The 57,671-nt window shown below is 73.5% G+C and carries 41 protein-coding genes and 1 pseudogene (1 of these 42 running past the window's edge); 25 read left to right on the top strand and 17 right to left on the bottom strand.

Translation table 11 applies throughout. From position 1 onward, the window contains the following. Positions 1-1,478 carry the 5' portion of a penicillin acylase family protein gene (locus AB0I22_RS27940; RefSeq protein WP_363133691.1) on the bottom strand. 943 nt of this gene lie to the left of the window's left edge, so only the first 1,478 of its 2,421 coding nucleotides appear in the window; it begins with the start codon at positions 1,476-1,478; its stop codon lies off the left edge, out of view. Positions 1,479-1,669: 191 nt separating this feature from the next. Here AB0I22_RS27940 and AB0I22_RS27935 point away from each other — a divergent pair, with 191 nt between their 5' ends. Beyond that, positions 1,670-3,211, top strand: a complete 1,542-nt coding sequence (locus AB0I22_RS27935; RefSeq protein ID WP_363133690.1) for a fatty acyl-CoA synthetase — start codon at positions 1,670-1,672, stop codon at positions 3,209-3,211. A 162-nt stretch (positions 3,212-3,373) separates the two neighbouring features. Here AB0I22_RS27935 and paaK read toward each other — a convergent pair whose 3' ends face one another. Further along, on the bottom strand, positions 3,374-4,672 hold the full coding sequence (gene paaK, locus AB0I22_RS27930; protein WP_363133689.1) for a phenylacetate--CoA ligase PaaK: 1,299 nt from the start codon (positions 4,670-4,672) through the stop codon (positions 3,374-3,376). Between the two features lie 221 nt (positions 4,673-4,893). Between paaK and aroQ the strand changes: the two genes are divergently transcribed. Further along, positions 4,894-5,547 carry a gamma subclass chorismate mutase AroQ gene (gene aroQ / locus AB0I22_RS27925; protein WP_363133688.1) on the top strand — a complete coding sequence of 218 codons (654 nt, stop codon included), beginning with the start codon at positions 4,894-4,896 and terminating at the stop codon, positions 5,545-5,547. 106 nt (positions 5,548-5,653) lie between these two features. Here aroQ and AB0I22_RS27920 read toward each other — a convergent pair whose 3' ends face one another. Then, positions 5,654-7,276: an acyl-CoA synthetase gene (locus AB0I22_RS27920; RefSeq protein WP_363133687.1), complete on the bottom strand. Its 1,623-nt coding sequence runs from the start codon at positions 7,274-7,276 to the stop codon at positions 5,654-5,656. A gap of 204 nt (positions 7,277-7,480) precedes the next feature. Between AB0I22_RS27920 and AB0I22_RS27915 the strand changes: the two genes are divergently transcribed. From AB0I22_RS27915 to AB0I22_RS27890, 6 genes are all read left to right on the top strand, one after another. Further along, a complete protein-coding gene (locus AB0I22_RS27915) occupies positions 7,481-8,281 on the top strand; it encodes a crotonase/enoyl-CoA hydratase family protein (protein ID WP_363133751.1) in 801 nt (266 codons plus the stop codon). Positions 8,282-8,741: 460 nt separating this feature from the next. Further along, complete coding sequence (locus AB0I22_RS27910) at positions 8,742-9,710, top strand: OB-fold domain-containing protein (RefSeq protein ID WP_363133686.1); 969 nt, start codon at positions 8,742-8,744, stop codon at positions 9,708-9,710. Continuing rightward, positions 9,710-10,780 carry a thiolase domain-containing protein gene (locus AB0I22_RS27905; protein WP_363133685.1) on the top strand — a complete coding sequence of 357 codons (1,071 nt, stop codon included), beginning with the start codon at positions 9,710-9,712 and terminating at the stop codon, positions 10,778-10,780. Before AB0I22_RS27910 ends, AB0I22_RS27905 begins: the two co-directional genes overlap by 1 nt. After that, the gene (locus AB0I22_RS27900) at positions 10,777-11,943 is read left to right on the top strand and encodes a thiolase domain-containing protein (protein WP_363133684.1); all 1,167 of its coding nucleotides are present in this window, start codon (positions 10,777-10,779) and stop codon (positions 11,941-11,943) included. The genes AB0I22_RS27905 and AB0I22_RS27900 overlap by 4 nt, the downstream gene beginning before the upstream one ends. A 161-nt stretch (positions 11,944-12,104) precedes the next feature. Further along, a complete protein-coding gene (locus AB0I22_RS27895; RefSeq protein ID WP_363133683.1) occupies positions 12,105-12,341 on the top strand; it encodes a DUF397 domain-containing protein in 237 nt (78 codons plus the stop codon). Positions 12,342-12,495: 154 nt separating this feature from the next. Beyond that, positions 12,496-12,996: a hypothetical protein gene (locus tag AB0I22_RS27890; RefSeq protein ID WP_363133682.1), complete on the top strand. Its 501-nt coding sequence runs from the start codon at positions 12,496-12,498 to the stop codon at positions 12,994-12,996. A 65-nt stretch (positions 12,997-13,061) separates the two neighbouring features. On the opposite strand, the gene AB0I22_RS27885 is transcribed toward AB0I22_RS27890, so the two are convergent. Together AB0I22_RS27885 and AB0I22_RS27880 are read right to left on the bottom strand one after the other, a co-directional pair. Next, positions 13,062-15,020, bottom strand: a complete 1,959-nt coding sequence (locus AB0I22_RS27885) for a peptidoglycan recognition family protein (RefSeq protein ID WP_363133750.1) — start codon at positions 15,018-15,020, stop codon at positions 13,062-13,064. A 336-nt stretch (positions 15,021-15,356) separates the two neighbouring features. Further along, positions 15,357-16,517, bottom strand: a complete 1,161-nt coding sequence (locus tag AB0I22_RS27880; protein ID WP_363133681.1) for an aminoglycoside phosphotransferase family protein — start codon at positions 16,515-16,517, stop codon at positions 15,357-15,359. Between the two features lie 234 nt (positions 16,518-16,751). Here AB0I22_RS27880 and AB0I22_RS27875 point away from each other — a divergent pair, with 234 nt between their 5' ends. Then, a complete protein-coding gene (locus AB0I22_RS27875) occupies positions 16,752-18,242 on the top strand; it encodes a hypothetical protein (RefSeq protein ID WP_363133680.1) in 1,491 nt (496 codons plus the stop codon). A 52-nt stretch (positions 18,243-18,294) separates the two neighbouring features. On the opposite strand, the gene AB0I22_RS27870 is transcribed toward AB0I22_RS27875, so the two are convergent. Then, positions 18,295-19,746 carry a SpoIIE family protein phosphatase gene (locus AB0I22_RS27870; RefSeq protein WP_363133679.1) on the bottom strand — a complete coding sequence of 484 codons (1,452 nt, stop codon included), beginning with the start codon at positions 19,744-19,746 and terminating at the stop codon, positions 18,295-18,297. A gap of 322 nt (positions 19,747-20,068) precedes the next feature. Between AB0I22_RS27870 and AB0I22_RS27865 the strand changes: the two genes are divergently transcribed. The 3 genes from AB0I22_RS27865 (at position 20,069) to AB0I22_RS27855 (ending at position 26,604) form a co-directional block, all read left to right on the top strand. After that, positions 20,069-21,496, top strand: coding sequence for a HEAT repeat domain-containing protein (locus AB0I22_RS27865; RefSeq protein ID WP_363133678.1), 1,428 nt, complete (start codon positions 20,069-20,071; stop codon positions 21,494-21,496). Between the two features lie 143 nt (positions 21,497-21,639). Further along, the gene (locus AB0I22_RS27860; RefSeq protein ID WP_363133677.1) at positions 21,640-22,782 is read left to right on the top strand and encodes a glycosyltransferase family 1 protein; all 1,143 of its coding nucleotides are present in this window, start codon (positions 21,640-21,642) and stop codon (positions 22,780-22,782) included. A gap of 225 nt (positions 22,783-23,007) precedes the next feature. Then, on the top strand, positions 23,008-26,604 hold the full coding sequence (locus tag AB0I22_RS27855; protein WP_363133676.1) for a hydantoinase B/oxoprolinase family protein: 3,597 nt from the start codon (positions 23,008-23,010) through the stop codon (positions 26,602-26,604). A gap of 40 nt (positions 26,605-26,644) precedes the next feature. Here AB0I22_RS27855 and AB0I22_RS27850 read toward each other — a convergent pair whose 3' ends face one another. Genes AB0I22_RS27850 through AB0I22_RS27840 form a run of 3 tightly spaced genes read right to left on the bottom strand, consistent with a single transcriptional unit; the run spans position 26,645 to position 28,889 of the window. Next, the gene (locus AB0I22_RS27850; protein WP_363133675.1) at positions 26,645-27,511 is read right to left on the bottom strand and encodes a biotin-dependent carboxyltransferase family protein; all 867 of its coding nucleotides are present in this window, start codon (positions 27,509-27,511) and stop codon (positions 26,645-26,647) included. Further along, positions 27,508-28,128, bottom strand: coding sequence for an allophanate hydrolase subunit 1 (locus tag AB0I22_RS27845; RefSeq protein WP_363133674.1), 621 nt, complete (start codon positions 28,126-28,128; stop codon positions 27,508-27,510). Before AB0I22_RS27845 ends, AB0I22_RS27850 begins: the two co-directional genes overlap by 4 nt. Continuing rightward, positions 28,125-28,889, bottom strand: coding sequence for a 5-oxoprolinase subunit PxpA (locus AB0I22_RS27840; RefSeq protein ID WP_363133673.1), 765 nt, complete (start codon positions 28,887-28,889; stop codon positions 28,125-28,127). The genes AB0I22_RS27845 and AB0I22_RS27840 overlap by 4 nt, the downstream gene beginning before the upstream one ends. A gap of 326 nt (positions 28,890-29,215) precedes the next feature. Between AB0I22_RS27840 and AB0I22_RS27835 the strand changes: the two genes are divergently transcribed. From AB0I22_RS27835 to AB0I22_RS27805, 7 genes are all read left to right on the top strand, one after another. Continuing rightward, a complete protein-coding gene (locus AB0I22_RS27835) occupies positions 29,216-29,932 on the top strand; it encodes a GntR family transcriptional regulator (RefSeq protein WP_363133672.1) in 717 nt (238 codons plus the stop codon). Between the two features lie 209 nt (positions 29,933-30,141). After that, positions 30,142-30,915, top strand: a complete 774-nt coding sequence (locus tag AB0I22_RS27830) for a DUF969 domain-containing protein (RefSeq protein WP_363133671.1) — start codon at positions 30,142-30,144, stop codon at positions 30,913-30,915. Then, positions 30,912-31,880: a DUF979 domain-containing protein gene (locus tag AB0I22_RS27825; RefSeq protein ID WP_363133670.1), complete on the top strand. Its 969-nt coding sequence runs from the start codon at positions 30,912-30,914 to the stop codon at positions 31,878-31,880. The genes AB0I22_RS27830 and AB0I22_RS27825 overlap by 4 nt, the downstream gene beginning before the upstream one ends. Positions 31,881-31,992: 112 nt before the next feature. Continuing rightward, positions 31,993-32,637 carry a pyroglutamyl-peptidase I gene (gene pcp / locus AB0I22_RS27820; RefSeq protein ID WP_363133669.1) on the top strand — a complete coding sequence of 215 codons (645 nt, stop codon included), beginning with the start codon at positions 31,993-31,995 and terminating at the stop codon, positions 32,635-32,637. Positions 32,638-32,694: 57 nt separating this feature from the next. Further along, entirely contained in the window at positions 32,695-34,218 is a 1,524-nt protein-coding gene (locus AB0I22_RS27815) for a hypothetical protein (protein ID WP_363133668.1), read from the top strand. Positions 34,219-34,336: 118 nt separating this feature from the next. Beyond that, complete coding sequence (locus AB0I22_RS27810) at positions 34,337-35,263, top strand: hypothetical protein (RefSeq protein WP_363133667.1); 927 nt, start codon at positions 34,337-34,339, stop codon at positions 35,261-35,263. A gap of 64 nt (positions 35,264-35,327) precedes the next feature. Continuing rightward, positions 35,328-40,169 carry a hypothetical protein gene (locus tag AB0I22_RS27805; RefSeq protein WP_363133666.1) on the top strand — a complete coding sequence of 1,614 codons (4,842 nt, stop codon included), beginning with the start codon at positions 35,328-35,330 and terminating at the stop codon, positions 40,167-40,169. Here AB0I22_RS27805 and AB0I22_RS27800 read toward each other — a convergent pair. Further along, positions 40,071-40,604 carry a hypothetical protein gene (locus tag AB0I22_RS27800; protein ID WP_363133665.1) on the bottom strand — a complete coding sequence of 178 codons (534 nt, stop codon included), beginning with the start codon at positions 40,602-40,604 and terminating at the stop codon, positions 40,071-40,073. The genes AB0I22_RS27805 and AB0I22_RS27800 overlap by 99 nt on opposite strands. A 50-nt stretch (positions 40,605-40,654) precedes the next feature. Continuing rightward, positions 40,655-40,993: pseudogene (locus tag AB0I22_RS27795) on the bottom strand (hypothetical protein); the annotation flags it as partial. Positions 40,994-41,347: 354 nt separating this feature from the next. Here AB0I22_RS27795 and AB0I22_RS27790 point away from each other — a divergent pair. The 4 genes from AB0I22_RS27790 (at position 41,348) to AB0I22_RS27775 (ending at position 45,505) form a co-directional block, all read left to right on the top strand. Next, entirely contained in the window at positions 41,348-43,861 is a 2,514-nt protein-coding gene (locus AB0I22_RS27790; protein WP_363133664.1) for a nitrate- and nitrite sensing domain-containing protein, read from the top strand. Next, positions 43,858-44,295, top strand: a complete 438-nt coding sequence (locus tag AB0I22_RS27785) for a roadblock/LC7 domain-containing protein (RefSeq protein WP_363133663.1) — start codon at positions 43,858-43,860, stop codon at positions 44,293-44,295. Before AB0I22_RS27790 ends, AB0I22_RS27785 begins: the two co-directional genes overlap by 4 nt. Positions 44,296-44,303: 8 nt before the next feature. Continuing rightward, positions 44,304-44,717 (top strand): DUF742 domain-containing protein, encoded by a 414-nt coding sequence (locus tag AB0I22_RS27780; protein WP_363133662.1) that lies wholly within the window; start codon positions 44,304-44,306, stop codon positions 44,715-44,717. A gap of 176 nt (positions 44,718-44,893) precedes the next feature. After that, positions 44,894-45,505 (top strand): ATP/GTP-binding protein, encoded by a 612-nt coding sequence (locus AB0I22_RS27775; RefSeq protein ID WP_363133749.1) that lies wholly within the window; start codon positions 44,894-44,896, stop codon positions 45,503-45,505. A gap of 114 nt (positions 45,506-45,619) precedes the next feature. Here the strand turns inward: AB0I22_RS27775 and glpK are convergent, their stop codons facing one another. The 4 genes from glpK to AB0I22_RS27755 form a co-directional block, all read right to left on the bottom strand. Further along, the gene (gene glpK / locus AB0I22_RS27770) at positions 45,620-47,149 is read right to left on the bottom strand and encodes a glycerol kinase GlpK (protein WP_363133661.1); all 1,530 of its coding nucleotides are present in this window, start codon (positions 47,147-47,149) and stop codon (positions 45,620-45,622) included. A gap of 13 nt (positions 47,150-47,162) precedes the next feature. After that, entirely contained in the window at positions 47,163-47,897 is a 735-nt protein-coding gene (locus AB0I22_RS27765; protein ID WP_363133660.1) for an MIP/aquaporin family protein, read from the bottom strand. A gap of 378 nt (positions 47,898-48,275) precedes the next feature. Further along, positions 48,276-49,115 (bottom strand): M15 family metallopeptidase, encoded by an 840-nt coding sequence (locus tag AB0I22_RS27760; RefSeq protein WP_363133659.1) that lies wholly within the window; start codon positions 49,113-49,115, stop codon positions 48,276-48,278. A gap of 105 nt (positions 49,116-49,220) precedes the next feature. Beyond that, complete coding sequence (locus tag AB0I22_RS27755; RefSeq protein ID WP_363133658.1) at positions 49,221-51,599, bottom strand: glycoside hydrolase family 31 protein; 2,379 nt, start codon at positions 51,597-51,599, stop codon at positions 49,221-49,223. A 304-nt stretch (positions 51,600-51,903) separates the two neighbouring features. On the opposite strand from AB0I22_RS27755, the gene AB0I22_RS27750 reads away from it, so the two are divergent. After that, complete coding sequence (locus tag AB0I22_RS27750; RefSeq protein ID WP_363133657.1) at positions 51,904-53,931, top strand: acetoacetate--CoA ligase; 2,028 nt, start codon at positions 51,904-51,906, stop codon at positions 53,929-53,931. 70 nt (positions 53,932-54,001) lie between these two features. Beyond that, on the top strand, positions 54,002-54,904 hold the full coding sequence (locus tag AB0I22_RS27745; protein WP_363133656.1) for a hypothetical protein: 903 nt from the start codon (positions 54,002-54,004) through the stop codon (positions 54,902-54,904). Between the two features lie 68 nt (positions 54,905-54,972). Here AB0I22_RS27745 and ptsP read toward each other — a convergent pair whose 3' ends face one another. After that, positions 54,973-56,643, bottom strand: coding sequence for a phosphoenolpyruvate--protein phosphotransferase (ptsP, locus tag AB0I22_RS27740; protein ID WP_363133655.1), 1,671 nt, complete (start codon positions 56,641-56,643; stop codon positions 54,973-54,975). Between the two features lie 78 nt (positions 56,644-56,721). Then, positions 56,722-57,171, bottom strand: coding sequence for a PTS glucose transporter subunit IIA (locus tag AB0I22_RS27735; RefSeq protein WP_363133654.1), 450 nt, complete (start codon positions 57,169-57,171; stop codon positions 56,722-56,724). Positions 57,172-57,671 lie beyond the last annotated feature (500 nt).

The raw sequence follows: 57,671 nt of genomic DNA, 5'->3' as shown, positions 1-57,671 counted from the left end.
CCGTCCTGTACGGCGTCGGCGTCCCGGCCCAGCCCGCAGGAACCGCGCGATCCGTCCAGCACCGCGAGGCCGGACACCGGATAGATCCGCTTGCCCAGCGCCGTGGAACAGCGCGCGACCAGCTCATCGGTGACGCGCGGCAGCACCTGCGACTGGGTGTAGAGGCTGTGGCCGGCGGAGTCCGCCGCGATCGTGTTGACCCAGGGCAGACCCTGGACCCGGTTCAGCGCGTCGCGGACGCCGTCGACGTCGCGGGCCTTGCTGAGACTCAGCCCGGCGTCGCTGAACCGCATATTGCCGGAGTTGGCGTCGTCCAGCGCGTACGCCGAGCCGCTGGTCCAGGGCAGCTCGAAATCGCCGTAGGACGTGGTCACGGGACCGTAGCGGGTCCACCACTGCGAGCGGGTGACCTCGGTGGGGCCGCCGTCAGCGCCCCGCGCCGCGACGGTGACCGTCCGCTTGGTCATCTTGACGGCCTTGCCGTCCACCAGGTAGGACGTCGGGTCCGACGGCGTCAGCTTCAGTTCGCGCAGCGTCAACGGCACGCCCTTGGCGACCGTATGGCTCCACGCGATACGGGAGTTGTGGCCGATGGAGATCGACGTGACACCGAGCAGAGAGCCGCCCGCGGCGTCCAGCTCGCCCGGGATGGTGACCTGCGACTGCCAGAAGCGGCGGCCGCCCTTCCAGGGGTAATGCGGATTGCCGAGCAGCAGGCCGCGCCCGTTCGCGGTGGTCTCCCCGCTGAACGCGACGGCGTTGGAGCCCATGTCCGCACGGTCCTGGCCGAAGAGCCGGCGCGCGGCCTCGACCGGGTCCTTCGGCTGCTGGGGCTTGACGCCCGGGCCCGGCGGCCGGGCCCCGGTGATGCCGTCCACGGCAGCGCCCTGCCCGGAGAGCAGGGCGAGGGAGTAGCCGCGCCGGGCCACGTCGAGCGTCGTGACGGGCTTGACCCAGTCGGCGCCCCGGCAGACCGGATCGGTTATCCGGTGCTGTCTCAGCCAGGCGTTGTAGCCGGCCGCGAAGCCGCGCATCAGCTCCTTCGTCTGTCTGCTGGGGCCGGCCGGAGCGGGCTGGGCGAGCAGCTTCTCGACCGTGCCCGCTTCATTGAGGCCGCGGAAGAAGAGGTCGCTGGTGAGGTTGGTGGAGGCGGACGACATGGAGCGGTCGGTCGCGGCGTCGGGGCCGAAGTAGCGCGAGCGCTCGCCGCGCCCGGTGATGAACCCGTCTGCCAGCACGCAGACCTGGTCGGCGGCCTGCGCCCAGCCCTCGCCGAAGCCCAGGTTCGGATAGTCCTTGGCCGTGATGTGCGGAATGCCGTACTCGGTGTAGCGGATGACGGCGGACAGCCCATCACCCGAGGGCCGGTGCGCACGGTCCGGCTCGGCCGCCGCCGCCCCCGGCGGCAGCACAGTCGAAGTGGTCAGCAGCGCGGCGCCGGCGAGCACCAGCGCGCGCATGCGGATGCGTAAGTTCAACTTATCCCCCAACGAGGTAATGCGGTACGGAAGTTGACGGATGGTACCAAGCAGGAGGATTGTCGCCGATGCGCGGCGTGTGGCGGCAGAGGGCGGTCCGGTGACGTCTCCGGTTCCGGTCCGGCGGCGACTCCGGTTCCGGTCCGGCGTGAGTACTTGACCCGCGCCCCCGCCGCGCACAAGATCCGACCATGACCGGAGGAGTACGCAGCAGCACGGTGGACGACATCCTGCGGCGCAGCGCCCGGCGGGTGCCCGACCGCACGGCGGTGCGGTACGGCGAGCGGGCCTGGACCTACCGGGAACTCGACGACGCGGTGACCGTGGCCGCCTGGACGCTGGCGAACCGCGGCGGACTGGGCGGCGGCGCCCGCGTCGCCGCGTACGGGCACAACTCCGACGCCTACCTGATCGCCTTCCTCGCCTGCGCCCGCGCGGGCTACGTCCATGTGCCGGTCAACCACCACCTCACCGGCGAGGAGCTGCGGTACGTCATCGAGCAGTCGGGCAGCTCGCTCGTCCTCGCCGACCCGGCCATCGAACACCGGCTGCCCGATTCCGTACCGGTCATGGCGCTGCGCGACGCCACCGGCTCGCTGCTGGAGAAGGCGCGGGAGCGGAGCGCGGCCGGCATCGTGTCCATCGGCGGGGACGGCGAGCAGGTGGTCCAACTCCTCTACACGTCGGGGACCACCGCCGAGCCGAAGGGCGCGATGATGTCGCACCACGCCCTCGTGCACGCCTACGTCAGCGCTATCACCGCCCTGGACCTCAAAGAGAGCGACCGGCCGCTGCACTGCCTGCCGCTCTACCACTCGGCACAGCTGCATGTCTTCCTGCTGCCCTATCTGGCGGTGGGCGCGGAGAACACCATCATCGACGAGCCCGACCCGTACCGGATCTTCGAACTGGTGGGGGCGGGCCGCGCCGACAGTTTCTTCGCCCCGCCCACGGTCTGGATCGCGCTGGCCGGCCACCCCGAGTTCGTCAACCGCGACCTCAGCGGACTGCGCAAGGCGTACTACGGCGCCTCGATCATGCCCGTACCGGTCCTGGAACGGCTCCGCACCCGCCTCCCGGACCTGGCCTTCTACAACTGCTTCGGGCAGAGCGAGATCGGCCCCCTCGCCACCGTCCTCGGCCCCGACGAGCACGAGGGCCGGATGGCTTCCTGCGGCCGTCCGGTGTTGTTCGTGGAGGCCCAGGTCGTGGACAAGCGCGGCGTCGAAGTGGACCCCGGCGTCACCGGCGAGATCGTCTACCGCTCGCCGCAGCTGTGCGAGGGGTACTGGAACAAGCCGGAGGAGACCGCCGAGGCGTTCCGCGACGGCTGGTTCCACTCCGGAGACCTCGCCGTGCGGGACGCCGAGGGCTATCTCACCGTCGTCGACCGGGTGAAGGACGTCATCAACTCCGGCGGCGTCCTCGTCGCCTCCCGCCAGGTCGAGGACGCCCTGTACGAGCACCCGGCCGTGGCGGAGACAGCGGTGATCGGCCTCCCGGACGCGCACTGGATCGAGGCGGTCACCGCCGTCGTCGTCCGGCGCGGCGCGGTCGGCGAGCAGGAGCTGATCGACCACGTCCGCGAGCGCCTCGCCCACTTCAAGGCCCCCAAACGCGTCCTGTTCGTCCCCGACCTGCCCCGCAATGCCAGCGGAAAGATCCTCAAACGCGAACTGCGCGACCGCTTCGCGTCGCAGACGCACCGGCCGGGCCCGTCAGGGGGCGCCTAGGGGGTCGGGGGCGGGTCCGCAACCGTAGTCGCCGGGGAGCCCCCGGGCTCCGGTCCGCACCGGCGAGACCTCCTCCCGCCACCGGAGCGCAACCCGGCCCTCTCGACCCGAACGCGAGGGGCGGACCAGGCACTTGGTCACGAGCGGTCGACCGGGCGCCGCCTACGACGGTCTGGTGTCCACGATGCGTTTGAACTTGCCCACCGACCGCTCCAGGGTCTCCGGATCAACGATGTCGACCGCCACCGACACCCCGATGGAGTCCTTCACGCCGGAGGCGATCAGCCCGACCGCGTCCGTCCGCTGTTCGGGAGTCGCGCCGGGCCGGGCCTCGGCCCGTACGGTCAGGTGGTCCATCCGGCCCTCGCGGGTCAGCCGTAGTTGGAAGTGCGGTGCGATGCCGGGAGTGCGCAGCACGATCTCCTCGACCTGGGCGGGGAAGAGGTTGACCCCGCGCAGAATGATCATGTCGTCGCTGCGGCCGGTGACCTTCTCCATCCGGCGGCAGGGCGCGCCGGCCGTGCCCGGCAGCAGCCGGGTGAGATCTCGGGTGCGGTAGCGGACGACCGGCATGGCCTCCTTGGTGAGGGAGGTCAGGACCAGCTCGCCGTGGGCGCCCTCGGGCAGCACCTCGCCCGTGATGGGGTCGACGACCTCCGGATAGAAGTGGTCCTCCCACAGGTGCAGCCCGTCCTTGGCAGCCGCGTACTCCTGGGCCACGCCCGGACCGATGACCTCCGAGAGGCCGTAGATGTCGACCGCGTCGATGGCGAACCGCTCCTCGATCTCGCGGCGCATCTCCTCCGTCCACGGCTCGGCCCCGAAGACGCCGACCTTGAGGGATGTGGTGCGCGGATCGACGCCCTGGCGCTCGAACTCGTCGAGGAGGGTGAGCATGTAGGACGGCGTCACCATGATGATCTCGGGGCGGAAGTCCTGGATGATCCGCACCTGGCGCGCGGTCATGCCGCCGGACGCCGGGATCACCGTGCAGCCGAGCCGTTCGGCGCCGTAGTGCGCGCCGAGACCGCCGGTGAACAGCCCGTATCCGTACGCCACATGGACCTTGTGGCCAGGCCGGGCGCCGGCTGCGCGCAGCGACCGGGCCACGACCTCGGCCCAGACGTCCAGGTCGCGCTCGGTGTAGCCGACGACGGTGGGGAGGCCCGTCGTGCCGCTGGAGGCGTGGATGCGCCGGATGTCCGACTCGGGTACGGCGAACATGCCGAACGGGTAGTTGTCCCGCAGGTCCGCCTTGGCGGTGAAGGGGAAGCGCGCGATGTCGGCGAGCGTCTCGCACTCCTCCGGAGCCAGCGCCGCCGCGTCGAACGCGCGCCGGTAGAAGTCGACGTTGTCGTACGCGTGGCGCAGGGTCGCGCGCATCCGCCGCAGTTGGAGCGCTTCCAGCTCCTCGCGCGACATCTGTTCCACTCCGTCGAGGAGGCCTCGCGGACCTGTCATGACATCACCGCCCCAATGAGCCGACCGATCATTCGGTCGCCGTGTCTCCGATCAAATAATCAGGAGCCGGGCCATGCGTCAAGGAAGGCGGCCGGGCTGTGGATAAGTGGTTCGCCGCATGGAAGCCCGGCATGCGCGGGGGCCACGCCGTAGGCTCGCGCGAGCGCTGCAGCCGGCGCCGCTCCCCGCACCGCCGCCCAGGACGAGGGAAGGGTTCGCCCATGTCACCGTGCTCATTCCTGCGCCGCTCGCTGCTCTCGGCTTCCGCCGCCGTCCTCGTGGCCGCGGGATTCGGGGCGGGAGCGGGAGCGGGAACGGCCGCCGCCGAGCCCCGGCCCGCAGCAGCTTCCTCGACCGGCGCGTACGCCCGGCTGCTGGCGCTCGCCGATCTGTCGGCGCGACGCCTGGCGACCGGGGACCTCGTCGCCGCCGCGAAGTGGGGGACCGGCGGCCCCATCGACGACCCCGCCCGCGAGCGCCAGGTGCTGGACGCGGTGGCGCGGCAGGCGGCCGAAACCGGTGTGGACCCGGCCGCGACCGTACGGATCTTCCGGGACCAGATCGAGGCGAGCAAGGTCGTGCAGCGCGCCCTGCACCGCCAGTGGGAAGCGGACCCGTCGACGGCGCCGGACCCGTCCGAGCGGCCCGACCTCGCCGAGGTCCGGCTGAAGATCAACCGGCTCAACGGCGAACTCGTACGGGCCATCGCCGGCTCGGGGGCCGCCCGCACCGCCCGTTCCTGCGATGGCTTGCTGGCCGTGGGCGCGGTTCGTACGCGGATGGCGCGCCATCTGGACGCTCCGCACACCGTGGCGCTCGCCCGCGCGCTGCCTTCGGTGTGCGAACATGGGAGCAGGCATGAGCACCGGGTTTGAGCGCGTGTGAGCACCGAGGGTGAGCGCGCGTCAGCACCGGGCAGGCGCCCGGGCGCACCGGGCGTGAGAGCCGTGGGTCCGCGCCGGAAGTGAGCACGCCGCCCGCTCACCCCGCCTCGGCGGCCTTCGCCTTCGCCCAGCGGTAGTCCGCCTTGCCGCTGGGGGAGCGCTGGATGCGGTCCGTGAAGACCACGCTGCGCGGGATCTTGTACCCGGCGAGCCGGGTCCGGCAGTGCGCCTGCACGGCCTCCGGGCTCAGCGGCCCGGCCCCCTCGCGCGGCTGCACGACGGCCGCCACCCGGTTGCCCCAGCGCGCGTCCGGCACGCCCGCGACCAGCGCGTCGTACACATCCGGATGCGCCTTCAGCGCCTGCTCGACCTCCTCCGGATACACCTTCTCGCCGCCCGTGTTGATGCACTGCGAGCCGCGCCCGAGCACGGTCACCACGCCGTCCGCGTCGACGGTCGCCATGTCACCGAGGAGCACCCACCGTTCGCCCCGCGCCTCGAAGAACGTCTCGGCGGTTTTCTTCGGGTCGTTGTAGTAGCCCAGCGGCACATGTCCGCGCTGCGCCAGCCGGCCGGGCTCGCCGGGCGCGACCGGCTCGTGCGTCGCCGGGTCGACCACGGCCGTACGGTCGTTGACGCGCAGCCGGAACCCCCGGTCGGGGCCCGAGTCCTCGGTCGCGGTGCCGTTGAAACCGGACTCCGAGGAGCCGAAGTTGTTGAGCAACAGCACGTTCGGCACGAGCTCCAGGAACTGGGCCCGTACGGTCTCCGACAGGATCGCGCCCGAGCTGCTGACCGTGAACAGCGACGAGCAGTCCGTGCCCCGCAGCGGTCCGCCGAGCGCGTCCACCAGCGGCCGCAGCATCGCGTCCCCCACCAGGGAGACGCTCGTGACCTTCTCCTTCTCGATGGTGCGCAGCACCTCGTGGGGGGCGTACTTCCGGTGGATGACCACCTTCTGGCCGAAGTCGAAGGCGATGAAGGCGGTGAGCGTGGAGGTGCCGTGCATCAGCGGCGGGGCCGGGAAGAAGACGAGGCCCTCGCCGCCCGCGGCCACCCGCTCCGCCAGCTCCTCGGGGCGTTTGACGGGTTCGCCGGTCGGCGCGCCGCCGCCCAGGCCGGAGAAGAAGAGGTCCTCCTGGCGCCACATCACGCCCTTGGGCATGCCGGTGGTGCCGCCGGTGTAGATGATGATCTGGTCGTCCGCGGACCGGGGGCCGAAGCCGCGGTCGGGCGAGCCGGCGGCTTCCGCTTCGGCGAAGCCGACGGGCGGGATACGGGGTTCCGGAGCGCCCTCGGGGGTCTCGCCGGCCCGTACGAGGTGGCACAGCCGTTCCGCGCGGGGGAGCGCCGCGGCGACCCGGGCGGTGAACTCCCCGTCGAAGACGAGCGCCACCAGGTCCGCGTCCCGGTACAGGTAGGCCAACTCTTCTTCGACGTAGCGGTAGTTGACGTTGACCGGGACGGCGCGGATCTTCAGGCAGGCCCAGAGCGTCTGGAGGTACTCGACGCTGTTGTAGAGGTGCAGGCCGACGTGTTCGCCGGGGCGCACGCCGCGCCCGTCGAGGTAGTGGGCGAGCCGGTTGGCCGCCGCGTCGAGCTGTGCGTAGGTCAGCCGGCGTTCGGCCCCGGTGCCCGGGTGATCGGCGAAGACCAGCGCCTCGCGGTCGGGCACGGCATCGACGATCGATTCGAAGAGGTCGGCAAGGTTGTACTCCACGTGTCCTCCAGATCGAGGCTGACGGATCGGGGCCGACCGGGGCGAGGGAGCGGCTTGGCGGTCATTAGAGCGCCTGGCCGTACAGGTGGGAAGGGCGCCTGCCGAAGAAAACTGACTGCCTGTCAGATAACTCTTGTACTCGCTCCCCGCCTGCTGCAACCTGTTCTAGGCCTTGAGACGAGAGGACTTGCCATGAGCGGGGAAATGGGCGGGGAAACGGAACACCTCGGCGTCGAACGCGTCGGCGCCACACTGGTACTGACCCTGAACCGGCCGGAGGCGAAGAACGCGCTCTCCCTGCCGATGCTGGTCGGGCTCTACGACGGCTGGCTCGCCGCCGACGCGGACGACGACATCCGCTCGGTCGTGCTGACCGGCGCGGGCGGCGCGTTCTGCGCCGGCATGGACCTCAAGGCCCTGGCCGGAAAGGGCATGGGCGAGCAGTACCGGGACCGGCTCAAAGCCGACCCCGACCTGCACTGGAAGGCGATGCTCCGCCACCACCGACCGCGCAAGCCCGTCATCGCCGCCGTCGAGGGCCACTGCGTCGCGGGCGGCACCGAGATCCTCCAGGGCACGGACATCCGCGTCGCGGGCGAGAGCGCCACCTTCGGCCTCTACGAGGTGCGCCGCGGTCTCTTCCCCATCGGCGGCTCCACCGTCCGCCTCGCCCGCCAGATCCCGCGCACCCACGCCCTGGAAATGCTGCTCACCGGACGCCCGTACCCCGCCGCCGAAGCGGCCCGGATCGGACTCATCGGCCACGTCGTACCGGACGGCACCGCCCTCGCCAAGGCGCTGGAGATCGCCGAGGCCGTCAACGCCAACGGGCCGCTGGCCGTCGAGGCCGTCAAGGCGTCCGTGTACGACACCGCCGCCATGACGGAGGCCGACGGGCTCGCCCACGAACTGGACCGCGGCTGGCCCGTGTTCGACACGGCCGACGCCAAGGAAGGCGCCCGCGCCTTCGCCGAGAAGCGCCCGGCCGTCTTCCGGCGAGCCTGATGCCGCGCTCCCGCCGAGCGGCCGTTCCCGGCCGCGACGGCCGCACGCGACCTGATCGCCGCCGGAAAGGCCCGTACGCGCCGCCGCCGGGCGCTCCCGCGCGTAACCGTCAGCGGGGCGGGCGCACGCGGTTGCCCGGCGTCTCCGCTCGCGGCGCTGCGTGCGTACGCCTGCCGTCGTCCGACGCCCCGGCTCGCGGCGGTACGTGCGTATGCCGACCGTCGTCCGGCGCCCCCGCTCGGGGCGGTATATGCGTACGCATGCCGCTGTCCGGCGCTCCGGCTCGCGTTGGTACGTGCGTATGCCCGCCGTCGTCCGGCACTCCCGCCCGCGATCGCGTATGCCCACCGCTTCGCGGTACGTGCCCGCTCCCGCTGCTCACCGGCGCCCGGCCGCCAGGGCACGCGACCGCCGCCCCGCCAGGGATATGACACAGGCCCAACGCGAAGGAGACCACCGCATGTCACCCGCCCCGGCGCCCGAGGCGCTGAGCGCGCCCCTCACCGTCGAATTCCCCTTCACCCGCTCCCTTGGACCCGTGCAGAGCGCCTTCCTCACCGGGCTGCGTCAGCGCACCCCGCTCGGGGTCAGGACGAGCGACGGCCGCGTCCTCGTGCCGCCCGTCGAGTACGACCCGGCCACCGCCGAAGAACTGCGCGAACTCGTCGAGGTGGCGGCCACCGGGACCGTCACCACCTGGGCCTGGAACCCGGCGCCCCGCCCCGACCAGCCGCTGTCCACCCCCTTCGCCTGGGTCCTCGTCCGGCTCGACGGCGCGGACACCGCCCTCCTCCACGTGCTCGACGCGCCGGGGCCCGAGGCCGTGCACACCGGGATGCGCGTCCGCATCCGCTGGGCGGCCGAACCCACCGGGGCCATCACCGACATCGCCTGCTTCGAACCGCACGAGAGCACGCCCGGCGGCGAAGCCCGGCCGCACGACGGGGAGTTCGCCGACCCCGTCACCGGCATCGTCGCCCCCGCCCGCCTCGACTACCGCTACTCGCCCGGCCGCGCCCAGACCCGCTACCTCGCGGGGCTCGCCGAGCACAAGACCGTCGGCGAGCGCTGCCCCTCCTGCCGCAAGGTGTACGTGCCGCCCCGCGGCGCCTGCCCCACCTGCGGCGTCGCCACCACCGAGCAGGTCGAGGTCGGGCCGCGCGGCACCGTCACCACCTACTGCGTCGTCAACATCAAGGCCCGCAACCTCGACATCGAGGTGCCGTACGTCTACGCGCACATCGCCCTCGACGGCGCCGACCTCGCCCTGCACGGACGGATCGGCGGCATCCCGTACGACCAGGTGCGGATGGGCATGCGCGTCGAGCCCGTATGGCCCGACGCCTCGTCCGGCAGCCGGTTCCCCGACCACTACCGGCCCACCGGCGAACCGGACGCCGACTACGACGTGTACAAGGAGCTGCTGTGATGCCCGACGCACCGGAAGTGGCCGTCGTCGCCTTCGGACAGAGCGAGCACCGCGCGAACACCGCGGACCTCTCCGAAGTCGAAATGCTGCTCCCCGTCCTCACACAGACCCTCGGACAGGTCGGACTCACCGCGGGCGAAACGGACTTCACCTGCTCCGGATCGAGCGACTACCTGGCCGGCCGCGCCTTCTCCTTCACCATGGCCCTCGACGGCGTGGGGGCCTGGCCGCCCATCTCCGAGTCCCACGTCGAGATGGACGGGGCCTGGGCGCTGTACGAGGCGTGGGTCAAGCTCCGCACCGGCGAGGCCGAGACCGCGCTCGTCTACTCGTACGGGAAGTCCTCGCCCGGCGAGCTCCGCGACGTCCTCACCCGGCAGCTCGACCCCTACTACCTCGCGCCCCTGTGGCCCGACTCCGTCTCCCTCGCCGCCCTCCAGGCCCAGGCGCTCATCGACGCGGGCGACACCGACGAGCGCGCTCTCGCCGCCATCGCCGCCCGCAACCGCACGGCCGCCGAGGACAACCCGCACGCCCAGGTGCGCGGCTCGGCCCCGCCCGAGCGGCTGCTCGCCGCCGACTACCTCGTACGGCCGCTGCGCGGGCACGACGCGCCGCCCATCGGCGACGGCGCCGCCGCCGTCGTCCTCGCCGCCGGGGACACGGCGCGCCGGCTCTGCCCGCGGCCCGCGTGGATCAAGGGCATCGACCACCGCGTCGAACCGCACTCCCTGGGCGTGCGCGACCTCACCGACTCGCCCTCCACCCGCCTCGCCGCCGAGCGCGCCGGAGCCTTCGACGCCCCCGTCGACACCGCGGAGCTGCACGCCCCCTTCACCTCCCAGGAAGTCGTCCTGCGCAAGGCGCTGCGGCTCGCCGACGACGTGGCGGTCAACCCCTCCGGCGGCGCCCTCGCCGCCAACCCGATGATGGCGGCGGGCCTCATCCGCCTCGGCGAGGCCGCGGCCCGCATCCACCGCGGCGCCTCCCACCGGGCGCTCGCCCACGCCACCTCGGGCCCCTGCCTCCAGCAGAACCTGGTCGCCGTACTGGAAGGAGACCCCCGATGAGCAAGGAGCCCGTCGCGGTCGTCGGGATCGGCCAGACCAAACACGTCGCCGCGCGCCACGACGTGTCCATCGCCGGACTCGTCCGGGAAGCGGCGAGCCGGGCGCTCCAGGACGCCGGGCTCGGCTGGTCCGACATCGACGCCGTCGTCATCGGCAAGGCCCCCGACTTCTTCGAGGGCGTCATGATGCCGGAGCTCTACCTCGCCGACGCCCTCGGCGCCGTCGGCAAACCCATGCTGCGTGTGCACACCGCGGGCTCCGTCGGCGGCTCCACCGCCCTCGTCGCCGCCAACCTCGTCGCCGCCCGCGTCCACCGCACCGTACTGACCCTCGCCTTCGAGAAGCAGTCCGAGTCCAACGCCATGTGGGGCCTCTCGCTGCCCGTCCCCTTCCAGCAGCCGCTGCTGGCTGGGGCCGGCGGGTTCTTCGCGCCGCACATCCGGGCGTACATGCGGCGCACCGGAGCCCCCGACACCGTGGGCTCCCTCGTCGCGTACAAGGACCGCCGCAACGCCCTGAAGAACCCCTACGCCCACCTCCACGAGCACGACATCACCCTGGAGAAGGTGCAGTCCTCGCCGATGCTGTGGGACCCCGTCCGCTACTCCGAGACCTGCCCGTCCTCCGACGGCGCCTGCGCGATGATCCTCACCGACCGGGGCGGCGCGGACCGCTCGCCGCACCCGCCCGCCTGGGTGCACGGCGGCGCGATGCGCAGCGAACCCACCCTCTTCGCGGGCAAGGACTTCGTCTCCCCGCAGGCCGGCAAGGACTGCGCCGCCGACGTCTACCGGCAGGCGGGCATCGCCGACCCGCGCCGGGAGATCGACGCCGTCGAGATGTACGTGCCGTTCAGCTGGTACGAGCCGATGTGGCTGGAGAACCTCGGCTTCGCGGCCGAGGGCGAGGGCTGGAAACTCACCGAGGCGGGCGTCACCGAACTCGGCGGCGATCTGCCCGTCAACCCCTCCGGAGGCGTCCTGTCCACCAACCCCATCGGCGCCTCCGGCATGATCCGCTTCGCGGAGGCCGCCCTCCAGGTGCGCGGACAGGCGGGGGAGCACCAGGTGGACGGGGCGCGCACCGCGCTCGGCCACGCCTACGGGGGCGGCGCGCAGTTCTTCTCCATGTGGCTCGTCGGGGCCGAGCCGCCGGCCTCCTGAACCGTGTCCGCACGGGCGTGCCGACGCGCCGCAGCGGCCTGTTCGCGCCCCTTCGCGGCCGCACCCCGGGCGGGGCGTACGGACATGCCTCCGCGGCCTGTCCGGCGCCCGCCCCGATCGCTAGGGTGGGGCCCGGACGACCAACCGGGAGGAGCACGGACGTGGCGGAAAGCACGACTGAGCATCCGGCAGGCAGCGCGAAGCCGCAGCTCGACCTGAGCAACGCCCAGTGGCAGTCGAGCAGTCAGGGATCCGGCGACGTCCAGGTCGCCTTCGTGGAGGGGTACATCGCCATGCGCGACGGCCGCAGCCCGGAGGGCCCGTCGCTGGTCTTCAACCCCGGCGAGTGGCGCGCGTTCGTACTCGGCGCGCGGGACGGGGAATTCGACCTCACCTGACGCACCCGGCGCTACGGGCCGGAGTCCGCCCCGGCGGCGGGCCCGGCCCGGCCGCCGCGGAACCTCCCCGGCCGGTTCGCGCCCCGGTCCGCCGGGCCGCTGCCGCCCCTGGGCCCGGAGACGCGAGGGGGCGCCGGGCACGTACGATGTGGGCATGTCGTTCCTCCGCCGCCGCAGCGCCGCCACGCCCACCGGGCCGGACTTCGACGTCCTCGCCATGGACCCGGGGGACTGGCCCGGGGACCTCGGAGCCGGGCTGCTGCCCGCGCCCGACGGCAGCTGCCAGGGCGTCTTCCTGCGCTACGACCTCTTCGGCGGGCGCGGACCGTCGATGATCATCGGCAACCTGCCCGAGGGCTCCCCGGCGCGCGACCTCTCGGACGGGCAGGTGCCGTTCGAGGTGGCGCAGCTGCTGGCCGCGCTCGACAACGACGAGCCGGTGCACGTGGTGGAGACCGAGGACACCCCGGTCATGCACGACGACAACCTGCTGATCGTGCGGCGCGTCAAGTGCTCCGAGAGCCGCATCTCCTGCGCCCAGTTCGACCGCAGCGACGGCGTGCTCGTCACCATCGCCAGCTGGGACCGGCCGATCACCGACGAGCTGTACCAGCTGCTCAAGCCGCTCCCCGCCGAGCTGTTCCAGCAGGGCTGAGCTGCCGGCGATGCCGGGTGCGGAGCCCGGTGGCCGCCGGGCTCCGCGTCATCCTTCCGTGTGAATCACCGGCCGGAGGACCGCAGCGTCACATCGGCGGCCCGTACGTACCCCACCCGGTGCCCCACCTGGATCTCGTAGTACACGTCCTTGCCGCGCACCACCCTGTGCCCGGCCGGGTCGAACGTCGCCGCCCACAGGTACTCGGCCGCCGCCCTGCCGCCCACCGCGTACGCCTGCCCGGCGAGCAGCCGGTACGGCAGCGGCGAGACGGTCTGCACCGGCACCCCGGCCGGGTACGCGGCCTTCTCCGGGTACGCGCGCCCGTACACCGGGACCCCGCCGGGCCGCCGCTTCGGGGTGGCGACGAGGCCCTTGGCGTCCACGGCGGTCGGCCGGGCGTGCGGGTTGCGGAACCAGGCCTGCTGCCCGAGGTACCAGATCGCCGTCCAGTCGCCGTGGCGCCCGGCCACGGCGAACCGCTGTCCCGTGGAGGCACGGGCTCCGGTGTCGTTGACGCCGGTCGTGGAATCCCCGCCGCCGGGGCGCAGCCCGACGTCCTTCACCAGCGGCGCGCTCTCGCGCGGCGCGGTGTGCAGCCGGACCGCGCCCGACCCGTGCGGCGCGCAGGTCTGCCCGGCCTTCTCGCAGTCCGTGTAGACGGGCTGGTGGCGGGCGTAGTCCGGCGCGATGGTCACCAGCCCGCCGTGCGGCCCGGCGGTGCGGTGGAAGGGCCTGCCCAGCAGCTGGAAGTAGTGCGCCCAGTCCCAGTACGGGCCCGGGTCGGTGTGCATGTCCTTGACCGTGGCGGCCGTCGTGCCCGGCACATTGTCGTGGCCCAGGATGTGCTGCCGGTCCAGCGGGATGCCGAGCTTGTGCGACAGGTACTTCACCAGCCGCGCCGAGGTGCGGTACATCGCCTCCGTGTACCAGGCGTCGGGCGCGGTGAGGAAGCCCTCGTGCTCGATGCCGACGGACTTGGAGTTCACGTACCAGTTGCCGGCGTGCCAGGCGACGTCCTTGGTCGGCACGTGCTGCGCGATGTGCCCGTCGGCGGAGCGCACGGTGTAGTTCCAGGAGACGTACGTCGGGTCCTTGATCAGCTTGAGGGTGGTGTCCCAGCTGCCCTCGGTGTCATGGATGACGATGTAGTCGACCCGCTGCGACTTCGGGCGGTCGGCCAGGTCGTGGTTGCCGAAGTCGCCGTCCCCGAACCGCTCGTACGGGGCCGGGACCGACTCGCACGCCACGGAGCGCGGGCACTCGACTCCGCGGCCCTTCCCGTCCGCCGCGCGTCGCGCCGAACCTCCGGCGGGCAGGCCGAGCCGCCCCAGCTGCGCGGTCTCGGCCCGTAGCGCGGGGGCGGCGGGGAGCGTCACGCGCTGGCCCTGGTCCGTGGTGCGGGACTCGCCGCCGCGCAGGACGTCGTAGACGTCGCCCGCGAACACGGCGGCGGTCGCGGCGTCCGAAGCGCCCGAATAGCTCGCCACCGCCCCGTACCAGTCGGCTGGGGCCGCGCTGAGCGGCAGCCCCAGCCGCCGCTGCTCGGCGGCGAGCAGCGCGGCGCCGCCCCGGACGTTGGCCGCCGCGTCCTGCCGCAGCCTCTCGCCCGGCAGGCCGGTCAGGGCGGCGGCCCGGTCCAGGGTGCGCAGCCGGGCGGGCGCCTCGGCGGCCGCCGTGGGCAGCCGGTCGCGTACGGGCGTCCAGGGCCGTGCGCCGTCGCCTCGGGGGTCCTCGCCGGCGTCGCTGTGGTGCGGGGCCTCGGCCAGGGCCGTACGGGCGTCCGTGAGGTGCATCGGGCCGTAGCCGCCCGTGACGCTCGGCGCGCCGCCGTGGCCGTCCCAGCGGGACTCCAGATAGGCGACGCCGAGCAGAACGCCCGGCGGCACGTGGTAGGCGGCGGCCGCGTCGGCGAACGAGCGTTGCAGCGCGCCGGAGGGCGGTGGCGCGGCCGTGGCGGAGGGGCCGGTCGCGACCAGTGGCAGCAGCAGGGCGGCGGTCGCCGCGACGCCCGCGGTGCGCAGGGCGCGGCGGTAGCGTCTCGGCGGTCCCGAATCGTTTCTTCGCGGATCTGTTCGCGCGCCTGGACGTGCTGGACGCGGGGGGAGTGCGGGCAGTGCGGGCAACGCAGCCTCCTCAAGCCGGGCCGTGCCGTGCGCCGGGGCGGATGGTGCGCGGGTGGGCGGGCGGAGCCGGATCCACTTAGAGGTACCCCTGGCCGAGGCGGCGTCAATCATGCTTGAGGGAGAGGGTTTCGCACATCAGTGCCCATACCGGGGAGTTCCCCGGAACGGGCGCGCAGACCTGCGGCGCGTCACAGGTCCATACCGGTGACGCGCCGCAAAGAGGCCGACCCGCTGTCAGCGGGTGCCGACCGCGGCTCGCACAGCACGCCGTGCGAGCGCGCAGTCGTCGTGCAGCCGACGGAGCAGCAGCCGCTGCTCCTCACCGCTCTCGACCGCGCCCGGAGCCGCCGGGGCGGGGTCGTGCATGGTGCGCTGCACGGCCGTCTCATAGGTGCGGATCTCGCGGGTCAGCACCAGCATCAGATTCACCAGGAAGGCGTCCCGCGCGGCGGATCCGCTCTGCTGGGCGTGCTGGCTGATCTGACGGCGCGCCACGGGGGCGTCCCCGAGGACGGTCCACAAGGTGGCCAGGTCATAGCCCGGCAGATACCAGCCCGCCTGGTCCCAGTCGACGAGCACCGGCCCGGCGGGGGACAGGAGGATGTTCGAGAGCAGGGCGTCGCCGTGGCAGAACTGCCCCTGCGCGTGGGAAAGCCCGCGCAGCAGCTGCTGGAGATCGCTGAGGTCCCGGTCGGTCAGCAGCCCCAGTTCATGGAAGCGGGCGATCCGCTTGCCGTAGTCCAGCGGCATCTCGAACAGGCCGGCCGGGGGCCGCCACTGGTTCATCCGGTGCACGGCGCCGAGCGCCGCCCGTACGTCCGCGCGCGGCGGCGCCTCGACCGGATGCCGCTGCGAGGCCGTCACCCGCCCCGGCATCCGCTCGACGACCAGGACGCAGTTGTCCGGGTCGGCCGCGATGAGCCGGGGGACGCGCACCGGCGGGCGGTGCCGCACGAACGCGCGGTACGCGGCTATTTCGTGCCGGAACCGCTCGGCCCAGACGGGTGAATGGTCCAGTAAGCACTTGGCGACCGCCGTGCTGCGCCCGTGCGTGCCGATCAGGATCACGGACCGGCCGCTGTGGCGCAGCACCTGCACCGGGCTGAACTCCGGACAGATGCGGTGCACCGAGGCGATGGCCGTACGCAGCTGGGCGCCCTGCGGGCCGGACAAGTCGACCCTCCCGCTGAGCGGCTGGGAGCGGCCCGTTCCCTGGGGCCGCTTGAGCCTTCCACCGGGCCCGCCGGCGCCGGGAGGGGCGACGGGGGAGCCGGGAAGGCCGGTGACGCTGCCCGCTCCGGCGGCATGGGTGGGGTCGAGATAGGGCCCTCCTCCGGCCGGCTGCGGACGGTAGGGCCGAGGCGGAGCGGACACGGAGGACGATGCTGCGTACATGGGCGATACAGATCCCTTCGTGTGCCGACGAATTGCATGCGCGCCCCGGTCCCGGATGCCATGAGCACCCTGGGGAATGCGGTCCGGCTGCCGGGCCCGGGTGGCGCGTTCCTACGTCACACCCGCCCGCGGGTGGCACACCATCTGGCGCACCCTGGCGAACCCTGGCGAATACTCGCGTGGCCCATGACGGGCCGATACCTTCAAGTCAGCCGAGGAACCTGGGGGCTTGACGTGATGAGGGAACCCAACACCCGACTTTCGGACCTGTTCGGCCTGGCCGGCTGGTCCAAAGGGGAGCTCGCGAGGCTGGTGAACCGACAGGCGGCGGCCATGGGCCACCTCCAGCTGGCCACCGACACCTCGCGGGTGCGGCGCTGGATCGACACGGGGGAGTGCCCCCGCGACCCCGTGCCGAAGGTGCTGGCGGCCCTCTTCACCGAGCGTCTCGGTCGTGTCGTGACCATCGAGGACCTCGGGTTCGCGAAACAGGGGCGCGCAGGGAAGAAGCAGTCCGCGGACGGACTGCACTGGCCCCCCGGGCGTACGGCCGCGGTCCTCACCGAATTCACGGGAATGGACCTCATGCTCAATCGACGTGGCCTGGTGGGCGCGGGCGCCGCGCTCGCCACAGGTACCGCACTCAGCAGCACGCTGCACGACTGGCTGAACTCCGATCAGACGCTGGCCTCCGATGCCCCCCGCCTCGACGACCCCCTGTCCTCCCTCTCCGCGATGTCGGCGGATCCGGCCAGTTACGACCGGTACGAAGCGGCCCCCGTGGGGTCCCAGGAGATCGACGCCCTGGAGAGTTCGGTCGACGTCTTCCGCGCCTGGGACGCGTCCCGCGGCGGAGGGCTGCAGCGCAAGGCCGTCATCGGCCAACTCAACGAGGTGGGCGGCATGCTCGCCTACCACCACCCCGAGCAGCTGCAGCGCAGGCTGTGGGGGGTGGCCGCCAACCTGGCGGTCCTCGCGGGCTGGATGTCCCACGACGTCGGCCTGGAGCCCACCGCCCAGAAGTACTTCGTGATCGCCGCGCACGCGGCCCGCGAGGGCGGCGACCGGCCAAGGGCCGGCGAGGCGCTCTCCCGCGCCGCCCGCCAGATGGTCCACCTCGGCCGCCCGGACGAGGCGCTGGACCTCATGAAGCTGGCGCAGCGCGGCTCGGGCCCCGACAGCCTGCCGCGCACCCGGGCGATGCTCTGCACCATCGAGGCGTGGGCACAGGCGTCGATGGGCCGCGGCCAGGCCATGCGCCGCTCCCTGGGCAGGGCGGAGGAGCTCTTCGCCGCGGACAAGGGCGATGTGCCGCCGCCGAGTTGGATGCAGATGTTCGACGAGGCGGACCTGCACGGCATGCAGGCCCTGGCCTTCCGTACGCTCGCGGAGCGCGATCCGTCGGCGGCGCGCGTCGCGCAGAGCCACGCCAAGACGGCGCTGCGGCTGCGGGGGGACGGCCGCGAGCGGTCGAAGGTCTTCGACTACATCTCGTTGGCGTCGGCCTGCTTCATCGGCAGCGACCCGAAGGAGGCCGACCAGTACGCCAGGATGGCGCTGGCGACCATCGGCCACACCTCGTCCCACCGCACCTGGGACCGGCTGCGCGAGATGTACCGCCTCACCGGGCGGTACGCGAGCGACGGCAGCATCCGGGAGCTGCGCGCGGAGATCCGGCAGGCCCTGCCGAAAAGCGTGCCGAAGAGCAGGAGCGGCGCTGTGTGAGGAGAGAGAGCGGCACCACAGCCCTGCCGCGCCTCGGAGGCCAGGCTAGAGGCTAGAAGCCGACGCGCGCGATCAGCACACACGCGTCGTCCTCCCGCTCCTCACCGCCGAACTCCTCCACCACGGCCCGTACGCAGTCCTGCGCGTCGCGGGCGGCGGCGAACCGCGGTGCGAGCTCCAGCAGCCGGTCCGGTCCCCGCTCCACGTCCAGCTCGGGGGTGCGCGGTGAGAGTCCGTCGGTGTGCAGCACGAGCAGATCACCGGGGAGCAGCTTCTCCTCGGCCTGCGCGTAGCGCGCGCCGGAGGTCGCTCCGAGCAGCACGCCCTCCGGCGGCTGGAGGGCCCGCCCCGCCCCGGCGCGGAACAGCAGCGGCGCGGGGTGGCCGGCCTGGGACCAGGACAGGGTGCGGGTGACGGGCTCGTACCGGCAGCAGATCGCGCTGCCCAGGGCGGGCTGCGCGGAGGCGTCGAGCATCTGGTTGAGCCAGCCCATCAGCGGACCGGGCGCGGCGCCGGCCACCGCCATCCCGCGCAGCGCGCCGAGCAGCATGGCCACACCGGAGGTGGCGCTCACGCCGTGCCCGGTGAGGTCGCCGACGCTGAGCAGGGTCTGTCCGTCGGGGAGCTGGAGCGCGTCGAACCAGTCGCCGCCGACCAGGGCGCTGGTCGAGGAGGGGAGGTAGTGCCCGGCGAGATCGAGGGAGGCCGGCCCGCCCTGCGGGAGCCGCAGGGAGCCGCGCCAGGGCGGCAGCACGGCCTCCTGCAGCTCCACCGCGAGCCGGTGCTCGGTCCGTGCGATGTGCCGCTCGCGCTGGAGGGAGTCGCGGCTCTCGTGCACCGCGCGCTGGCTGCGGCGCAGCTCGCTGACATCGCGCAGCACCGCCCACATGGACGCCGTGCTGCCGTCGGCGGCGAGCACGGGCTCGCCCATCATGTGCACCGTGCGCTGACCGCCGTCGGTGCGCAGAATGCGGAATTCGTCGTCGATCGGCTTGCCGTCCACCAGGCAGTCGGTGACCCTGGCCGTCAGCAGGTCCTGGTCGTCCGGGTGGAGGCAGGACGGCAGCTCGTCCAGGGTCGGCGCGCCGTCCGCGCGGTCCCGGCCGAAGATCTGGAACAGCTCCTCGGACCAGGTCACGTCGTCGGTCAGCAGATTCCACTCGGCGCTGCCGACCCGCTTGAGCAGCGAACCGCGCTCCGGCTCGGGCGGGGCCACGGGCAGCGGCGGGCGGTACGGCTCCGGCTCCAGCAGCTCGGCGGGGACCCCTTCGCGCAGCTGGCCGAGGTGCGCGCCGAGGTCGTCGAGGTGGTGCACGGCCAGCTCGCACAGCGCGCGCTGCCAGCGGACCTGCGGATCGTCCAGCTGCTCCTCGTCCACCGCGGCCTCCCGGCGGACGGCGTCCACGCCGCCGCGGAGCCTTCGGGTCTGCGAGATGAGGGCGTCCACCGCGCCGCGCTCCGGCGGCTGGGCGGGTGAACGGTCCGCGAAGAGGGGGGACGGCATGTACGTACTCCGATTGACGCGCGGCGCGGCCGGCTCGGGCGGATCTGGCGAAGTGGGCCGGTTACGACTGTTGCACAGGCAGCGACACCGCGTAAGGGATTCGGCGCTACCCGATACGGTGGTGCTTCTGGCATATGCCACTGGCCCGGCCGGTAAGCGCTGGCCGGAACTCGGCGGAATCTCCTGCTCCGGGTAGGCTGCGCCGCGCGGAAGCAACGAGGTCCGCACTGTTCACCCGGCATAAGGCGGGCGGACACCGGCAAGAATGCCGGACGACGGAAATCCCGTTGCCACCGAAGTCCCCGCACCGGATGCTGACCCCATGTTCGATCCAGACATAGCGCCCAGCGGCACCCTGCTCGGCCTCCTGCAACGAGGCCGCGGCGACGGGACCCTGCACGCTCTCGCGGCCCCGCGGGCCGAGGCGCTCGCCGCGCTGCACCACTGCGTGCTCCGCGATCCCAGGCGCGACTGGCAGGTCGAGAACCGCTCGCTCTATTACGCGCGCCTCCACATGGAGCTCGACGGCCCCCTGGACGAGATCGAACACCACCTCTTCCACCCCGACGACCTCCTCGACCCGCAGGAGGAGCGCACCGGCCTCTGTCTCTCCGTCCTCGGCCACCTCGCCTCCTACGGCCGCCGCGAGGCGCTGCTGCTGCTGCGCCGCTACGCCGCCACCGGCACGAGCTGGGCCTGGGCCCTCGACGAGCTCGCCCTGCGGGACGACGACACGGGCCTGGCAGGCCTCGGCGAGCTCATTCTCGCCAGATTCCCGCAGACCCCCGACGGGGACGCGGCCCTCACCACCGCCGTACGCGACGCGTTCGAGCCGCGGCCCTGGCGGCTGTGGGCGGACGACACCCTCTCCCCGGCAACCGCCGCCCGAGTGCGCGCCGCCGGCGAACAGGGCTCCTTCGACCGCTGGCGACGCCAGCTCCGGCCGGCCGGCCCCGGCCCGGGCTGGAGCGTGCGGGAAGTCCTCGACTGGGCCCAGCAGGGTCTCGACATGCACCCCACCCAGCACCGCCACGTCCCCGCGACCCGGTGCCTCACCGCCGTCGCCGGGCCCGAGGACCGCCTGGAGATCATCGAGGCCGCGACCGCCGGCCCCGAGGCCGCCCGCGCCACCGCCCTGCGCTACCTCGCCGAACACCACGACCCGCGCGCCCTCGACCTCATCGAGAGCGCCGTGGAGGACCCCGGCGCCCTCGTCTCGGAGGCCGCCGTCACCGCGTTCGAGCGGATGCGCAGCACCGCCGCCCTGGTACGGGCCCGGGCCTGGCTGCACCGCACCGACGCCCTCGGCGACGCCGCAGCCGGGATGCTCGCCTGCCGGGGCGCGGAGTACGACGCCGGGCCCGTGCTGAGCGCGCTGCGCCGGACCGTACGGACCGAGGGCCCCGACGCCGGGGTCCTGTGGGACCTCGTCGACGGCGCCGGCCGCCTCTCCATCAGCTGCGCCGCGCCCGTCCTGCGCCACGTCTACCGCGAGACGTCCTCCTCCCACCTGCGCGGCCGCGCCGCCCGCGCGCTCGCCGCCACCGATCCCTCCTTCGCGGCGGGCTTCGCCGTCGAGTGCCTGTGGGACTGCGAGGAGACCACCCGCGAGCTGGCCGCCCGGCACGCCGCCACCGCGGACGACCGCGTCGTCGACCAGCTCCGCCGGCTCGCCGCGGACCCGGCCGAGGAAGCCGAGGTCCAGACCGCCGTGCGCAGCCGCATCGGTCCGGACGCGCCCGCGGTATAGAGGCGGTACAGAGGGGGCCGGGGCGCACCCGGTCCCGGATCGTGCCAGCCGGTCGGCCCGGCGGGCGAAACGCTCATGGGACGTTCGTCGCCCGGAAAGGTCCCCGTGGCCCCCAACACGCCCCGGCCGCCGAGAACACCGGTATGCGAGTCGCCATCGTCACCGAGTCCTTTCCGCCCGACGTCAACGGCGTCGCGCACTGCGCCCTCCAGACCGCCCGGCACCTCGCCCGCCGGGGCCACGACCCCCTGGTCATCGCCCCTTCCGGACCGCGCGACGGGCCGGAGGGCGAATCGTTCGACGATCCCGGCGGCGAGCCCTGCCCCGTCGTCCGCGTGCCGTCCCTGCCGCTGCCCGGCTATCCGCGGGTGCGCGTGGCGCTGCCCAGCCGGCACGTCGCCGCCGCGCTGACCGCGCACCGCACCGAACTCGTCCACCTCGCGAGCCCCTTCGTCCTCGGAGTGCGCGGCATGGCCGCCGCAGCCCGGCTGCGGCTCCCCGCCGTCGCGGTCTACCAGACCGATGTGGGCGGCTACGCCCGTACGTACCTGGGCGCGGGCGAGGCCGCGGCCTGGCGGCGGCTCCGCGCCGTGCACACGGCGGCCGACCGCACCCTCGCCCCGTCCACGGCGGCCGTACGGGACCTCGTACGGCACGGCGTGCCGCGCGTGGGGCTGTGGCCGCGCGGCGTGGACGCCCAGCGGTTCCACCCGGCGCGCCGGGACCTGGAGCTGCGCCGCTCGCTGGCGCCCGGCGGCGAGCTGATCGTCGGCTATGTGGGCCGCCTCGCGCCCGAGAAGCGCGTCGACCTCCTTGCGCCCCTGTGCGCGCTCCCCGGCGTGCGCCTGGTCGTCGTCGGGGACGGGCCGAGCGCCGCATCTCTGCGCGGCGCGCTGCCGGGCGCGCTGTTCCTCGGCACCCGCACGGGCGGCGAACTCGCCCGCCTCTTCGCCTCCCTGGACCTCTTCGTGCACACCGGCCCCCAGGACACCTTCTGCCAGACCGTGCAGGAGGCGCAGGCCAGCGGCGTACCCGTGATCGCCCCCGCCGTCGGCGGGCCGCTCGACCTCGTCGACCACGGGCGCACCGGGCTGCTCGTACGGCCCCGCGACGCCGAGGCGGTGCGGGACGCCGTGCTGTCCCTGGAGAACGCCCGGCGGCTGCGCGCCGAGTACGGGCGGGCGGGCCGTGCCGCCGTCGAGGGCCGCAGCTGGGAGGCGGTCGGCGACCAGCTCCTCGACCACTACGCGGAGGTGCTGGGCGCCCGGTCGGCGGTGGCCGTGTGAGCGCCGCTCGGCCGTCCGGACCGCCGACGCGCTCAACAGCACGTACCGCACGCGCGCGTGTCTGCCGAAACCGGGCCGGTCGCCGATGGCCACGGGCATCGCGCACGCGCGCGTGCCTGCCCGTAGCCGCCCCGGGAGTCCTGTCCTGATCTCCCGTCAGGACACCGGCCGCACCGGCCGGGAACGCTCCCGCACAACCGCGAACGACGCTGCCACAATGGCCCGATGACAGGGCTCTGGGAGTTTTGGGTCGACCGCGGCGGCACCTTCACCGATGTGGTGGCCAAGCGCCCGGACGGCAGCTTGCACACGCGCAAACTGCTGTCCCACAACCCCGAGCGGTACCGGGACGCCGCCGTCGCCGGCATCCGGCTGGCCCTGGAACTCGGCCCCGGCGATCCGATCCCCGCGGACCGGATCGCCGTCGTCAAGATGGGCACCACCGTGGCCACCAACGCGCTCCTCGAACGCAAGGGCGAGCCGACCGTGCTCGTCACCACCGAAGGGTTCCGGGACGCGCTGCGCATCGCCTACCAGAACCGGCCGCGCCTCTTCGACCGCCGCATCGTGCTGCCCGAGGCGCTGTACGGGCGGGTCATCGAGGCAGGGGAGCGGGTCGGGGCCGACGGCGGCGTCGTACGGCCGCTGGACCTGGACGCGGTGGGCGCGGAGCTGCGCGCAGCACGCGCCGATGGCTACCGGAGCGCGGCCGTCGTCTTCCTGCACGGCTACCGGTACGCCGAACACGAGCAGGCGGCCGCCGACGCGGCCCGCCGCCTCGGCTTCACACAGGTCAGCTGCTCGCACGAGGTCAGCCCGCTGATGAAGCTCGTACCGCGCGGCGACACCACGGTGGTCGACGCCTACCTCTCCCCGGTCCTCCGCCGCTATGTGGAGGAGGTCGCGAGTGAACTGCGCGGCGTGCGGCTGATGTTCATGCAGTCCAACGGGGGACTGCGGGAGGCCGCGCGCTTCCGCGGCAAGGACGCGGTCCTGTCCGGGCCGGCGGGCGGCGTCGTGGGCATGGCGCGCGCCGCCGCCGAGGCCGGCCACGACCGCGTCATCGGCTTCGACATGGGCGGCACCTCCACCGATGTGTCGCACTATGCGGGGGAGTTCGAGCGGATCTTCGGCACGGAGGTCGCCGGGGTGCGGATGCGCGCCCCCATGATGAACATCCACACCGTGGCGGCGGGCGGCGGCTCGATCCTGCACTTCGACGGGCGGCGCTACCGGGTGGGCCCCGACTCGGCCGGCGCCGCGCCGGGCCCCGCCTGCTACCGGCGCGGCGGCCCGCTGACCGTCACCGACGCCAACGTCATGCTGGGCCGGGTGCAGCCCGGCCACTTCCCGGCGGTGTTCGGGCCCGAGGGGGACCAGCCGCTCGACGCGGAGACCGTCGCCGAGCGGTTCGCCGCCCTCGCCGAGGAGGTCGCGGACGCGGTGGGCGATCGCCGCGGCCCGGAGGAGGTCGCCGCCGGGTTCCTGGAGATCGCCGTGCTCAACATGGCGAACGCCGTCAAGAAGATCTCCGTGCAGCGCGGCCGCGACGTGACCCGCTACGCGCTCACCACCTTCGGCGGCGCCGGCGGCCAGCACGCGTGCGCCGTCGCCGACGCCCTCGGCGTCACTACCGTGATCGTGCCGCCGCTCGCCGGCGTGCTCTCCGCCTACGGCATCGGGGTCGCCGACGCCACCGCGATGCGCGAGCAGTCCGTCGAGACCGAACTGAGCGAGGAGACGCTGCCCGGGCTGCGCGCGGAGGCCGAGCGGCTGGCCGAGCGGACCCGCGCCGACCTCCTCGCGGACGGCGTCGAGGAGCGGGCCCTCACCACCGCGGCCAAGGTGCAGCTGCGCTACGCGGGCACGGACGCCGGCCTCGCCGTGCCGCTGGACGGGGTCGGCGCGATGACCGAGGAGTTCCTGCGGAGCCACCGGGCCCGCTACGGCTTCGCCATGGACAAGCCGATCGTCGCCGAGGCGGTGTCGGTGGAGACGGTCGGAGCGGCGGGCGGCACGGCCCGCCCGGCCGTCGCGGCCGCGAAGCACCAAGGGGCGTCGGAGCCCGTCGCGACCGTACGGACCTTCATGGCGGGCCGGTGGCAGGACACCCCGCTGTACGAGCGGGACGGCCTCGGCCCCGGCGACACCGTCACCGGCCCCGCGATCATTGCCGAGCCCGACGCCACCACCGTCGTCGACCCCGGATGGCAGGCGGCCCCGGGCGACCGCGGCCACCTCCTGCTCACGCGCGTACGGCCGAGGCCCCGCACCGCCGCCGTCGGCACCGACGTCGACCCCGTCATGCTGGAGGTCTTCAACAGCCTCTTCATGACCATCGCCGAACAGATGGGGCTGCGCCTGGAGGGCACCGCGCACTCCGTCAACATCAAGGAGCGGCTCGACTTCTCCTGCGCCCTCTTCGACGCCGACGGCAACCTGATCGCCAACGCCCCGCACATCCCGGTGCACCTCGGCTCGATGGCGGAGTCGATCAAGGAGGTGCTGCGGCGCAACGGCGACGGCATGCGCCCAGGCGACGTGTACGCCGTCAACGACCCGTACCACGGCGGCACCCACCTGCCGGACGTCACCGTCATCACGCCCGTCTTCGACGAGCCGGGCGGGGAACTCCTCTTCCTCGTCGCCTCGCGCGGCCACCACGCGGAGATCGGCGGGATCACCCCCGGTTCGATGCCCGCCTTCAGCCGCACGATCGAGGAGGAGGGCATCCTCTTCGACAACTGGCCGCTGGCCCGCGACGGCCGGCTCCGCGAGGAGGAGACCCGCGAACTGCTCGCCTCGGGCCCGTACCCCTCCCGCGCGCCCGACGCCAACCTCGCCGACCTGCGCGCCCAGATCGCCGCCAACGAGAAGGGCGTACAGGAACTGCGCGCCATGGTCGAGCAGTTCGGGCTGGACGTCGTACGGGCCTATATGGGGCACGTACAGGACAACGCCGAGGAATCGGTGCGCCGCATCGTGGCGGGGCTCGCCGACGGTTCCTGCCGGTACGAGACGGACAGCGGCGCGGTGATCCGGGTCGCGCTGCGCGTGGACCGGGCGGAGCGCAGCGCCGTACTGGACTTCGCGGGAACCTCGCCGCAGCAGGAGGGCAACGCCAACGCGCCCAGCTCCGTGGTGACGGCGGCCGTGCTCTACGTCTTCCGCACCCTCGTGGCCGAGGACATCCCGCTCAACAGCGGCTGCCTCAAGCCCCTCACCGTCCTCATCCCCGAGGGGTCGATGCTCGCACCGGTCTTCCCGGCCGCCACCGTCGCCGGGAACGTGGAGACCTCGCAGGCCGTCACGGGCGCCCTGTACTCGGCGCTGGGCGTGCAGGCGGAGGGGTCCGGCACGATGAACAACGTCACCTTCGGCAACGACCGCACGCAGTACTACGAGACGTTGGCGAGCGGCTCCGGCGCGGGCAACGGCTTCGACGGCGCGGACGCCGTCCAGACCCATATGACCAACTCCCGGCTGACCGACCCCGAGGTGCTGGAGTGGCGCTATCCGGTGCGGGTGGAGAGCTTCTCGGTACGGGCAGACGGCGGCGGGCGCGGCCGGTGGCACGGCGGCCGGGGCGTCGAGCGGCGGATCCGCTTCCTGGAGCCCATGACCGTCGCCCTGCTCACCGGCCACCGCAGGGTCGCGCCGTACGGCATGGCGGGCGGCGAGCCGGGCGCGCGCGGCGAGAACCTCATCGAGCGGGCGGACGGCGCGGTGGAGCCGCTGGCCGGCTGCGATGTGGCGGCGGTGCGGACGGGGGACGTGCTCGTCGTCCGCACCCCCGGCGGCGGTGGCTACGGTGCCGTCTGACTGCTTGATGCGGTTTTACGCGTTTTATGCAGTACGGATATCAGAGCCGCTCGGGCACGAAGCGGACGGGCGTGCCCGGCACCGCCTGGGCGGCGGCCGGCAGCCACCGCTCCGGTACGACGCCCACGACGGGGTAGCCGCCCGTCGTCGGATGATCGGCGAGGAACAGCACGGGCCGGCCGTCCGGCGGCACCTGCACCGCCCCCAGCACCATGCCCTCGCTGGGGAGTTCGCCCTCCTTGGCCCGTTCCAGCGCCGGGCCCTCGGTGCGCATCCCTATGCGGTTGCTCGCCGGTGACACCGAGAAGCAGCCCGAGGCCAGGGTGCGCAGCGCGGCATCCGTGAACCAGTCGTCACGGGGCCCGAGCAGCACCGGCAGCACCAACTCCCGTGCGGGGCCCGGGACGGGCAGTGCGTCCGCGCCGGGGGGCGCCGGGCGCGCCGTTCCGAGCGCGAGTTCGGCCCCGTCGGCCAGCGGCGGCGGCCCGAGTCCGGACAGCACGTCGGTGGAGCGGCTGCCGAGCACCGGCTCGACGTCGATCCCGCCGGAGAACGCCAGATAGGCGCGGAGCCCGTGAGTGGGCGCACCGACGTCGAGCACGGCGCCGTCGGGTACGCGCACGGAGGCTCCCCACGCCGCCGGGCGGCCGTCCACGGCGACCGGGCAGGGCGCGCCGGTGACCGCGACGGTCACGGCGCCGTGCGCCCGTACGGCGCACCCCGTCAGCGTCGTCTCCACGGTGGCGGCCTCGGGCGGATTGCCGACGAGCCGGTTGGCGAGCCGGTGCGCCGGCTCGTCGAGGGCGCCCGCGCGCCCGACCCCGAGGTGGGCGTGGCCGGGCCGCCCCAGATCCTGGACGGTGCTGAGCGCACCGGCCCGTACGACCGAGATCGCGCGGCGGTTCATCGGGCGGCCTCCGGGACGAAGCGGACCGTGGTTCCCGGGGCGAAGAGCGCCGCGGGCTCCCGTGAGTGGTCCCACAGCACGGCGTCCGTGGAGCCGACGAGCTGCCAGCCGCCCGGCGAGGGGCGGGGGTAGACGCCGGCGTACGGGCCCGCGAGGCCGACGGAGCCGACGGGGACCCGCGTCCTGGGGGTGGCCCTGCGCGGCACGTGGTACCGCGGCGGCAGACCGGTGAGGTAGCCGAAGCCGGGGGAGAAGCCGCAGAAGGCGACGCGGAATTCGGTGTCGGAGAGGATCCGCACGACCGCCTCGGGGGAGGTGTCCCACAGCTCGGCGACGTCGGCGAGGTCGGGTCCGTCGAAGCGGACCGCGATGTCGAGGGCGCCGCGCCGGCCGGGGGCGAGCGGCGGGACGGTCCAGGTGGGCAGCTCCGCGGCGAGGCGGGCGGGGTCGGCGAGCCCGGAGAGCAGCACCGTGCGCGCGGCCGGGACGATCTCGCGGACGGGGGGCAGTTCGTCGGCGGCGGCCCGGCGCAGCAGCTCGGCGTGCAGGGCCTCGGCGGCCGCGCCGCTGTCGAGCTCGACGAGCAGGGCGCCGTCCCCGACGGGCAGGGCCCTCACGCGAAGGCCGCCACGCGCACGCCTGCGGCCTCCAGCTCGGCCCGTACCCGGCGGGCGAGGGCCGCGGCGCCGGGGGTGTCGCCGTGCAGGCACAGGGATCGGGCGCGCACCCGTACGACGTCGCCGCCGGCCGAGGTCACCGAGCCCTCGCGGGCCAGGGTCACGGAGCGTTCGACGACGGCGTCCGGGTCGGTGATGACGGCGCCCGCCTCGCGGCGCGGTACGAGGGTGCCGGCCGCCGTGTAGGCGCGGTCGGCGAAGGCTTCGGTGACGACGTCCAGGCCCGCGCGCTCGGCGGCCCGGTGGAGCTGGGAGCCCGGCAGGCCGAGCACGGGGTACGGCCCGCCCGCGATCCGCACCCCCTCGATGACGGCGGCGGCCTGCTCCTCGTCGTGCACGCTGCGGTTGTAGAGCGCGCCGTGCGGCTTCACGTAGGTGACGCGGGCGCCGGCGGCGCGGGCGAAGACCTCCAGCGCGCCGATCTGGTAGGCGATCTCGGCGGCGAGTTCGTCGGGCGGCACGTCCATGGAGCGCCGCCCGAAGCCGGCGAGGTCGCGGTAGGAGACCTGGGCCCCGATGCCGACGCCGCGCTCGGCGGCGAGGTCGCAGACCCGGCGCATGGTGCTCGGGTCCCCTGCGTGGAAGCCGCAGGCGACGTTGGCGCTGGTGACGACGGAGAGCAGGCTGTCGTCGTCGGTGAGACTCCACCGTCCGAAACCCTCACCGAGGTCGGCGTTGAGGTCTATCACCGGGTCGGTCATGTGCGTCCGTTCCAGAGGTGCCGGGTCGGGGGCGGCCGCCCGGCCCGTAGCCATCTCCGCGTCCGCGTTCGCGTCCGTATCCGCGCTGGACGGCGGATGCGGCGCGGATGTCCGCGGTGGGTGTCCAGGCGGCTTCGCGCTGGAGGACGCTGGATGGCAGCCGGGCGAGCGGCTTTCCCGTCAAGTTAGAGGATCGTTGAACGATTAGACAAGAGGTGCGGGACCCCGGTCCGTGATCTGGTTGTCTCGACCTTCGATCTGGGATTGACTTCTCGACGTCAACGCGGCCCCGGCCGGGGCCCGTCAGGGCGAAAGGCAGGCACGGCGTGGCGAAAGCGGTCGACCCGGGACTCATCGAAGTCTCCGGACTGGAGGGCGACCGGGTGCTGCTGGGGCGGCTCAGTACGGCGGAGCGGGTGGCCGACATACTGCGCGACCGGATCGCTTCGGGGTTCTTCTCGCCGGGGGTGAGGCTCTCGGAGGAGAGCATCTGCGGCGCGCTGGGGGTCTCGCGCAACACTCTCCGGGAGGCGTTCCGGCTGCTCACGCACGAGCGGCTGCTGGTGCACGAACTCAACCGCGGGGTCTTCGTCCGGGTCGTGACGATCGAGGACCTGACCGACATCTACCGGGTGCGCGAGCTGGTGGAGTGCGCGGCGGTGCGCGGCCTCGGGAGGCCGCCCTACCGGCTGGCCCCGGTCATGGCCGCCGTCGAGGCGGGGGAGCGGGCCGCGAGCGACCGGGCCTGGCGGGATCTGTCCACCGCCAACATCCGCTTCCACCAGGCGCTGGTCGGGCTGGCCGGCAGCCCGCGGACGGACGAGCTGATGCGCGGCGTCCTCGCCGAACTCCGCTTGGTCTTCCACGTGATGGACGACCCGCGTCGCTTCCACGAGCCCTACCTCTCGCGCAACCGGCACATCCTGGAGGCGCTCCAGTCGGGCGCCGCCGCCGAGGCGGAGCGGCTGCTGGCCGGATATCTGGAGGACTCCCTGCGGCAGCTCTCGGGGGCCTACGCCGGCGAGGTGGCTGCCGGAGGGTGAGCCCAGGGGCTGCTGGAGGCCGAGCCTGGATCAGTCCGGGGGCTGCTGAGGGGTGAGCCGAGGCCGCCTCCGGGCCAGGTGAGAGGCGAAACGATCCGCTGAGAACGACTGGATGTCAAGCTCTTGTCTGATCGTTGAACGATCCTCTAACCTCCGGGGCAGTCTCCTCACGTTCCAGGTGAGGTTCTGGAACGCGGAAGGCGGGGCGCATGATCGTTCTCCTTGGCGTCCTCGTGGTGATCATCGGCTTTGCCACGAGACGCAACCCCCTGCTGGTCGTCGGAGTGGCGGGCATCGCCACCGGACTGCTCGGCGGACTGTCGCCGCGCGAGGTGATCGCCGCCTTCGGCGACGGATTCGCCTCAAGCCGCGCCGTGACGATCTTCGCGATCACGCTCCCGGTCATCGGCCTCCTGGAGCGGTACGGGCTCCAGGAGCAGGCCCGCCGGCTGATCACCCGCTTCGCCGGGCTCACCACCGGCCGCTTCCTCGCCCTCTACCTGCTGCTGCGGCAGATCACCGCGGCCCTCGGCCTGCAGAGCGTCTTCGGCCACGCCCAGACGGTGCGCCCGCTCGCGGCCCCCATGGCCGAGGGCGCCGCCGAGCGGAAGAACGGACCGCTGACCGACAAGGCGCGCGAGAAGGTGCGTTCCTTCGCCGCCAGCGCCGACAACGTCGGGCTCTTCTTCGGCGAGGACGTCTTCCTCGCGGTCGGCTCGATCCTGCTGATCACCGGGTTCGTCAACACCACATACCACACGCACCTCGAACCGCTGCAGCTCGCGCTCTGGGCCATCCCGACCGCGGTGTGCGCGCTCGTCATCCACGGCGGCCGGCTGCTGCGCCTCGACCGCCAGCTGGAGCGCGAACTCGGCGGCCCGGCCGCCAAGAGCGGCGGCAAGAACAGCCTCAGGGAAAGCGCCGGGGCCGAGAGCGCCGCGAAGACCGCTCCCAAGAACAGCGCACGGGGGACCACCAAGTGATCAAGGCAGAATGGTTCTACTGGCTGGTCGGCGTGATCTTCCTGGTGATGGCCGCGCAGATGGCCACCGACCGCACCAACCCCAAGCGCTTCGGCACCGCCGCCTTCTGGGGCCTGCTCGGCCTCGGGTTCGTCTACAGCACCTGGGTCGTCGACAAGTCGGCGCCGCCCGAGCCGCTGGGCGTCGCCGTCCTCGTCATGGTCTGTCTCGCCGGCTTCGGCTTCACCGGCCGCGGCAAGGTCCGTACGAGCACGGCCGAGGAGCGCGCCGCGAGCGCCGACCGGCTCGGCAGCAAGATCTTCGTGCCCGCCCTCACCATCCCCGTCGTCGCCCTCGTCTGCGCGGTCGGCGTCAAGAAGCTGCGGATCGGCGGCCAACCCGTCCTCCAGACGGGCAGTGAGACGATCCTCGGGCTCGGCATCGGCGCCATCGTCGCGCTCGCCGTCGCCATGATGATGATGCGCGAGAAGAAGATCTCCACCCCCCTGCACGCGGGCCGCTCCATGCTGGAGGCGATGGGCTGGGCGATGCTGCTGCCGCAGTTGCTGGCCACCCTCGGCACCATCTTCTCGGTCTCGGGCGTCGGCGAGCAGGTCGGGAAGATCACCAAGTCGGTGCTGCCCGACGGCTCGGTGCTCATCGCCGTCATCGTCTACTGCGCGGGCATGTTCCTGTTCACCGTGGTCATGGGCAACGGCTTCGCGGCCTTCCCCGTGATGACCGCGGCCGTCGGCTGGCCCGTACTGGTGCAGCAGGCCCACGGCGAACCCGCCGTCATCCTCGCCATCGGCATGCTCTGCGGCTTCTGCGGCACACTGGCCACGCCCATGGCCGCCAACTTCAACGTCGTACCCGCCGCGCTGCTGGAGCTCAAGGACCAGTACGGGCCCATCAAGGCCCAACTGCCCACCGCCGGCGCGCTGCTCGTCTGCAACATCGTGATCATGTACGCCTGCGCCTTCTGACCCCCCCAGCCTGCGCCTTCTGAGCACCCCCGCAGGGCGCCCACCGAGGCGTCCCCTACGCCCTGTCGCCCGCCTCTCCCGCACCACCGCGCCCGACCCCCTGGAGCCACCCATGACCCGGGTACTGCTGACCGGATTCGAACCCTTCGGGGGCGAGAGCACCAACCCCGCCTGGGAAGCCGTCCGCGCCGTCGCCGACAACCCGCCGGACGGAGTGGAGCTCTCCACCGCCTGCCTGCCCTGCGTCTTCGGCGACGCCATGGACGCGCTGCGCGCGGCCGTCGAGCAGCACGACCCCGAGGTCGTGATCAGCGTCGGACAGGCCGGCGGCCGGCCCGACGTCACCGTGGAGCGCGTCGCCGTCAACATCGACGACGCCCGCATCCCCGACAACGCGGGCGCCCAGCCCATCGACGAGCCCATCGTGCCCGGCGGCCCCGCCGCCTACTTCGCCGCACTCCCGGTGAAGGCGTGCGTCGCGGCCGTACGGGCGGCCGGGCTGCCCGCGTCCGTGTCGCAGACCGCCGGCACCTTCGTCTGCAACCAGGTCTTCTACGCGCTGATGCACCTCGCCGCGACCGAACGGCCCGGCCTGCGCGGCGGATTCGTGCACGTACCGTTCGCCCCCGAGCAGGTCACCGACAAGCTCCAGCCCTCGCTCCCGGTGGCGGTCACCGCCGAAGCGCTGCGTGTGATCACCGTCACCGCCGCGACCCGCGCCGAGGACATCAGGGCTGTGGGCGGCGCCACACACTGACCCGTTCGCCCCGTGCCGTTTCGTCCGTTGTCAGTGCGACCGCCTACTCTGTGCGACGTGACTTCTCAACCGCCCACGGCCGCTGCGTCCCAGCTCAGCGGGGACGCGCGACCAGCACCGGGACCGGCCGCCGACGAGGGCCTGGCCCGGCGGCTGCGCGCGCTGGCCTGCACCGCGCCACTGCACGACCTCGACGCGCGCAAGGCCAACCTCGCGGGCGAGTACGGGATCTACGCCATGGCCGAGGTCGCCCTCGCGGCCATCGACGCGGTCACGCTCCACATGGACTTCGACACCGGGGCCGACCACGAGCAGATAGTGGCCAAGCTGCTGCCGCGCGTCGCGGCCCAGGCGCCCCGGCGGGCGGCCGTCGAGCACGACCGCGTCGCCCGCTGGGTGCTGGAGAACCTCATCAACGTCGGCAGCGTCGACCGCGGCTTCCGCGCCGTGTACGGCACGTTCGGCGCCGACGGCGCGTACGTACGCCGGGACTACGACTTCAAGCTCATCGAAGAGGTCCCCGGCCACGGCGGCACGGTCTTCCTGCGCGCCACCGACGAGGCCGTCAACGTCCTCGTCGGCGCCCTCGACACGGACGTCACCAGCGCCCAGATCGCCGCCGAGGTCAAGCTGGAGGTGCTCATCAGCCGCGGCCGGCTCGCCGACGCGCAGCTCGCCGCCGAACAGGCCCGCTACCGCACCGTGCAGTACGCGGAAACGCTCCGCAAGACCCTCGACGCGACCCGCCGCAACGTCCGCGCCGTCGACTGGCTCAGCACCGTCCCCGACATGATCGCCGAAGCGCTCGACCACGTCGCCGACCGCTACCGCCACGAGAACGCGATCCTCACCAACATCCGCAAGGCTCGCGACGAGGCGGAGGAGCCCGAGCACAAGCGCCGCGCCGCCGAGCTCGTCGACATCGTCAAGGACTGCATCCGCCGCCACACGCAGCTCCAGTCCCGGCTCCTGGAGGCAGGCCCGCTCTTCCGCGCCGAGCAGGACCGCCAGGCGTTCGCGACCCCTGCCGCCCACGCCGGACTCGACCTGTACGGCCAGCTCCTCGCGCCCCTCCTGCCGCTCTCCGTCGGGCAGGCCGCCCGCGTCACCGACGCCTTCTTCGCCCGCGGCACCGGACTGCGCACCCCCGCCGCCGTGCGCGTCGGCGACCTCGTCGACATGCTGCTGACCCCGCCCGCCGAGCGCGAGCACCTCGGGGTGGAGATGCCCGAACCGGACCTCATCGCCACCCCCGACGACAGCCGGTTCAGCGAGGCGCAGCTCGCCGGGGCGATGGAGCTGCTCGACCTGCCCGCCGACGCGCCCCGCCGGCTCTCCGGCCTCCTCGCCGACGCCCGCCGCCGCGACCCCGAACTCCCTTACCTGCTCGCCCTGCTGGCCGTGCACGCCGCGAGCCCCGCCGTCGGCACCGCATACCGGCAGGGCGAGGAGAAGCTGCTCTTCGCCGTCGACGACGGCACGGAACTGGACGACCCGGAATTCGGCGGCGCCGACCTCGTCGTCGGCACGGCCCTCCTCGACGCGGCAGGCATGGCCGCGGACCGCACGGAGGCGGCGTGAGTACGCCGAGGGGGCGCCGCCCCGTGCCCCGAGAGGAGCGCGGGGAACCGCGCGACCAGCCACCGGCGGCCGGCAGCCGAACGACGAACCCGTGCGACACCCGACAGGAGCCCCACCCGTGACCGAGTACGACGCCGACCAGGCCGACGGCGCCGCGCGGTGGGACGCGCCGGCCGCGGACACGGAACCCGCACCCGCCCCGGCCGCGCAGCCGTCCACCGCGCCCGTCACCCCCGCGGACGCCGCCGACGCCGCCCGCCTCGTGTCCTACGGACTCCAGCCCAAACTGCTGCCCGCCCGCGACGCGGACTACGCCGAACTGCTGCGCCGCCACCGCGACGAACCCGCCTTCGCCCGGCTCGCCGACGCCATCGCCGCCGGACTCGGCCTGATCGTCCTCGAAGTGTCGCCCCGCGCGGGAATGGCCGTCGCCGCCGCCGAGGACTCCGTCTTCGCCGTCCGCATGGGCGACTACGCCCGCCGCGCCACCGCGGACTCCGCCGACCGCTTCCTGCACGGACTGGCCCACCTCTGCGTCGCCGCCCTGGCGTTCCCGCGCCCCGAGGACCTCGCCGACGACGGATACATCGGCCGCGTCACCGTCAACGGCGTCGACGCGTTCGTACGGCAGGCCTGCCGCCGCCTGGAGGAGCGGGCCGAGGAGCAGGGCGACAACACCGACCCCGCCACCGACGCGCCCGGACTCGAAGCGGCCTGGCGGGTGTACGCGCGCCGCAGCGCGACCGGCGCCACCAAGGACGCCCGCCGGCTGGCCGGTTCGACCACCGGCATCATCGCCAAGGCCGTCGCCTTCCTCGTCGACTCCGGCTTCCTCCAGCGCACCGGCGACGACTCCGGCGGCGCCTTCCGCACCACCGCCCGCTACCAGCTCCAGGTCCGCGACATGGCGGGCAGCGCCGCCATGGCCGAACTGCTGGAGCTGGGCATCGTGCCCGTCGGCGACGGCGGCGCGACCCTGCTTCCGCCGCAGGATGCCGACGACCTCGACCTGGTCGCCGACGCCGGCCTGCCCTTCCACGCCTGACCTCAGCACCCCAGCACCGCCGCTGTCCCCGCAACCCGCCCGCACGCAACGAGAGTCCGCCGCCATGTACGAGCTGTCCAGGGTCCGCCTCTACTCCATCGGACCCGCCGGCGCGCGCTACGCCGACACCGTGCTGGACCTGCGCGGGGTCGGCGCGCCCGTGCCCGACCCCGCGCCGGCGCAGGCGGAGTTCTTCGAGGACGAGCCCGTCGGGCCGCCGCGCCGCCCCGCCCCCGCCGGGGTGCTCTTCCTGGAGAACGGCGGCGGCAAGTCAGTACTCCTCAAGCTGATCTTCTCCGTCATGCTGCCCGGCCACCGCAACACCCTGGGCGGCGCCAGCTCCGGCGTCCTGCGCAAATTCCTCCTCGCCGACGACTGCGGACACGTCGCCCTGGAATGGCAGCACGTCCTCACCGGCGAGAGCGTCGTCGTCGGCAAGGTCAGCGAATGGCGCGGCCGGCAGGTCTCCGGAGACCCCCGGAAATTCGCCGAAGCCTGGTACTCCTTCCGCCCCGGCCCCGGCCTGAGCCTCGACTCGCTGCCCGTCGCCGAGTCCACCGCCATGCGCCGCGGCGCCGAAGGCGCCTCCGGAGCCCGCGGCCGCCGCCGCACCATGAAGGGGTTCCGCGACGCCGTCACCGAGGCCGGCAAGGCGTACCCGCACCTCGACGTGGTGTGGGAGGAGATCCACGAGCGCTGGAACGAACACCTCGGCGAGCTCGGCCTCGACCCCGAACTCTTCCGCTACCAGCGCGAGATGAACGCCGACGAGGGCGAGGCCGCCGGCCTCTTCGCCGTCAAGAACGACTCCGACTTCACCGACCTGCTGCTGCGCGCCGTCACCGACACCCGCGACACCGACGGCCTCGCCGACCTCGTCCACGGCTTCGCCCACAAGCTCGGCCGCCGCGCCGAACTGACCGCCGAGCGGGACTTCACCGCCGGCTCCCTCGACCTCCTCTCCCGCATCGCCGAGTCCGCCCTCAGCCGTGAGCAGGCCCGCGGCGTGCACGCCGGGGCCGAGCGCCGCACCCGCGCCCTCGCCCGCCGGCTCTCCGCCCGCGGCGCGAAAGAGCGCGGCAACGCCGCCGAACTCGCCGAACAGGTCGACTCCGCCGCACACGCCGTCACCGACGCCGAACAGGCGCGCGGCCGCAGCTCCCTGGTCGCCGCGGAACTCGCCTACCGGCACGCCTCCCTGGCGCTCGCCGCCGCCGAGAAGGGCGCCGCCGCCCAGCGCCGCGAGCTGACCGAGGCCCGTACCCTGCACATGGCCTGGCAGGCCGCCGAGACCGTGCTGCGCCACCGTGCCGCCGCCGACCGCTCCGCCCGCGTCGCCGCCGCCATCCGCGAGGCCGAGCGCGACGCCGCCCCGGCGCTCGCCGCCCGCGCCGACGCCGCCGCCCAGCTCGTACGGGCCCTGCATGCGGCGGCCGGGGACGGCGAGCGGGTCGCCGCCGAGGAGGAGGAGCGGTCGGCCGCCCTCCAGGAGACCGGCGAAGCCGCGCACCGCGACGCCACCGCCGCCGCGACCGCCGCCCAGCGCGCCCGCAGCGAAGCCGAGCACCTGCGCCAGCGGCTGACCGAGGTCGAACAGGAGACCGCCGAGGCGGTACGGGCCGGCTGGCTCGACGACAGCGCCCCCGACGCGGACCCGGCCCGCGCCGCCCTCGCCGCCAGTGACGCCGAGAAGTCCGCCGCCGCGGCCTGGGAGAGCGCCCGCGACACCGCCCGCCAGGCCGCCGAGCGCGCCAAGGACACCGCTGCCGAGCACGCCCGTACGGAGCTGGCCGCGGCCCGCGCGGCCGACGCCGCGAGCGCCGCCGACGCCGCCCACGACCTCGAACGGCGTGCCGCCGAAGCCCTGGGCGCCGAGCAGCGGCTGACCGATCTGCTCGGCCTGCCGCAGTCGGCCGCCCCCGGCGTGCCGGGCCCCCGCCCGGGCGAGGAGAGCGACGGCCCCGAGGGCGGCGCGTCGCCTGCCGTGGCGGGCCCGCGCACCGCCCCGGACGCCGACGGCCCGCCCGGCCGGCTCGCCGGCTCCGCCGCCGTCCGCCTGGCGCGGCAGCGCACCGCCGACGGCCCGCTCACCGCCGAGGAAGTGGACCGCAACGCGGACGCCCTGCGCGAACTCCTCGACGAAAGCGTCGCCTCCGCCGAGCGGCAGCTCTTCGAACTGCGCACCGCCGCCGCCGACGACTCCCGCATCCTCGGCGCGCTCGGCGACGGCGGACTGCTGCCGCCCAGCCCCGACGTGCTGACCGCCGTCGAGTACCTCGGCGAGCACGGCATCCCCGCGCTCCCCGGCTGGCGCTACCTCGCACAGGCCGTCGACCCCGCCGACCACGCCTCGGTGCTCGCCGCCCGCCCCGAACTCGTCGACGGCGTCGTCATCACCGACCCCGACACCCACGCGCGCGCCCGCGAGGTTCTCGGCAAGGCGTCGCTGCTGCCCCGCTCCGCCGTCGCCGTGGGCACCTCCGCCGCGCTGCTGGCCCCCACCCCCGCGCCCGACGCCGAGGACACCGGCGTCTTCCTCGTACCGCCGAACCCGGCGATGCACGACGAGGGCGCCGCCGACGGCGAACGGCAGGCGCTGCGCGCCCGCGCCGCCGCCCGAGACGAGGAGATCCGCTCCCTCGCGACCCGCCTGGCCGGCGACCGCACCCTCGCGTCCCGGCTCGGCGCCTGGCGCGACGGCTGCCCCGCCGGCGGCCTCGCGGAGCTGCGGACCGCCGCCGAGACGGCCCGCGCCGCGGCCGACGCCGCTCAGGAAGCGCTGGAGGAGGCCCGCACGGAACGGGCCGAGGCCGACGAGACGGCGGCCGAGGCCGCCCGCGTCCGCGACGAGCGGCAGGAGGCCGCACAGCGCGCCCGCCGCGTCGCCGACGCCCTCGCCGGGCTCGCCTTCCGGCTCCGCGAGCGGGCCCGCTGGCAGCCCCGGCTGCGCGAACTCGCCGAGGAGGCCGCCGAGTCCGAGGAGCGCGCCGCCGCCTGCGTCGACCGGGCCCGCGCCGCGGACGAGGACCGCCGCGCCGCCCAGCGCGCCGCCGACGACGCCCACCGCACCGCACGCGCGCTCCGCGCCGAGCGCGCCGAGATCGCCGGCGCCCCCGACCACGTCAGCGAACAGGACGGCGCCCCCACGGCCTCGCTGCCCGCGCTGCGCGAGGCGTACCGCGCGGCCTCCCAGCTGTACGAGAAGGTCGGCGTCGGCGCCGACCTCCGCGCCGAACAGGCCCGCGCCGAGAGCGACGAGAGCGCGGCCCTCGCCGCCCTCGACCGCCTCACCAACAAGGTCCGCACCCGCGCCGCCCAGCTCCTCGAAGGCACCGACGGGGCCGACGGCCCCTCCCGCCAGGCCGCGGTGGGCCGGGCCGAGTCCCTGGTGCAGATGCTGGAGACCCGCGCGTCGGCCGCCAGCGAACAGCTCGGCAGGCTCCGCGGCGAGGCCGAACGGCACGCCCCCGAGCACGGCGACGCGCACACCGAACTCCCCGACGAACTGGTCCCCGCCGACGCCGGACAGGCCAAGGAACTGCTGCGCACCGCCACCGGCGAACTCGCCGCCCGCAGCGACGCCCTGGAGGCCGCCCGCGCCGCGCACGGCGAACTGCTGCGCGCCCACCGCACCGCCGAGGACGCGGCCGGCGGCTTCGACGAGACCGCGGCCATGCTGCGCGACCTGCTCCGCGACAACCAGCGGGCGGCGGACGGCGAAGGCGACGGAGAAGGCGAGCAGAGCGAGCCCTACGCCGGGAACCTGGAGGCGGCCCGGCAGTCCGCGGCCGAGGCCCGCCGCTCGCTGCGCGGCTGCGCGAGCGACCTGTCGGCCGCCGAGTCGGCGGTCCGCGAGGCGAGCGACGTGCTGGTGCGACACGCGAACTCCACCCGGTACGAGCAGGTGCGCACCCCCGCCCGGCAGCAGATCCGGGAGCTGCCCGCCGCCGCCCTGCCGGAGCACGCCGCCGCCTGGGCCGACGCCTTCGCGCCCCGGCTACGCGTACTCAGCGACGAACTGGAGCAGCTGGAGCGCAACCGCGGCAGCATCGTCGACCGGCTGCGCGGCCTGGTCGAGTCCTCCCTCACCACCCTGCGCTCCGCGCAGCGGCTGTCCCGGCTGCCCGAGGGGCTGGGGGAGTGGTCGGGCCAGGAATTCCTGCGCATCCGCTTCGAGGAGCCGGATCAGGCCACGCTCAGCGAGCGGCTCGGCGAGGTCATCGACGAAGCGACCCGCTCGGCGGTGAAGAAGAACTCCGATCTGCGCCGCGACGGGATGTCGCTGCTGCTGCGCGGGGTGAGCGCCGCCCTCCAGCCGCGCGGCGTGGCCGTCGAGATCCTCAAGCCGGACGCGGTGCTGCGCGCCGAGCGGGTCCCGGTCGGGCAGATGGGCGACGTCTTCTCCGGCGGGCAGCTGCTGACCGCGGCCATCGCGCTGTACTGCACCATGGCGGCGCTGCGCAGCAACGACCGCGGCCGCGACAAGCAGCGGCACGCGGGCACGCTCTTCCTGGACAACCCGATCGGCCGCGCCAACGCCACATATCTGCTGGAGCTCCAGCGGGCCGTCGCCGACGCGCTCGGCGTCCAGCTCCTCTACACCACGGGCCTCTTCGACACCACGGCGCTGGCCGAGTTCCCGCTGGTCATCCGCCTCCGCAACGACGCGGACCTGCGCGCGGGCCTGAAGTACATCAGCGTCGAGGAACACCTGCGGCCCGGACTGCCGCGGGAGGACCCGGACTCGGAGCCGGTGCACGGCGAGATCACGGCGACCCGGATGTTCCGCCGCCCGGAGGAGGAGCCGCTACCGGCGGAGCCCGAGCCCGTACCGACGGAGGGACAGCCGGTAGAAGAACAGCCGGTAGAAGAACAGCCGGCAGAGGAGCAGACGCCAGAGGGCTAGCTGGTCAGAAGCCGTCGGCCGAGGGCGCGAGCGGCCGGAGCCGGGCCGCGACGCCCGGCTCGCCGCCGTAGCGCTCCCGCAGCAGCGCTCCCGCAGCAGCGACTCGACGGCCGTGCGCAGCTCGGGCACCTTGTCGAGCCGCCCGCCCGGCCGGTGCGTGGAGCTGTCGATGGCCAGCAGCTCCTCGTCCGGGATCTGGCTGACGTACGTACGGAGTCCGGCGAGGTCGAGCCACCGGTTGAAGTCGTGCACGGCGTCGCGCCAGCGGTGCGGCAGCGCGATCAACTGGACGTGGCCCGGGGGCGAGAAGGCCCCGGACACCAACGCCGCGTCGGTGGCGGACTGCCCGAGGATTCCTGGAATGCGATGGACCGCCTGATCCCGGTCAGCCGTGGCTGTCCTCCCCTTGCCCCCGCCGCCGTCTCCGGCGGACACGCCGTCAACCGCCGCACCTACCGGGCCGTTGAGGATCAGGGAAAGCGCGGCCGCCGGGCCCTGCGCATCTCCCGGGCGGAGCTGCTGGGGACGGAGATCACGCCGTGCCGCTGGTTCCACACCTGCCGGGTGACCCAGACGTCGACGACCGCCCAGGTGGCCACCACAGTGCTGGCTATGCTGCACAGCGTGGCGGGGAAGGCGAACCAGGCGCCGGCCAGCGCGCAGAGCACCGCGACCATGGCCTGAGCCAGTGTCAGGGCCATGATGATCACCGCACGGACCGCCGCGGTACGGACCGGGTCGGGCAACCGCCGTCTGCGGGCGGGCTCCTCGGTCCACAGCGGCGGCCGTCCCCGGTAGGACGGGATGTCGTGATCCTGGTCCATGGAGATTCACCCCCTCAGTCACTGCCCGGTGCGGGCGCTTTCCAAAAGAGGGGCATCAGCCGTATTCCTCCCACCCCTCCAGGAGGAAGAGCGAACAACCATGGTCGAAGGTTCCCACGGGGAGTGGTTTTCCAGCCAGAAGGGGTCACTCTCTTACCCCGTGGACGGGGTGTCATGCACCACAAGTGGGAGCGGAAAGTCCGGTTATCGCCGGACAACTCGCCACCAAAGCCGCTGATCACACGGTGTCAAGGACCGTACACGTCTTCGGATTGGTCGCCCGACAGTAGTAGGCTCGCGCCGCTTATTGTCGGAACATGACCCCCGGGCGCCGGGGTTGACGTTGGGGAGGCCATGCGCTTTCGCGGGAAGTCGATCCGCCGGAAGATCGTGGCGCTGCTGCTGGTGCCGCTGGTGTCGCTGACGGCCCTGTGGGCCTTCGCCACCGTGATCACCGGTCAGGAAGCGGCTCAGCTGCTGACCGGGGCCGACGTGATGCGCAGACTCGGCCACCCCGCCGAGGACATGGCCCAGGCCCTCCAGAAGGAACGCCGCCAGACCCTCGTCTACCTGGCCGACTCGCGCCGCTCCGACGCCCTCGAAACCCTGCGCGCCCAGCGCCGCGCCACCGACAAGGCCGCAGCCGACCTGCGTTCGGGCGCCGGCCGCGGCGTGCGCGCCGACATGAGCGCCGAATCCGCCGACCAGTTCACCACCATCGAGGACGGCCTCGACGACCTCGCCGGCCTGCGCCGCAAGGTCGAGCACAACACCGTCACCCGAGATGGCGCGCTGCGCGGCTACAACGAACTCGTCGACCCCTACTACGCGTTCCTCGGCACCCTGAACACGCTCCAGGACGCCGACATGGACAAGCAGGGACGCGCCCTCGTCGCCATCGCCCGCGCCCGGGAGGCCCTCGCCCGCGAGGACGCCCTGCTCGCCGCCGGTCTGGCCGCGGGCTCCATGAGCCGCCAGGAGATCCGTTCCTTCTCCGACCGGGTCGCCGAACGCAAGGTCCTCTACACCACCAACCTGCCCGTCCTGCCCGCCTTCGACCAGAACGTCTATGACGACTTCTGGCGCGGCGCCGACGCCCGCGCCCTGGAGCAGGCCGAGGAGGCCGTCCTCGCCGCCGGCCCCGGCAAGGCGCTCGGGAGCGTCAACTCCCAGCGCTGGCAGGCCGCCGCGGGCCCGGTCCTCGACGACCTCCGCCGGATGGGCGCCGACGCGGCCGACCGCTACCAGGACCGCGTCAAGCCCATCGCCGACGACGTCCTCATCAAGGCGGGCGCGGCCGGCGTCCTCGGCTTCATCGCCCTGGCCGCCTCCCTCATCATCTCCACCCGCATCGGCCGCTCCCTCATCCGCGACCTGCGCCGGGTCCGCAAGGAGGCGCACGAGGTCTCGGGCGTACGGCTGCCCAGCGTGATGCGCCGCCTCGCCGCGGGCGAACAGGTCGACGTCGAGACCGAGGCGCCGCGCCTCCAGTACGGGCAGGACGAGCTCGGCCAGGTCGGCCAGGCCCTCAACACCCTGCAGCGGGCCGCCGTCGAGGCCGCCGTCAAACAGGCCGACATGCGCCGCGGCGTCTCCGAGGTGTTCGTCAACCTCGCCCGCCGCAGCCAGGTCCTGCTGCACCGCCAGCTCACCCTGCTCGACACCATGGAGCGGCGCACCGAGGACACCGACGAACTCGCCGACCTCTTCCGCCTCGACCACCTCACCACCCGCATGCGGCGGCACGCCGAGGGCCTGGTCATCCTCTCCGGCGCGGCCCCGTCCCGGCAGTGGCGCAAGCCGATCCAGCTCATGGACGTCGTACGGGCCGCCGTCGCCGAGGTCGAGGACTACGAGCGCATCGAGGTACGCCGGCTGCCGCGGCTCGCCGTGAGCGGCCCGGCCGTCGCCGACCTCACCCACCTCGTCGCCGAACTCCTGGAGAACGCCACCGTCTTCTCCCCGCCGCACACCGCGGTCCAGGTGGTCGGCGAGCGCGTCTCCAACGGCTTCACCCTGGAGATCCACGACCGGGGCCTCGGGATGACCCCCGACGCGCAGCTGGAGGCGAACCTCCGGCTCGCCGAGACGCCCGAGTTCGAGCTCTCCGACACCGACCGGCTCGGCCTCTTCGTCGTCAGCCGCCTCGCCCGCCGCCAGGGCGTGCGCGTCTCCCTCCAGCCCTCCCCGTACGGCGGCACGACCGCGGTCGTGCTCATCCCCGAGGCGCTGCTGGTCGACGCCGGCCGGGGCACGGGGTACGAGCGGGACCCGGACAGCGGTGAGACGGAGGCCGGGGGCAGCCCGCTGGCCGCGCTCGCCCAGGTGCCCGTACCGCTTCCCGAACGGCCCGGCACGGACCGGCTGACGCTCGCCGGGCCGGCCGGGCAGCGGCCCGTGTACGGCGCGTTCGACGAGGAGGAGGGGGCGCTGTTCCGCCGCCGCGACGCCGCGCCCGCCCAGGAACAGCACCAGCAGGCGGCGGAGGCCCCCGCGCCCACCCGGCCCGACGGCCCCGTGCCGCTGCCGCGCCGCCGGTCCGCCGCCCACGCGGCCCGCACCGCCGACCCTCTGCGGCCGGCCGCAGAGGACGGCGGCACGGGCGGGGAACGGGACGAGAAGACCGTCGCGCTGCCCCGGCGGGTGCGGCAGGCCAACCTCGCCCCCCAGCTCAAGAACGACCCCGCGGGGCAGCCCGCCGCCGCGGGTCCCGCCGATCCGGAACCCGAGCGCGATGCCGACGAGGTGCGGGCCAGGATGGCCTCGCTCCAGCGCGGCTGGCAGCGCGGGCGGGAGCACAACGCACTCGAACCCGGCGGCGCGGCAGACACCGCACCAGGAACGACATCTGAAGGGGACGGTCGATGACCGCACCGAAGGCCGCAGCACGCAGCGCATCCACGGGCACCGGCGAGCTGAACTGGCTCCTCGACGACCTCGTCGAGCGCGTCGGCAGCATCCGCAAGGCGCTCGTACTCTCCGGGGACGGCCTGCCGACCGGCACGTCCAAGGAGCTGACCCGGGAGGACGGCGAGCATCTGGCGGCCGTCGCCTCCGGCTTCCACAGCCTCGCCAAGGGCGTGGGCCGGCACTTCGAGGCCGGCAAGGTGAGGCAGACCGTCGTCGAGCTCGACGAGGCGTTCCTGTTCGTCACCGCGGCGGGCGACGGCAGCTGTCTGGCCGTGCTCGCCGACGCCGACTCGGACGTCGGGCTCGTCGCCTACGAGATGACGCTCCTCGTCAAGCGCGTGGGGGCGCACCTGGCCGCCGCTCCGCGGACCGGCGTGGCCGCCGACGGGTGACGGCAGGGATGACCGAAGACGGCGACGGCCCGGCCCGCTGGTTCGACGACGCGGCGGGTCCGGTGGTACGGCCGTACGCCATGACGCGCGGCCGCACCCGCAGTGCGGCCGAGGCGAAGCTCGACCTGATCGCGGTCGTCATCGCCGACGAGTCCCTGGACGCGCACCCCGGCGACGCGCACGCCGTGGTCGACCAGACGCTGTCCCCGGAACACCTCGACATCGTCGAGCTCAGCGTCGACGCCCCGCAGTCCATCGCGGAGCTCGCCGCCGAGCTCGACCTGCCCGTCGGGGTGGTCCGGGTCCTGGTCGGCGACCTGATCGACGCGGAGCTCGTCCGTGTCTCCAGACCCGTGCCCCCGGCGGAGCTCCCGGACGCGACCATTCTCCGCGAGGTGATCGACGGCCTGCGGGCGCTGTAGCCGGGCCCCGCGCCCGTACGGCCGCCGGGACCGCGGCGCACCGCGATCGGCCCTCGGCGGACCGCAGTTGACGTGCGAGCCCGGGTGAGCACGTTGTACTGTTCCTTTGCCAATGCTGACCACATGCTGATCACTTGGTAACCCACTCTGTCCACGCCATCCAGGAGAAGAGACACATGGTCTTCGGGCGCTCCGACCGAAGCCGCAAGCGGTCCAAGGCCGACCCGGTGACGCTCAAGATCCTGGTCGCGGGCGGCTTCGGGGTCGGCAAGACGACGCTGGTCGGCGCGGTCAGCGAGATCCGGCCGCTGCGCACCGAGGAACTGCTCAGCGAGGCGGGGCGGCCGGTCGACTCCACCGACGGCGTGGAGGCCAAGTCCACCACCACCGTCGCCATGGACTTCGGCCGCATCACGCTCCGCGAGGACTTAGTCCTCTACCTCTTCGGCACCCCGGGCCAGGACCGCTTCTGGTTCCTGTGGGACGAGCTGGCGCAGGGCGCCCTCGGCGCGGTCGTCCTCGCCGACACCCGCAGGCTCCAGGACTGCTTCGCCGCCATCGACTACTTCGAGCGGCGCTCCATCGCCTTCACCGTCGCCGTCAACTGCTTCGACGGCGCGGACCGGTACCCCGAGGACACCGTGCGCGACGCCCTCGACCTCGACCCCGAAGTGCCCGTCCTGCTGTGCGACGCGCGCGAGCGGGAATCCGCCAAGCGGGTCCTGATCTCGGTCGTCGAGCACGCGATGGAGGCGTCCGCGAGCCACCGCGAGCACGCTCGTACGTGAGGCTCGCGATGGAGGCGTCCGCCGGCCACCGCGAGCACGCTCGTATGTGAGGCGCGCGCCCCGGCCCGTACCCTCCGGCGGCCTCCGGGCGTACGGGCCGGGGCGCGGCGGCGGTCAGCCGTCGCTCTCCTCGTGCCAGCCGAAGCTGCGCTCGACGGCCTTGCGCCAGTTGCCGTACTCCCGCTCGCGCTCCCCGGCCTCCATGCGCGGCGTCCACTCGGTGTCGCGCTTCCAGTGCGCCCGCAGCTCGTCGAGGTCCTGCCAGACGCCCGTGGCCAGCCCCGCCGCGTAGGCCGCGCCCAGACACGTCGTCTCGGCGACGACCGGACGGATCACCGGCACGCCCAGCACATCCGCCTGATGCTGCATCAGCAGATTGTTGACGGTCATCCCGCCGTCCACCTTCAGCGAGGTGAGCCGCACCCCGGAGTCCTGGAACATCGCGTCGACCACCTCGCGCGTCTGCCAGCTCGTCGCCTCCAGCACGGCGCGCGCCAGGTGCGCCTTGGTGACGTACCGGGTCAGCCCGGTGATCACGCCCCGCGCGTCCGAGCGCCAGTACGGCGCGTACAGCCCGGAGAACGCCGGCACGATGTACGCCCCGCCGTTGTCCTCCGCACTCGCCGCCAGCGGCTCGATCTCGTCGGCGGAGCGGATGATCCCCAGCTGGTCGCGGAACCACTGCACCAGCGCGCCCGTGATCGCGATCGAGCCCTCCAGGCAGTAGACGGCCGCGTCGCCGCCCAGCCGGTAGCCCACCGTCGTCAGCAGCCCGCTCTTGGACGCCACCGGCCGCTCGCCCGTGTTGAGCAGCAGGAACGAACCCGTCCCGTAGGTGTTCTTGGCCTCGCCCACCCCGAAGCAGGTCTGCCCGAAGATGGCGGCCTGCTGATCGCCCAGCGCCGAGGCGACCGGCACCCCGGCCAGCTGGCCGACCGCCGTTCCGTACACCTCGGCCGAGGACCTGATCTCGGGCAGCATCACCTCGGGCAGATTCATCGCGGCCAGCACCGAGGAGTCCCACTGGAGCGTTTCGAGGTTCATCAGCATCGTGCGCGAGGCGTTGGTGACGTCGGTGACGTGCGCCCCGCCGTCCGTGCCGCCGGTCAGATTCCAGATCAGCCAGGAGTCCAGCGTGCCGAAGGCCACCTCGCCCAGCTCGGCCCGGCGGCGCAGCCCCGGCACGTTGTCCAGCAGCCAGGCCGCCTTGGGCCCGGAGAAGTAGCTGGCGAGCGGCAGCCCGGTCACCGCCCGGAACCGGTCCTGGCCGTCCGCGCCGCCCAGCTCCCGGCAGAGCGCGGACGTACGCGTGTCCTGCCACACGATCGCGTTGTGCACCGGCTTGCCCGTCGTCCGGTCCCACAGGACCGTCGTCTCCCGCTGATTGGTGATGCCCACCGCGCTCAGCTCGTCGGCCCGCAGCCCCGCCTTGGCGAGCGCGCCCGCCACCACGGCCTGCACCTTGGACCAGATCTCATTCGCGTCGTGTTCCACCCAGCCCGGCTTGGGAAAGATCTGCCGGTGCTCGCGCTGGTCGACGGCGACGATCGCGCCGTCCTGGTTGAAGACGATGCAGCGGCTGGACGTGGTGCCCTGGTCGATCGCGGCGACGTACTTGTCGGCTGCGCCGGTCCTGTCGATCATGACGTCTCCCGAGTCAGTAGGCTGCGTTGAAGATGAGACCGGACAGCGCCGCCCCGATCAACGGACCCGCCACCGGAATCCAGGAGTACCCCCAGTCGGAGGTGCCCTTGTTGGGGATGGGCAGCACGGCGTGCACGAGGCGCGGGCCGAGGTCGCGCGCCGGATTGATGGCATAACCCGTCGGCCCGCCCAGCGAGAGGCCGATGCCGACCACGACGAACGCGACCATCAGCGTCTGCGTGCCGGACTGCCCGAGCCCCTTCGTGAGCCCGAAGGCCAGCACCGGCAGCACCAGCGCCATGGTCGCGATGACCTCGGTGAGGAGGTTGGCCACCGGAGCGCGGACCTCCGGAACGGTCGAGAAGATCCCCAGCGTCGGCTGCGAACTGTCCGCGTCGGCATTGGCCGCGAACTGCGCGTAGTAGGCGAGCCAGCACAGCACCGCGCCGAGCACCGCGCCCACCATCTGCCCCGCCACGTAGACCGGCACCTTGTCCCAGTGCCCGGTGTCGACGGCGATGCCGAGCGTGACCGCCGGATTGAGATGGCCGCCGGACAGCGGCCCGGCCGTGTACGCACCGGCCAGCACGCCGAAGCCCCAGCCGAAGGCGATGACGACCCAGCCGGCGGCCCTGGCCTTCGAGTGCGTGAGAGTGACGGCGGCGCACACCCCGGCGCCGAAGAGAATCAGCACCGCGGTGCCGATGATCTCGCCTATGAAGATGTCGCCATTGGAGAACTGATCCACTGCGGCTCCCAGTCCCTCGCCCGGGACGCCGTCCCGGTCCTCCGTGCAGGGGGGTGCTCCCTATCGAGGCGGCGGCCGGCGGCCGAGGGTTCCCGTGCCCCCTGCCCGGCGTCGGCGACCAGCGCGACAGGGCATTCGCCAGGGGAGCGGTGGCACCACCGGGGACGCCCTGCTGCGGCGGTGCCGACTGATACCCGGCAGTGTTCACCGGTGCTGACGGAGCGTCAAGGTCGCCCGCAGCAGTGGCGGCGCGCCGCCGGCGGACACCGCGCCGCCACCTGCCCGGCGCCCGTGCGCGGACCGGTGTCAGCACCCGTGCACGGACCGGTATCAGCGCTCGTGCACGGACCGGTATCGGCGCCCGAGCGCGGACCGGTGTCAACGCCCGTGCACGGACCGGTAGGAGACCGGGAAGTCGAAGTAGGAGTCGGGGAACGGCTCCGGCTGATACGTGTAGTGCCACCACTCCTGCGGCAGGTTCACGAAACCGGCCCGCTCCATCGAGGACTTGAGCAGCAGCCGGTGGGCCCGCTGCTTCCCCCGCACCCGCGGATCGAGAGTGTGGGAGAGGGTGTCCATGCAGTCGAACCCGGTCCCCATGTCGAGCGAGTTGTCCGGGAACCGCTGCCACCTCGGCGCGTGGCAGGGCACGAGCGGCTCCCCGGGCACGTACGGCCGAGTCGGCACGGCCGGCAGCCGGACCACCGTCAGATCCATGGTGCTGCCCCGGCTGTGCCCCGACCTCTCGGCGATGTAGCCGTCGTCGAACAGCCGCGACTTGTCCACCCGCGGATAGAACTCGCCCTTCATCCGCTGATCGGAGAGATCCCTGCCCCAAGCCACGAAGGAGCCCACCGCCCGCTTCGGCCGGTAGCAGTCGTAGACCTTGAGCGAGTACCCCCGGCGCAGCAGCCCGCTCTGCACCCGGTGCAGGGCCCGCGCGGCGGGCCGGGTCAGCAGGCACACCGGCTGGAGATAACCCTTGACAGGGCGCCCGGTGAAGTTGTGCGGGGTGATGTAGCGGATCTCCTGAAGGATCGTCGGGTCGACGTCGCCGAGGGCCACGAACTCCTTCGGAGCCTTCGGCCACCGCTCCTGGCCAGGCTGCGCCGAAGCGGCGGGGGACAGCGCGAGGAGAGCGGCGGCGGACAGGGCGAGCGCGCGTGAGGCCACGGCGGACAGGGCGCGTACGCGCGCGACGGCGGGGAATCGTGGCATGAACCCTCCAAACGGTCAGTGGTCCCTCCACTTAGCAGCCCCGCAGGCCACCGCGGAAGAGGGCCCGCCGCCCCTGGGCCCCCAACTGACGCAACGGCATCGGGCCTAGGCCGACCGCCCCCGCACCCGCACCGGATACGCCACCTCGTCCCTCCCCTCCTGCTCCACCCGCAGCCGCCCGTCCCGCCACCGCGTCGTGAACCGCACCGCCGCCGGCCGCTCCCAGCCGTCCCCCGCGTCCGGAATCAGCACACCCCCGCCCGTACGCCCCGGAGCCGGCTCCCATACCTCCAGCTCCACCCCGCCCCCGGCGCCCGCCACCGGCACCACCGAACCCGCCCGCGCCAGCACCGGAATCCGCTCCAACGGCGCCGGCAGCAGCACCTGCCCCGGCCCCTCGTACGCCCGGCCCGACGCCGTGTCGTACCAGCGCCCCCGCGGCAGCCGCACCGCCCGCCACTCCGCTCCCGCCTCCAGCACCGGCGCCACCAGCAGCGAATCGCCCAGCAGATACGCGTCTTCGCAGTCACGCAGCGCCCGGTCCTGCGGCGAACGCCACCACACCGGCCGCACATACGGCGCCCCCGACCGGTGCGCGAGCTGCGCCAGCGTCACGAAATACGGCAGGAGCCGCTCCCGCTCCCGCAGCGCCGCCCCCGCGTACTCCAGCACCCGCGGCCCGAATTCCCACGGCTCCCGCCGCCCCGCGTCGATCGACGCGTGCGTACGGAAGAACGGCAGCAGCGACCCCAGCTGGAACCACCGCAGGAACAGCTCCGGCGACGGCGACCCCGTGAACCCCCCGACATCCGGCCCCGAATACGGCACCCCGCACAGCCCCAGCCCCAGCACCAGCGCGAGCGACGCCCGCAGCCCCGGCCAGCCCGTGGCCACATCCCCCGACCAGCTGCCCCCGTACCGCTGCAGCCCCGCCCACCCCGACCGCGAGAACAGGAACGGCCGCTCCGCGGGCCGCAGCTCGCACAGCCCCTCGTAACCGGCCCGGGCCATCGCCAGCCCGTACACGTTGTGCGCCTCCCGATGATCACCGCCCCGGCCCTCCAGAGCGTGCCGCGCCGAACGCGGCAGCGTCGGATCGCCGAAGGCCGCGAACGACACCGGCTCGTTCATGTCGTGCCACACCCCGGAGAACCCCTGCGCCAGCCGCTCCCCGTACAGCCCGCCCCACCACTTGCGCACCCTCGGCTCCGTGAAGTCCGGGAAGACCGACTCACCCGCCCACACCTCCCCGCGCACCCGCCGCCCCCGCGCGTCCCGCACGAAAGCGTCCGCCGCCGCCCCGCTGTCGTACACCGCGTCGCCCGGCGCCGCCTTCACCGCCGGATCCACGATCGACACCAGCCGCACCCCCTGCCCGCGCAGCTCCGCCGCCAGCCCCGGCAGCTCCGGGAACCGCTCGCCGTCCACCGTGAACACCCGGTGCCCCCGGTAGTGGTCGATGTCCAGATGGAGCGCCGACAGCGGCAGCCCCCGCTCCCGGTACCCGGCCACCACCCGCCGCACCTCGCCCGCGTCCCCGAACCCCCAGCGCGCGTGGTGATATCCCAGCGCCCACGCCGGCGGCAGCGCGGGCGCGCCCGTCAGCGCCGTCCACGCGTGCAGCACCCGCGCCGGCGTCCCCGCCATCACCCAGTAGCGCAGCGGCCCCCCGTCCATCCGCACCTCGCAGCCGCCCGGCCGGTCATGCCCCGACCCCTCGCCCTCCACCCCCTCCCGCAACGACACCAGCCCGTCCCACGAGTTGTCGTGGAAGATCAGATGCGAACCCCCGTCCGCCACCACCAACTGCACCGGCATCGTCAGATACAGCGGATCGTCCCCCGGCTCGAAGGACCCGCCCGGATCGGTGTTCCACAGTCGGTACGAACCGTCCCGCAGCCGGGGCCCCGCCGCCCGCCCGCCCAGCCCGAAGAACCGCGCGTCCGCCGCCACCTCGGATCGCTGCACCCAGCGCGCCCCGGCCTGCGCGTCCGCCGCATGTGGGGCCGCACCCCGCTCGTCCACCGGCTCCCACCAGCGCGGCGGCAGATCCCGCCGCAGCACCACACCCCCCGGCGTCCGCACCTCCACCGCGCCGTGCCGGTCCACCGCCACCAGCACCCGCTCCGACAGCACCCGCCAGCCGCCGTCCGTATCCGGCTCCAGCACCGCCCGCTCGTCCACCGCCGGACACGGCCCCGCCAGCGCGTACGACGGCTCCGGCTCGGCGCCGTCCCAGCCGCAGAACACCGCCCCGCCCGCCGCGACCCGCACCCGCAGCGACGACCGCGCGAACCGCACCACCCCGCCGCCCGGCTGCGGCTCGGCCCCCCGCGCCGCACCCGGCACCCGCGCCCGCTCCGCACCGCGCCGCGGCAGCCCGGCCGCGTCCGAGCGCCGCCGCCGCAACGCCGAACGCAGGGACCGCAGCCCCCGCCCCGAACCGACTGATTTCACCGACCGCACCAGGTCACGCGCATCCATGCTGCTCACCCTGCCATCGACGCCGCCGGACCCGCGGTCCGTTCAACTCCCGTTCACCCAGGGGTATCCTGCCGTCCCGCCGCGCCTTCGCCACACACGCAGAGCATCCGTCGGCCACACCGACCGCGCTCCCCGGCGCTCCCGCCGCGCGACAGCGGGCCCGCCGCCCCCGGCCGCCCCCGCCGCAGGGCCCGGACCTGGTGCGAGAGTCGATCACGTGGCATCGTCCTGCACAGCCGCGTTCCGCGCACACCCCGCACGTGCGCGGCGACGCCCACGACGCGTGACAGCCGGGAGACGCCAGATGACCACCGCACCGCAGCCCGCAGCCCAGCCGGAACCCCTGTGGCAGCCCGGCGAGGACCGCATCGCCGCAGCCCAGGTCACCCGCTTCCAGGACTGGGCCGCCGAGCGGCACGGCGCGCCCGCCGCCGTCCCCGGCGACCCCGCCGCGAGCTACGCCGCGCTCCACCGCTGGTCCGTACAGGAACTGGAACGCTTCTGGCAGGCCACGGCCGAATGGTTCGACGTCCGCTTCACCACCCCGTACGAGCGCGTCCTCGCCGACCGCGCCATGCCCGGCGCCACCTGGTTCCCCGGCGCCACCCTCAACTACGCCGAGCACGCCCTGCGCGCCGCCGACGACCCCGCCCGAGCCGGCACGCCCGCCCTGCTCCACGTGGACGAGACCCACGAACCGCGGACCGTCACCTGGGCCGAACTCCGCCGCCAGGTCGGCTCCCTCGCCGCCGAACTCCGCCGCCTCGGCGTACGCCCCGGGGACCGCGTCAGCGGCTACGTCCCCAACATCCCGCAGGCCGTCACCGCGCTCCTCGCCGCCGCCGCCGTCGGCGCCGTATGGACCTCCTGCGCCCCCGACTTCGGCGCCCGCAGCGTCCTCGACCGCTTCCAGCAGGTCGAACCCGTCGTCCTGTTCACCGTCGACGGCTACCGCTACGGCGGCAAACGCCACGACCGCGCCGAGACCGTCGCCGAACTCCGCCGGGAACTGCCCACCCTCCGCGCCGTCGTGCACATCCCGCTCCTCGGCACCCCGGCCCCCGAAGGCGCCCTCGAATGGGACGCCCTCACCTCCGCCGGCACCGAACCCGTCTACGAGCAGGTGCCCTTCGACCACCCCCTGTGGGTGCTCTACTCCTCCGGCACCACCGGCCTCCCCAAAGCCATCGTCCAGTCCCAGGGCGGCATCCTGATCGAGCACCTCAAACAGCTCGGCCTGCACTGCGACCTCGGCCCCGGCGACCGCTTCTTCTGGTACACCTCCACCGGCTGGATGATGTGGAACTTCCTCGTCTCCGGCCTCCTCGTCGGCGCCACCCTCGTCCTCTACGACGGCAGCCCCGGCCACCCCGACATCTCCGCCCAGTGGCGCGTCGCCGAACGCACCGGAGCCACCCTCTTCGGCACCTCCGCCGCCTACGTCATGGCCTGCCGCAAAGCCGGCCTCCACCCCGGCCGCGACCTCGGCCTCTCCACCGTCAAGTGCGTCGCCACCACCGGCTCACCGCTGCCGCCCGACGGCTTCCGCTGGATCCACGACGAGGTCGCCGAGACCATGTGGATCGCCTCCGTCAGCGGCGGCACGGACGTCTGCAGCTGCTTCGCCGGAGCCGTCCCCACCCTCCCCGTCTACATCGGCGAACTCCAGGCCCCCTGCCTCGGCACCGACCTCCAGGCATGGGACGCGGCCGGCGAACCCGTGACCGACGAGGTCGGCGAACTGATCATCACCAACCCCATGCCGTCCATGCCGATCCACTTCTGGAACGACCCCGACGGCAGCCGCTACCACGACAGCTACTTCGAGATGTTCCCCGGCGCCTGGCGGCACGGCGACTGGATCACCCTCACCTCCCGCGGCTCCGTCGTCATCCACGGCCGCTCCGACTCCACCCTCAACCGCCAAGGCGTACGGATGGGCTCCGCCGACATCTACGAAGCGGTCGAGCGGCTCCCCGAGATCCGCGAAACCCTCGTCATCGGCGTCGAACAGCCCGACGGCGGCTACTGGATGCCCCTCTTCGTCCACCTCGCCCCAGGCGCCCGGCTCGACGACAACCTGCGCGACCGCATCAAAAAGACCATCCGCGAGAACCTCTCCCCACGCCACGTCCCCGACGAGGTCATCGAGGTCCCCGGAGTCCCGCACACCCTCACCGGCAAACGCATCGAGGTCCCCGTCAAACGGCTCCTGCAAGGCACCCGGCTGGAGAAGGCCGTCAACCCCGGCTCCGTCGACGACCTCGAACTCCTGCGCTTTTACGAGCGGCTCGCCCACGACCGCGAGAGCGTCGAGAGCGCTGACAGCTGACGCCGGACGCCACTGTCAGTACCCCCGATTACGCTGAGTGAGCATTGATCGCTCGCGCTGAGGGGGAGTCATGGCGCACACCGGAAACGACGGAAAGCGACCCACCGCACGGCACCAGCTGCGCCGAGAAGCGCCCAGCACCGTGGCCGTACTCGCCGACGAGCGGGACTTCGCGGCCATGCGGCGGTACGAGACCTTCTCCTTCGACGACCACCCGGCCTACCTGCGGCAGATGGAAGGACTGCTGAGGACGCTCGCCGCACAGGGCGTCCACATCACCGTCGCCCTCTTCGACCCCGTCGGCTACGAGGAGTTCTGCGCACGCACCCGCCTCGACCCGGACGCCCCCGCCAGCCGCAGCCGCTACACCGCCCACCTGGGCACGGCCGGCGGCACGGTGCCGTACGAAGGCCAGCCCATCGACCGCCTGCTCCCGCACCTCATCGACACGGCCGAACGACAGGCGACCTGGGAGTACGCGACGGGGCTGCTGTCCCGGTCGAGCCGCTGCGGGGGCTGCGGCGATGACCGGGCCGAGGACGCGTTCGCCCGCGCCTCGCACATCCTGCGGCTGCTCCTCGAAGCGGCCGGTCACGGCGAACACCACCTGGTGTGCAGCATCCCGGCCGACGGCGCGCCGCTCATCGCCGTGCTCCACACCGAGCGCCGCCCCGACGGCGTGACCCAGGTGCCCCAGACGCAGGCTCTCGTCTTCTGCACAGTGCTGGCCGCGGGCCTGTCGACCGCGAGCAGCGGCGGCGTCGTCCTGCGCACCACCGCACCCGACGGCCGCGAACGGGTCCGCGGCTGGGCCCTGCACGACGACTGGCTGCGCCCCTTGAGCGAAGCGGAGATCTTCGCCGCCTACTGCACGGACGCCGACACCGGCGAACCCGTCCCGCCCGAGCACGGAGTGGAGTACCTCGCGGCCACCGCCCTCGTACGGCCACCGGAGGCGGGGGAGACGCACTGAGGCACTGACGCACGAGGGGCGTTCCACCGCACCGCGCGGTGGAACGCCCCTCGGGAACTCACTCCGGCTCACTCGCCGGACAGCACCGCCTGCGCGGCCCGCCGGGCCTCGTCGGCGGAGTCCACGGCACGGGCCGCGGCGGCGGCGCGCTCGCACTGCGCGAGCGTGTGCTTGGCCAGCGTGGCGCGCACATACGCGATGGACGCGGCGCCCATGGACAGGCTGGTGACGCCCAGACCGGTCAGCACGCAGGCGAGCAGCGGATCGGCCGCGGCCTCGCCGCACACGCCGCAGCTCTTGCCCTCGGCCTTGGCGGCCTCGGCCGACGCGGCGACCAGGTCGAGCAGCGCCGGCTGCCAGGGGTCCTGCAACCGCGACACCGCGCCGACCTGCCGGTCGGCGGCGAAGGTGTACTGAGCGAGGTCGTTGGTCCCCAGCGACAGGAACTCCACCTCCTGAAGGATGGAGCGGGCCCGCAGCGCGGCGGAGGGGATCTCCACCATCGCGCCGAACTTCGCCTTCAGCCCCGCCTCGCGGCACGCGTCCGCGAACGCCTTGGCATCCGCCCGGTCGGCCACCATCGGGGCCATGACCTCAAGGTAGACCGGCAGCCCCTCGGCGGCCTTGGCGAGCGCCGCCAGCTGCGTGCGCAGCACCTCCGGGTGATCGAGCAGACTGCGCAGCCCCCGCACGCCGAGCGCCGGGTTGGGCTCGTCCGACGGCGTCAGGAAGTCCAGCGGCTTGTCCGCCCCGGCATCCAGCACCCGCACGACCACCCGGCCCTCGGGGAACGCCGACAGGACCTCGCGGTAGACCTCGGCCTGCTTCTCCTCGGACGGCGCCTTGGAGCTGTCGTCCAGGAAGAGGAACTCCGTACGGAACAGGCCCACGCCCTCCGCACCGGCCTCGACCGCGGCCTTCACATCGCCGGACCCGCCGATGTTCGCCAGCAGCGGCACCTTGTGCCCGTCGGAGGTGGCGCCCGGCCCGGACGACGCCGCGAGAGCGGCCTTACGGGCCTCGGCGGCACCGGTCAGCTCGGCGCGCTTGGCCGCGTCCGGCTCGACGAAGATCTCGCCCGTGCTGCCGTCCACCGCGACGACCGTGCCCTCGACGAGCTCGCCCGCGCCGGGCAGCGCCACCACGGCCGGCACCCCGAGCGCGCGGGCGAGGATCGCGCTGTGGCTGGTCGGCCCGCCCTCCTCGGTCACGAACCCGAGCACGAGCGCCGGGTCGAGCAGGGCGGTGTCGGCGGGCGCGAGGTCCCGCGCGATCAGCACATACGGCTCGTCGCTGTCCGGCACACCCGGCATCGGCACGCCCAGCAGCCGCGCCACGATGCGGTTCCGCACGTCGTCCAGGTCGGCGACCCGGCCCGCGAGGTACTCGCCGGCCCCGGCCAGCAGCGCCCGGTACGCGGCGAAGGCGTCGTACACCGCCCGCTCCGCGGTGCTGCCGACGGCGATGCGCCGCTCGACGTCGGCCATCAGCTCGGGGTCCTGGGCCATCATGGCCTGGGCCTCCAGCACGGCCTGGGCCTCGCCGCCCGCCAGGTTCCCGCGCGCGATGAGATCGGCGGACACGGCCTCCACGGCCTGGCGCGCGCGCCCCTGTTCGCGCGGAGCCTCGTCCGTGGGGATCTGCTTCGCCGGCGGCTCCAGGACCGCCGTGCCCATGTGCCGTACCTCGCCGATCGCCACACCGTGGCTCACACCGACGCCTCGCAGCGTTGTCTCCATTTCACCTGTCTCCCATTGATGCGACAGCTCCGGCCGTCGCGGTGGATGTCGTACGCGCCGTCGGTGACGGCCCAGGGATCACTGCCAGGTGAAGAGCGTGTCACCGGTCTTGAGGTCGCCCTCTTCGCGGACGTCGCCGAGCGCGTCGGCAGTGGCCTCCAGCGCGATGACCGGGCAGATCGGCGACTTGCCGGCCTCTTCGACGGCGGCCGGGTTCCAGCGCACGACGGCCTGGCCGCGCGTGACGGTGTCGCCCTTGTTGACGAGCAGCTCGAAGCCGTCGCCGTTGAGCTGAACGGTGTCGATGCCGAGGTGCGTCAGCACGCCGTGTCCCTCGGCGTCCACCACGACGAACGCGTGGGGGTGCAGGGAGACGATGACACCGTCCACGGGCGCGACGGCCTCGGACGGTTCACGGACCGGGTCGACGGCGGTACCGGGACCCACCATCGCGCCGGAGAAGACCGGGTCGGGCACTGCCGCGAGTCCGATGGCGCGTCCGGTGAGCGGGGACGTCACGGTGGTCATGGGAAGCCTCCCAGGGGTGGAGATTCATCACGCGCCGTCACTACCTGTCCCGGACGGCACGCTGGTCAGAAGGGTAAGTCATAGGAACGGCGGATTCCGCACACAAGATCCATAAGAGTGCGGTCCCGCACGACGCCTACCGAAGGCCCATCCGATCCCACCCGAACCCGTCCGATGATCCTGATCATCAAGAGGGGAGCGAGGAATCGATTTGCCTCGCCCCTGCGGGGCCTGTACTGTCGTATCCCTGCCCACGACGGAGGCACGCAGTCAACTGCGAGCGAGTCGGAGGGCGGCATCTATCGGATACTGATCCAATTCTCGGATCCGCTTCTGTGTGTCTGCTTATTTGCGGAAAACAGGCGGTAAGGGAGTGGGAAAAGAACTGATAGAGTGGTGGAACACCGAAGGGAAGCGCCCGGAGAGACCGGTGAAACGGTCACAAAGGAAGCGTCCGTTCCTTGAGAACTCAACAGCGTGCCAAAAGTCAACGCCAGACT

The organism is Streptomyces sp. NPDC050610, assembly GCF_040654875.1.
Lineage (GTDB): Bacteria > Actinomycetota > Actinomycetes > Streptomycetales > Streptomycetaceae > Streptomyces.
The sequence above is the reverse complement of the archived record's forward strand: the minus strand, read 5'-3'. Positions and strand labels throughout refer to the sequence as shown.

Excerpts from the sequence above, each read along its gene's own strand:
- AB0I22_RS27935 (WP_363133690.1), top strand. The coding sequence starts at position 1,670 with ATGACCGGAGGAGTACGCAGCAGCACGGTGGACGACATCCTGCGGCGC.
- paaK (WP_363133689.1), bottom strand. The coding sequence starts at position 4,672 with ATGACAGGTCCGCGAGGCCTCCTCGACGGAGTGGAACAGATGTCGCGC.
- aroQ (WP_363133688.1), top strand. The coding sequence starts at position 4,894 with ATGTCACCGTGCTCATTCCTGCGCCGCTCGCTGCTCTCGGCTTCCGCC.
- AB0I22_RS27915 (WP_363133751.1), top strand. The coding sequence starts at position 7,481 with ATGGGCGGGGAAACGGAACACCTCGGCGTCGAACGCGTCGGCGCCACA.
- AB0I22_RS27910 (WP_363133686.1), top strand. The coding sequence starts at position 8,742 with ATGTCACCCGCCCCGGCGCCCGAGGCGCTGAGCGCGCCCCTCACCGTC.
- AB0I22_RS27905 (WP_363133685.1), top strand. The coding sequence starts at position 9,710 with ATGCCCGACGCACCGGAAGTGGCCGTCGTCGCCTTCGGACAGAGCGAG.
- AB0I22_RS27900 (WP_363133684.1), top strand. The coding sequence starts at position 10,777 with ATGAGCAAGGAGCCCGTCGCGGTCGTCGGGATCGGCCAGACCAAACAC.
- AB0I22_RS27890 (WP_363133682.1), top strand. The coding sequence starts at position 12,496 with ATGTCGTTCCTCCGCCGCCGCAGCGCCGCCACGCCCACCGGGCCGGAC.
- AB0I22_RS27880 (WP_363133681.1), bottom strand. The coding sequence starts at position 16,517 with ATGTACGCAGCATCGTCCTCCGTGTCCGCTCCGCCTCGGCCCTACCGT.
- AB0I22_RS27870 (WP_363133679.1), bottom strand. The coding sequence starts at position 19,746 with ATGCCGTCCCCCCTCTTCGCGGACCGTTCACCCGCCCAGCCGCCGGAG.
- AB0I22_RS27865 (WP_363133678.1), top strand. The coding sequence starts at position 20,069 with ATGTTCGATCCAGACATAGCGCCCAGCGGCACCCTGCTCGGCCTCCTG.
- AB0I22_RS27860 (WP_363133677.1), top strand. The coding sequence starts at position 21,640 with ATGCGAGTCGCCATCGTCACCGAGTCCTTTCCGCCCGACGTCAACGGC.
- AB0I22_RS27855 (WP_363133676.1), top strand. The coding sequence starts at position 23,008 with ATGACAGGGCTCTGGGAGTTTTGGGTCGACCGCGGCGGCACCTTCACC.
- AB0I22_RS27850 (WP_363133675.1), bottom strand. The coding sequence starts at position 27,511 with ATGAACCGCCGCGCGATCTCGGTCGTACGGGCCGGTGCGCTCAGCACC.
- AB0I22_RS27840 (WP_363133673.1), bottom strand. The coding sequence starts at position 28,889 with ATGACCGACCCGGTGATAGACCTCAACGCCGACCTCGGTGAGGGTTTC.
- AB0I22_RS27830 (WP_363133671.1), top strand. The coding sequence starts at position 30,142 with ATGATCGTTCTCCTTGGCGTCCTCGTGGTGATCATCGGCTTTGCCACG.
- pcp (WP_363133669.1), top strand. The coding sequence starts at position 31,993 with ATGACCCGGGTACTGCTGACCGGATTCGAACCCTTCGGGGGCGAGAGC.
- AB0I22_RS27805 (WP_363133666.1), top strand. The coding sequence starts at position 35,328 with ATGTACGAGCTGTCCAGGGTCCGCCTCTACTCCATCGGACCCGCCGGC.
- AB0I22_RS27790 (WP_363133664.1), top strand. The coding sequence starts at position 41,348 with ATGCGCTTTCGCGGGAAGTCGATCCGCCGGAAGATCGTGGCGCTGCTG.
- AB0I22_RS27785 (WP_363133663.1), top strand. The coding sequence starts at position 43,858 with ATGACCGCACCGAAGGCCGCAGCACGCAGCGCATCCACGGGCACCGGC.
- AB0I22_RS27780 (WP_363133662.1), top strand. The coding sequence starts at position 44,304 with ATGACCGAAGACGGCGACGGCCCGGCCCGCTGGTTCGACGACGCGGCG.
- AB0I22_RS27775 (WP_363133749.1), top strand. The coding sequence starts at position 44,894 with ATGGTCTTCGGGCGCTCCGACCGAAGCCGCAAGCGGTCCAAGGCCGAC.
- glpK (WP_363133661.1), bottom strand. The coding sequence starts at position 47,149 with ATGATCGACAGGACCGGCGCAGCCGACAAGTACGTCGCCGCGATCGAC.
- AB0I22_RS27760 (WP_363133659.1), bottom strand. The coding sequence starts at position 49,115 with ATGCCACGATTCCCCGCCGTCGCGCGCGTACGCGCCCTGTCCGCCGTG.
- AB0I22_RS27755 (WP_363133658.1), bottom strand. The coding sequence starts at position 51,599 with ATGGATGCGCGTGACCTGGTGCGGTCGGTGAAATCAGTCGGTTCGGGG.
- AB0I22_RS27750 (WP_363133657.1), top strand. The coding sequence starts at position 51,904 with ATGACCACCGCACCGCAGCCCGCAGCCCAGCCGGAACCCCTGTGGCAG.
- AB0I22_RS27745 (WP_363133656.1), top strand. The coding sequence starts at position 54,002 with ATGGCGCACACCGGAAACGACGGAAAGCGACCCACCGCACGGCACCAG.
- ptsP (WP_363133655.1), bottom strand. The coding sequence starts at position 56,643 with ATGGAGACAACGCTGCGAGGCGTCGGTGTGAGCCACGGTGTGGCGATC.
- AB0I22_RS27735 (WP_363133654.1), bottom strand. The coding sequence starts at position 57,171 with ATGACCACCGTGACGTCCCCGCTCACCGGACGCGCCATCGGACTCGCG.